The sequence below is a fragment of the Arthrospira sp. PCC 8006 genome (genome assembly GCF_046480465.1).
Lineage (GTDB): Bacteria > Cyanobacteriota > Cyanobacteriia > Cyanobacteriales > Microcoleaceae > Limnospira > Limnospira platensis.
The window spans coordinates 1-49,877 of sequence record NZ_PKGG01000014.1 but is presented as its reverse complement, the minus strand read 5'-3'; the positions used below and the strand labels follow the sequence as shown (position 1 = coordinate 49,877).

The 49,877-nt window shown below is 43.9% G+C and carries 46 protein-coding genes; 27 read left to right on the top strand and 19 right to left on the bottom strand.

Features of this window, described 5'->3' with window-relative positions; translation table 11 throughout:
- The first annotated feature begins 543 nt into the window (after nt 1-543).
- A complete protein-coding gene (locus B9T16_RS04345; protein WP_410244176.1) occupies nt 544-2,916 on the top strand; it encodes a CBS domain-containing protein in 2,373 nt (790 codons plus the stop codon).
- Between the two features lie 117 nt (nt 2,917-3,033).
- Complete coding sequence (locus B9T16_RS04340; protein ID WP_410244175.1) at nt 3,034-3,441, top strand: phosphomannose isomerase type II C-terminal cupin domain; 408 nt, start codon at nt 3,034-3,036, stop codon at nt 3,439-3,441.
- Here B9T16_RS04340 and B9T16_RS04335 read toward each other — a convergent pair.
- Nucleotides 3,438-4,385: a cation diffusion facilitator family transporter gene (locus B9T16_RS04335; protein WP_006617026.1), complete on the bottom strand. Its 948-nt coding sequence runs from the start codon at nt 4,383-4,385 to the stop codon at nt 3,438-3,440. The two genes, B9T16_RS04340 and B9T16_RS04335, sit on opposite strands and share 4 nt — an antisense overlap.
- 156 nt (nt 4,386-4,541) lie before the next feature.
- Between B9T16_RS04335 and B9T16_RS04330 the strand changes: the two genes are divergently transcribed.
- Nucleotides 4,542-4,892, top strand: a complete 351-nt coding sequence (locus B9T16_RS04330; protein WP_006617027.1) for a hypothetical protein — start codon at nt 4,542-4,544, stop codon at nt 4,890-4,892.
- A 123-nt stretch (nt 4,893-5,015) separates the two neighbouring features.
- Nucleotides 5,016-5,414: a hypothetical protein gene (locus tag B9T16_RS04325; protein WP_006617028.1), complete on the top strand. Its 399-nt coding sequence runs from the start codon at nt 5,016-5,018 to the stop codon at nt 5,412-5,414.
- A 90-nt stretch (nt 5,415-5,504) separates the two neighbouring features.
- Here B9T16_RS04325 and B9T16_RS04320 read toward each other — a convergent pair whose 3' ends face one another.
- Nucleotides 5,505-7,733, bottom strand: a complete 2,229-nt coding sequence (locus B9T16_RS04320; protein ID WP_006617029.1) for a GumC family protein — start codon at nt 7,731-7,733, stop codon at nt 5,505-5,507.
- Nucleotides 7,734-7,861: 128 nt separating this feature from the next.
- Nucleotides 7,862-8,299, bottom strand: a complete 438-nt coding sequence (locus B9T16_RS04315) for a hypothetical protein (protein ID WP_006617030.1) — start codon at nt 8,297-8,299, stop codon at nt 7,862-7,864.
- Between the two features lie 365 nt (nt 8,300-8,664).
- On the opposite strand from B9T16_RS04315, the gene ccsB reads away from it, so the two are divergent.
- Both ccsB and B9T16_RS04305 read left to right on the top strand, forming a co-directional pair.
- The gene (ccsB, locus tag B9T16_RS04310; protein WP_410244174.1) at nt 8,665-9,714 is read left to right on the top strand and encodes a c-type cytochrome biogenesis protein CcsB; all 1,050 of its coding nucleotides are present in this window, start codon (nt 8,665-8,667) and stop codon (nt 9,712-9,714) included.
- 173 nt (nt 9,715-9,887) lie between these two features.
- Complete coding sequence (locus tag B9T16_RS04305; RefSeq protein ID WP_410244173.1) at nt 9,888-10,235, top strand: KGK domain-containing protein; 348 nt, start codon at nt 9,888-9,890, stop codon at nt 10,233-10,235.
- A 72-nt stretch (nt 10,236-10,307) separates the two neighbouring features.
- Here B9T16_RS04305 and B9T16_RS04300 read toward each other — a convergent pair whose 3' ends face one another.
- Nucleotides 10,308-12,530: a S8 family serine peptidase gene (locus tag B9T16_RS04300; protein ID WP_006620283.1), complete on the bottom strand. Its 2,223-nt coding sequence runs from the start codon at nt 12,528-12,530 to the stop codon at nt 10,308-10,310.
- A 218-nt stretch (nt 12,531-12,748) separates the two neighbouring features.
- Between B9T16_RS04300 and B9T16_RS04295 the strand changes: the two genes are divergently transcribed.
- Genes B9T16_RS04295 through grxD form a run of 3 tightly spaced genes read left to right on the top strand, consistent with a single transcriptional unit; the run spans nt 12,749 to nt 14,077 of the window.
- A complete protein-coding gene (locus B9T16_RS04295; RefSeq protein ID WP_014274273.1) occupies nt 12,749-13,414 on the top strand; it encodes a hypothetical protein in 666 nt (221 codons plus the stop codon).
- 39 nt (nt 13,415-13,453) lie between these two features.
- Nucleotides 13,454-13,711: a BolA family protein gene (locus B9T16_RS04290; RefSeq protein WP_006620285.1), complete on the top strand. Its 258-nt coding sequence runs from the start codon at nt 13,454-13,456 to the stop codon at nt 13,709-13,711.
- Between the two features lie 42 nt (nt 13,712-13,753).
- Entirely contained in the window at nt 13,754-14,077 is a 324-nt protein-coding gene (gene grxD, locus B9T16_RS04285) for a Grx4 family monothiol glutaredoxin (protein ID WP_006620286.1), read from the top strand.
- 61 nt (nt 14,078-14,138) lie between these two features.
- Here the strand turns inward: grxD and B9T16_RS04280 are convergent, their stop codons facing one another.
- A complete protein-coding gene (locus tag B9T16_RS04280) occupies nt 14,139-14,390 on the bottom strand; it encodes a DUF6761 family protein (RefSeq protein WP_006620287.1) in 252 nt (83 codons plus the stop codon).
- 423 nt (nt 14,391-14,813) lie between these two features.
- Here B9T16_RS04280 and B9T16_RS04275 point away from each other — a divergent pair, with 423 nt between their 5' ends.
- Nucleotides 14,814-15,569, top strand: a complete 756-nt coding sequence (locus B9T16_RS04275) for a response regulator transcription factor (protein ID WP_014274274.1) — start codon at nt 14,814-14,816, stop codon at nt 15,567-15,569.
- 210 nt (nt 15,570-15,779) lie between these two features.
- Here the strand turns inward: B9T16_RS04275 and B9T16_RS04270 are convergent, their stop codons facing one another.
- Nucleotides 15,780-17,159: an aldehyde dehydrogenase gene (locus B9T16_RS04270; protein ID WP_006620290.1), complete on the bottom strand. Its 1,380-nt coding sequence runs from the start codon at nt 17,157-17,159 to the stop codon at nt 15,780-15,782.
- 230 nt (nt 17,160-17,389) lie between these two features.
- Here B9T16_RS04270 and B9T16_RS04265 point away from each other — a divergent pair, with 230 nt between their 5' ends.
- The gene (locus B9T16_RS04265; protein WP_410244172.1) at nt 17,390-19,426 is read left to right on the top strand and encodes an NAD(P)/FAD-dependent oxidoreductase; all 2,037 of its coding nucleotides are present in this window, start codon (nt 17,390-17,392) and stop codon (nt 19,424-19,426) included.
- A gap of 10 nt (nt 19,427-19,436) precedes the next feature.
- Here B9T16_RS04265 and B9T16_RS04260 read toward each other — a convergent pair whose 3' ends face one another.
- The 7 genes from B9T16_RS04260 to B9T16_RS04230 all read right to left on the bottom strand — a co-directional run bounded on the left by B9T16_RS04260 (nt 19,437) and on the right by B9T16_RS04230 (nt 26,900).
- Nucleotides 19,437-20,348, bottom strand: a complete 912-nt coding sequence (locus B9T16_RS04260; protein ID WP_014274276.1) for an SPFH domain-containing protein — start codon at nt 20,346-20,348, stop codon at nt 19,437-19,439.
- A gap of 2 nt (nt 20,349-20,350) precedes the next feature.
- Nucleotides 20,351-20,629: a hypothetical protein gene (locus tag B9T16_RS04255; protein ID WP_006620293.1), complete on the bottom strand. Its 279-nt coding sequence runs from the start codon at nt 20,627-20,629 to the stop codon at nt 20,351-20,353.
- A gap of 230 nt (nt 20,630-20,859) precedes the next feature.
- Nucleotides 20,860-22,062 (bottom strand): ShlB/FhaC/HecB family hemolysin secretion/activation protein, encoded by a 1,203-nt coding sequence (locus tag B9T16_RS04250; RefSeq protein ID WP_234933578.1) that lies wholly within the window; start codon nt 22,060-22,062, stop codon nt 20,860-20,862.
- Nucleotides 22,063-22,116: 54 nt separating this feature from the next.
- Nucleotides 22,117-22,626 (bottom strand): POTRA domain-containing protein, encoded by a 510-nt coding sequence (locus B9T16_RS04245; RefSeq protein ID WP_410244171.1) that lies wholly within the window; start codon nt 22,624-22,626, stop codon nt 22,117-22,119.
- 118 nt (nt 22,627-22,744) lie between these two features.
- A complete protein-coding gene (locus B9T16_RS04240; protein ID WP_006620295.1) occupies nt 22,745-23,128 on the bottom strand; it encodes a response regulator in 384 nt (127 codons plus the stop codon).
- A gap of 498 nt (nt 23,129-23,626) precedes the next feature.
- Nucleotides 23,627-26,662: a PAS domain S-box protein gene (locus B9T16_RS04235; protein ID WP_410244170.1), complete on the bottom strand. Its 3,036-nt coding sequence runs from the start codon at nt 26,660-26,662 to the stop codon at nt 23,627-23,629.
- A 28-nt stretch (nt 26,663-26,690) separates the two neighbouring features.
- Complete coding sequence (locus tag B9T16_RS04230) at nt 26,691-26,900, bottom strand: hypothetical protein (RefSeq protein WP_410244169.1); 210 nt, start codon at nt 26,898-26,900, stop codon at nt 26,691-26,693.
- 906 nt (nt 26,901-27,806) lie between these two features.
- Between B9T16_RS04230 and B9T16_RS04225 the strand changes: the two genes are divergently transcribed.
- Nucleotides 27,807-28,535 (top strand): M15 family metallopeptidase, encoded by a 729-nt coding sequence (locus B9T16_RS04225; protein ID WP_006620298.1) that lies wholly within the window; start codon nt 27,807-27,809, stop codon nt 28,533-28,535.
- Nucleotides 28,536-28,629: 94 nt separating this feature from the next.
- Here B9T16_RS04225 and B9T16_RS04220 read toward each other — a convergent pair whose 3' ends face one another.
- Nucleotides 28,630-28,755: a hypothetical protein gene (locus B9T16_RS04220; RefSeq protein WP_286131343.1), complete on the bottom strand. Its 126-nt coding sequence runs from the start codon at nt 28,753-28,755 to the stop codon at nt 28,630-28,632.
- A gap of 248 nt (nt 28,756-29,003) precedes the next feature.
- Between B9T16_RS04220 and B9T16_RS04215 the strand changes: the two genes are divergently transcribed.
- The 4 genes from B9T16_RS04215 (at nt 29,004) to B9T16_RS04200 (ending at nt 33,079) form a co-directional block, all read left to right on the top strand.
- Nucleotides 29,004-30,128, top strand: a complete 1,125-nt coding sequence (locus B9T16_RS04215; protein ID WP_410244168.1) for an esterase-like activity of phytase family protein — start codon at nt 29,004-29,006, stop codon at nt 30,126-30,128.
- A gap of 173 nt (nt 30,129-30,301) precedes the next feature.
- Nucleotides 30,302-30,898 carry a chromophore lyase CpcT/CpeT gene (locus B9T16_RS04210; RefSeq protein WP_006620300.1) on the top strand — a complete coding sequence of 199 codons (597 nt, stop codon included), beginning with the start codon at nt 30,302-30,304 and terminating at the stop codon, nt 30,896-30,898.
- A 72-nt stretch (nt 30,899-30,970) separates the two neighbouring features.
- Nucleotides 30,971-32,146, top strand: a complete 1,176-nt coding sequence (locus B9T16_RS04205; RefSeq protein WP_410244167.1) for an NAD-dependent epimerase/dehydratase family protein — start codon at nt 30,971-30,973, stop codon at nt 32,144-32,146.
- 93 nt (nt 32,147-32,239) lie between these two features.
- On the top strand, nt 32,240-33,079 hold the full coding sequence (locus B9T16_RS04200) for a GUN4 domain-containing protein (RefSeq protein ID WP_410244166.1): 840 nt from the start codon (nt 32,240-32,242) through the stop codon (nt 33,077-33,079).
- Here the strand turns inward: B9T16_RS04200 and B9T16_RS04195 are convergent.
- On the bottom strand, nt 33,050-33,328 hold the full coding sequence (locus B9T16_RS04195) for a MoaD/ThiS family protein (protein ID WP_006620303.1): 279 nt from the start codon (nt 33,326-33,328) through the stop codon (nt 33,050-33,052). The genes B9T16_RS04200 and B9T16_RS04195 overlap by 30 nt on opposite strands.
- 201 nt (nt 33,329-33,529) lie before the next feature.
- On the opposite strand from B9T16_RS04195, the gene B9T16_RS04190 reads away from it, so the two are divergent.
- From B9T16_RS04190 to B9T16_RS04180, 3 genes are read left to right on the top strand one after another with little or no spacing between them, the layout of a single operon-like run.
- A complete protein-coding gene (locus B9T16_RS04190) occupies nt 33,530-35,365 on the top strand; it encodes an NAD(P)H-quinone oxidoreductase subunit F (RefSeq protein WP_410244165.1) in 1,836 nt (611 codons plus the stop codon).
- 21 nt (nt 35,366-35,386) lie between these two features.
- On the top strand, nt 35,387-36,898 hold the full coding sequence (locus B9T16_RS04185) for an NADH-quinone oxidoreductase subunit M (RefSeq protein WP_410244164.1): 1,512 nt from the start codon (nt 35,387-35,389) through the stop codon (nt 36,896-36,898).
- Between the two features lie 36 nt (nt 36,899-36,934).
- Nucleotides 36,935-38,239 (top strand): CO2 hydration protein, encoded by a 1,305-nt coding sequence (locus B9T16_RS04180; RefSeq protein ID WP_410244163.1) that lies wholly within the window; start codon nt 36,935-36,937, stop codon nt 38,237-38,239.
- Nucleotides 38,240-38,355: 116 nt separating this feature from the next.
- On the opposite strand, the gene B9T16_RS04175 is transcribed toward B9T16_RS04180, so the two are convergent.
- Together B9T16_RS04175 and B9T16_RS04170 are read right to left on the bottom strand one after the other, a co-directional pair.
- On the bottom strand, nt 38,356-38,787 hold the full coding sequence (locus B9T16_RS04175) for a universal stress protein (protein WP_006620307.1): 432 nt from the start codon (nt 38,785-38,787) through the stop codon (nt 38,356-38,358).
- Nucleotides 38,787-40,055, bottom strand: a complete 1,269-nt coding sequence (locus tag B9T16_RS04170) for a YihY/virulence factor BrkB family protein (RefSeq protein ID WP_006620308.1) — start codon at nt 40,053-40,055, stop codon at nt 38,787-38,789. The genes B9T16_RS04175 and B9T16_RS04170 overlap by 1 nt, the downstream gene beginning before the upstream one ends.
- Nucleotides 40,056-40,202: 147 nt before the next feature.
- Here B9T16_RS04170 and B9T16_RS04165 point away from each other — a divergent pair, with 147 nt between their 5' ends.
- Nucleotides 40,203-40,682: a hypothetical protein gene (locus tag B9T16_RS04165; RefSeq protein WP_006620309.1), complete on the top strand. Its 480-nt coding sequence runs from the start codon at nt 40,203-40,205 to the stop codon at nt 40,680-40,682.
- A gap of 53 nt (nt 40,683-40,735) precedes the next feature.
- Here the strand turns inward: B9T16_RS04165 and thrC are convergent, their stop codons facing one another.
- Complete coding sequence (gene thrC / locus B9T16_RS04160; RefSeq protein WP_006620310.1) at nt 40,736-41,827, bottom strand: threonine synthase; 1,092 nt, start codon at nt 41,825-41,827, stop codon at nt 40,736-40,738.
- Between the two features lie 283 nt (nt 41,828-42,110).
- Here thrC and B9T16_RS04155 point away from each other — a divergent pair, with 283 nt between their 5' ends.
- Nucleotides 42,111-42,326, top strand: coding sequence for a hypothetical protein (locus tag B9T16_RS04155; RefSeq protein WP_014274291.1), 216 nt, complete (start codon nt 42,111-42,113; stop codon nt 42,324-42,326).
- A gap of 327 nt (nt 42,327-42,653) precedes the next feature.
- Nucleotides 42,654-43,724: a fatty acid desaturase gene (locus B9T16_RS04150; RefSeq protein ID WP_006620311.1), complete on the top strand. Its 1,071-nt coding sequence runs from the start codon at nt 42,654-42,656 to the stop codon at nt 43,722-43,724.
- Between the two features lie 20 nt (nt 43,725-43,744).
- Here the strand turns inward: B9T16_RS04150 and B9T16_RS04145 are convergent, their stop codons facing one another.
- Nucleotides 43,745-43,897 (bottom strand): hypothetical protein, encoded by a 153-nt coding sequence (locus B9T16_RS04145; protein WP_161783021.1) that lies wholly within the window; start codon nt 43,895-43,897, stop codon nt 43,745-43,747.
- 6 nt (nt 43,898-43,903) lie between these two features.
- Here B9T16_RS04145 and glcD point away from each other — a divergent pair, with 6 nt between their 5' ends.
- The 5 genes from glcD to B9T16_RS04120 all read left to right on the top strand — a co-directional run.
- Nucleotides 43,904-45,373: a glycolate oxidase subunit GlcD gene (glcD, locus tag B9T16_RS04140; RefSeq protein ID WP_006620312.1), complete on the top strand. Its 1,470-nt coding sequence runs from the start codon at nt 43,904-43,906 to the stop codon at nt 45,371-45,373.
- 765 nt (nt 45,374-46,138) lie between these two features.
- Nucleotides 46,139-47,905 (top strand): group II intron reverse transcriptase/maturase, encoded by a 1,767-nt coding sequence (gene ltrA, locus B9T16_RS04135; protein WP_410244162.1) that lies wholly within the window; start codon nt 46,139-46,141, stop codon nt 47,903-47,905.
- A 73-nt stretch (nt 47,906-47,978) separates the two neighbouring features.
- Nucleotides 47,979-48,488: a DNA adenine methylase gene (locus tag B9T16_RS04130; RefSeq protein WP_410244161.1), complete on the top strand. Its 510-nt coding sequence runs from the start codon at nt 47,979-47,981 to the stop codon at nt 48,486-48,488.
- Between the two features lie 1,001 nt (nt 48,489-49,489).
- Complete coding sequence (locus B9T16_RS04125; RefSeq protein ID WP_315643103.1) at nt 49,490-49,741, top strand: class I SAM-dependent DNA methyltransferase; 252 nt, start codon at nt 49,490-49,492, stop codon at nt 49,739-49,741.
- A partial coding sequence (locus B9T16_RS04120; protein WP_410244160.1) for an N-6 DNA methylase occupies nt 49,671-49,877 on the top strand: 207 nt, incomplete at its 3' end. The genes B9T16_RS04125 and B9T16_RS04120, both read left to right, overlap by 71 nt.

Below are 49,877 nucleotides of genomic sequence, written 5' to 3'. Positions count from 1 at the left end.
CACTAGTCACGGTGTGGATATAGAGACTGCGATAAGTAGGAGTGTTATGACGAAAGCGAGAGTAATGGAGAAATCCATGAGACTACGTGTTGTATATAGCTCCCAAAGTTGAAGTCACAAAGCAGGGGGTTGTAACCCTGTTCCTATTGACAATAGGGTGTCCACATCAGGAGCCGTGTGATGTGAAAGTATCAAGCACGGTTTGGAATTGGAGTTGGGGAAGGCGACTTCCCTTTCGACCATAACAGCCCATTTGTGGGTAAAAAATAAACCAGGCTTCTAAGAGTCTGGTGAGTGAAAGAAACCCGGTTTCTCAAAGAAACCGGGTTTCTAAGAGTCTGGCGAGAAACCGGGTTTCTTTGAGTCTGGCGAGAAACCGGGTTTCTGGCTTACAGCCAATTACCGATTAAAACAAACGCCGCCCAATAGTAGGGATCTCGGTTGCTGGAGTATGGATAATTGGGCTTGACCCAACCAGAAATTAGCAGCCAATTGCCGAGAAATAGTCCATAATGAATAATTGTCGGTGCAATTGTATCAGTTATGCTTTACCCTGCGCCCCATTACTCCTCAGCCCTTGAGCAAGCCGTAGACCGCTATCCGGTCACAGTCACGCCCGATACGTCTGTAGCAGAGGTGATCGCATTAATCAGCCAATTGCAAAATCACTGTCCTTTTCCACGAGATCTCAGACAAGAACCAGACAAATCTGATTCTAGAACATTGATGCAGCCTACAGGCATACGATCCAACTGTATATTAGTTGTTGATAAACCCACTCCCATAGGTGCAGAAATTGTTGCTGAACCACCAGAAAAATCGAATTTATTAGGAATTTTTACTCCCCGTGATTTACTACAACTAATTGCTACTGGAATTTTAGATAATCCCGAAGAAACCACCCTAGAGCATATCAGAATTGGGGAGGTTATGTCAAGGCCAATATGTCAAATAACCGAGTCGGAAGATCAGGATATCTTTACCGCCTTGTCTATGTTTCGACAACATCAAATTTTGCATCTACCAGTTTTGAACTGTCAAGGTCATTTAGTGGGAGTAGTGACCCCAGAAAGAATCAGGAAAGTATTGCAACCTTCCAATATTTTGAGAACTAGACGGGTAGCAGATGAGATAATTGCCGACGTTCTGACCGCCCCGGTCAACACCTCTGTATTAACCTTAGCACAAATGATGGCAACTCATCCAATTGGTTGCGTTGTTATTCATAATCAATTGACTACCAATAAATTAGAACCTGTAGGTATTGTCACCGCTGAGAATATAGTTTTAGCGCAATTTATCCAATTAAATTTAGCGGAAACTACCGCCGAAACGATTATGGGGATTCCTCAATTTTCCTTAAAAGTTAAGGATTCATTGTGGCTGGCTCACCAGGAAATGCAAGCCAGACAACTCCAGCGTTTATTGGTTAGTAATGACCAAGGAGAATTGCAGGGAATTATCACCCAAATGAGTCTGTTGCGAATGCTGGATCCTACGGAGATGTATCGGGTGATTCGGCAGCTTCAACAGTCTGTATATCAATTGCAATCCGAGAAAATAGAACTGCTGAGAAGTCGTAATATCAAACTAGAAAAACAGGTACAAGAACGCACAGCACAACTCCACGAGCAATTGCAAAGGGAACGGCTACTAGCTAAAATATCTCTGCAAATTCATCAATCTTTAAACTTAGATGATATCCTGAATACTACAGTAGCAGAGCTGCGAAATTTTTTAAGCTCAGATAGGGTAGTTATTTACCAAATACTTAATACGGGCGTGGGTAAATTGGTGGCGGAGTCGGTAGGGAAAGGATGGCGATCGCTCTCAGAACATAGATTAACGGAAGAGGTGATTAATTATTATCAATATGCCTTTAATGACCACCATATTTATACCGTTGAGGAAATAGAAATAGCACAAATATCTTCTGAAGAATTGCAGATTTTATCTGATAAACAAATTCTGGCTTATTTGGTAGTGCCAATTCTCCAGGATGGACAACTTTGGGGAACCATTGAAGTCCATCACTGTCAGAAATCTCGCTATTGGCTACCCTCAGAAACTAACCTACTTCAACAATTAGCAACCCAATTGGCGATCGCTATCTATCAAGCTCAACTATACCAGCAAGTTCAAGCCTTGAATACCGACTTAGAACAACAAGTTCTTGACCGCACCGCCGAATTACAGCGAAAAGTGCAGGAACTCCAACAATTAAACATCCTCAAAGATGAATTTCTTAGCACGGTTTCCCATGAACTTATGACACCTTTATCTAATATGAAAATGGCAATTTATATGCTAAAATTAGCACCAACGCCAGAACGTCAACAAGTTTATTTTGATATCCTAGAAAATGAGTGTTTGCGGGAAACCAACTTAATTAATGACCTGCTGAATTTACAGAATCTAGAAGCCGCCAATATTCCCATCAGCCTAGATATGTTAAATCTCGTGAATTGGATACCCCGAATAACCCAACCATTTTATTCTAGAGCTCAGTCAAGAAAGCTAGTTTTAAATGTGGAATTATCCCCAGATTTATCCCCTGTACGCACTAATACTAGCAGCCTAGAACGGATTATTGCGGAACTACTTAATAACGCCTGTAAGTACACCATAGAATGCGGTGAGATTAATCTAAAATTAGAAACCATCGAAACTAGATATGATTTGGAAGTATCCCAGAAACTGCGGTTGCAAATCGCTAACCAAGCCGAAATACCGGAACAGGAATTACCCCGCATTTTTGATAAATTCTATCGAGTCCAAAATGCTGACCCCTGGAAACAAGGGGGAACTGGTTTGGGGTTAGCATTAGTCGAAAAGTTGATCGAACAACTTGAGGGTAAAATTGAAGTTACCAGTCAAAACGGTTGGACTACATTTACTATCGACTTTCCCATCTAATGGGTAGATGTTAAGTTCTGTAAACCAAAATTTACCGTTGACCGGAGGCAATCCCAGCGAAATTGTTGTGAAAATTTGAGTTAGAATAAGGTTTGTATTTTGGGCGTGACGTGGAAAATGGGAAAAGCCAAAACCGACAAACCAACAGAAACTCAAACACCGATAATGACTCGGACACCCCCCTGGGGTAAGGTAATGCTGTTAGAACAAGGAGACCATTATCGGATCAATCGGATTGTGATTAATCCGGGGTATCATATCAGTACCCAAATGCACTATCATCGTAGTGAACACTGGATTGTAGTAGCGGGAACAGCTAAGGTGAAATGTGGTGATCAAGAAATCATCCTCACGGCGAAGCAGTCTACATACGTTCCGATGAATACCCCCCACCGGGTAGATAATCCGGGGGTGATTCCTTTGGTAATGATTGAAGTACAGAATGGGGAATATTTGGGAGAAGACGACATTATCCGGTTTCCGGAAGTTGATGAGAATATCGATCAATCGGATATTTCCCGTTAATTATCGTCTTGGTCTTCTGTCGGCGATCGCTCCTCGTAGGTAATCACATCTGATTTATATTCGGGTGGTTCCACATGAATTAAAATACGAGCCGGACCATAGCGCTTTTCTAATTGTGCTTCGACGGCTTCAGTAATGTCATGGGCTGTTTCTACATCCTTAGCCCGGACAACCATGTGCATTTCGATAAAAACCTGCCGTCCGATGATACCGCGAGAGGCGATCGCATGACAGTTGACCACACCCGGAACAGACATAGCAATCAGCTTAATTTGTTCAGGTGCGATCGCCATTCTATCCACCAACCAAGGTAAATTATCGCTAATCACCTCCCACCCGCTACGAAACACCAAAATAGCCACCGGAAACGCTAAAACCACATCCAAAAACTGTAATTGTGGTAAACCCCAAGCATTACCGCGCCACACCCCAATCAATCCGGCGATCACCATAATTGTGATCCAAACATCACTCATGGTATGTTTAGCATCTGCCACGAGCAAAGCACTTCCTAAACGCTTACCCACCCGCCGTTCATAATAAGCCACAAAAATATTAATACCCAACACCAACAACAAAATCCATAAATGCTCAACAGAGACCATCACCGGGTCATTTTCACTGTCTAGCAGGCGTTCTACAGCACGGGTGAGAATTTCAAAACAGGCAATTCCCAAAAAAGCCGCAATTCCCAAAGCACCCACCGCATCAAATTTTTGATGTCCGTAGGGATGTTCGCGATCGGGATCTGGGGAAGCGAAATGATTAGCAACCAATCCTAGCACATTATTCGCCCCGTCTGTCACACTATGCAGAGCATCAGCCAATAAGCTCAAAGACCCAGTGAGAACTCCTACAGCAGCCTTAATCCCCATCACCAATAAATTTAAAACCAAGGTGATAATCAGAACCCGGCGCACTTCACAACGGTGATCCATACTCATGATGATACCCTGCTATTTTCCTCAAATACGATCTCAAAACTTTCCGGTAAACATCAATCCCCCCCAAGCCTCCACATCCGATAATTATCCGATCATTAATAGGCGATCGCTAATCGGTACAATTGTTAAGGTAATCATTATTCTACCATTAAAATTATGTCTGCTGCTCCTCTAACTATCAATTTAATACAGGGCTCAGTAGCCTTGCGCTTCACCCCAGAAGCAGCCACCAACTTACAAACAGCCCTAAATGAGCTAACGAAGCTAATAGCCGTGGCGGCTCAATCTACCCCTGGTGCAGGTAGACCCACCCCCCAGAAGTCCATGGAATACCAGTATACCGGAGATGTCTTTCTGGAAGTCTTCTGTAATCCCAACATCTGGCCAAGTCTCTTTGCTGCTAAAGTCTTGATTACCCTCCGCGACGATCGCATTAAACTTACCACGGAGGCTGAATTAACCCAAATCCTTAATGATGTGCAACAATACCTCGAACAGGTTGGCTAAATTCGCGCTATTCACTCCAGTTTTGGCGTAAGTCCCCCCAGACTAGAGCCAAATGCTAGAATATATCCTAGATCCGCGCTAATTAGCCACTTGTTTCTTGTCGTGACGAGTTTTCTGCTACTTATGAATGTCGATAACCTAACCCAAATGCTACACCAAGGATTTCGTGTCACCCTAGGCGCAACATCCTCACTGATTGAAATTCTCCAAGACCCTCAAAAGCGGGAAGCCAACCTGGAAACTATCCAGTCACAGTTAAATGAACTCGCCCAAGAATGGGCGGAAAAAGGCGCTATCACCGAAGAGGAAGCCCGCAGCTTTGTCGATACACTCCTTTCTCAATCACAATCCACCCAGTCCAGTGAAGTCGATAGTTCAAACATAACTACTCCTACAGATTCCACAGAGTCTGAAGTATCTAGCCCCCAAACCAATGAAATCACCGAAATCCAAAATCTCACCTCTCAAATTGCTAAGTTAAGGGAAGAGTTGGAACGCTTGCGGGAGTCTGATGCTTCCTAATCAACAAAACCAGCCCGTTAGTTAATTAAAGCCAATCCCCCCCATCCGTACCCCACCCGTAGAGACAAGCCTCCCTTGTCTCTACACTTGCTATGATTTTCTGGCATTTTTTCTCGGAACTGTTCCTACAATTGATGATGAACTATTCACCTTTTGAGGAGTCAAATTTCGGGGATTTTGCCGGAATTGAGGATTACTGAAACTATAACTATAAGAACTGAGGGGAACTTCAGGAGAACGGTTCGCAACTACTCCTAAAATGGGGGCGCTCATGTTCGGTTTCTCTTTTAATTGAGCGATCGCATTTTCCAGAACCGAACGATTAATGCGACCCAAACTCGCTACTAATACCATACCATTAGTTTCCGAAGCCAACAAATTAGCATCCGCTAATCCTAACATAGGCGGAGCATCATAAATCACCAAATCAAAATCATGCTCAAGTTTCCTGATTAAATTCACCATCCTATTAGATGATAAAATCCGAATCGGGTCAGGGGGAGTTGAGCCTGATGTTAAAACAAACAGATTACTCTCCAAAAAATAGGGCTGAATTACACGCTCTATATCTATGTCGATTAAATCACTAGAGATTAAATCAGTCAACCCCATCATATTAATCAATCCCAAGTGCTGATGGAGAGTCGGACATCGCAAATCACTATCCACCAAAAGCACCTTTCTACCTTGTTCCGCCGCCGCCAAAGCCAGGTAAATAGCAGTTGTAGATTTACCTTCCCCAGGTACAGAAGAACTAATCACCATAGACCGAATTTGCTGATCTGGGTTCAACAGCCGAATGCTAGTATAAAGGCTTCTAAATGACTCATAAAATGCCGACATGACATTTCCTTGTGGCTGATGACTCCGGCTAATTCCCAAATCCAATTGTTCAAGATTTTCTAGTGCTTCACTATCAGGAAGATTCTGGGAAACTATAGACTTCAAATGGCGGTCAAACGGAATAACTCCCAAAATCGGTAACTTAGTCGCCTCTTTAACCTCCTTAACTGTGTAAATCACATTGCTAAGTTGGTCTACCAACAGCGCCAAACCCAATCCTAATAGCAAACCAAAAGCAGTTCCTAAAACCACATTTTTCTTCAAACTTGCAGAAGAAGGTTTAGGTTCACCTGCAGGAGTTAATAACTCCCAAGGAGCATCCCTTTGAGCCATATCAATTTTAAAAGCCTCCCGTTTCGCCAAAAACTGATTTAAGTTATCCGTAGCAATCAATAATTCTCGCTGAATATCCGTATATTCTCGACTCACCACCGAAAGCTGTTTAACTTCTGCATTAATGCGATCTATGGTATCTTGCAGAATCAGATTTCGTTCTTCTAGATCTTGAATTTTACTAGCCCACTCTTGACTAACTCGGTCGGCTTCCCTTTGTAAAAGTGGCAACAAACTTTCTCGTTGTTCTTGCAAAATGCTGATTTCGGGACTAGCTTCTAAATAAAGAACCGACTCCTTAGCCATTTGATTATCGATCGCCCGCAGTTGATTCATTATTTCTTGATAACGGGGACTTTCCAGTAGTATGGAAGCTACAGCATATTCCGGTGGTTTATTAGCTAGTTCCCTTTGTAGGTTAGCATACAAAGATCTAGCTTGACCAAGTTGAAGCTGATTGTCTAAAAGTTGTTGTTCAATTGCTGTCACCTGACTGGAGAGTTTACTACCCTCAGTGTCTGGGTTTAAAAGATTATTGGTTTGGCGGAGAATCTGTAGCCTTTCTTGCTGATTATCAACTCTCTCTTGTAATTGTGGGATTTGCTCCCCCACAAACTCAATACCTTTGAGAATATCTTGTTGTCGGGTTTCTAAGCTGTAGTTTAAAAATGCTTTTGACACCAAATCTAAAACCGACTTAACCAAATCTTTATTGGGGTGCTGATATCCTACTATTAAAATATTTTCAGGAGTAGGTCTGATTCTGAGATTACTAGCAATAAATTTATAAGTAATACCTGGATATTGAGACTGAAGTTCCTCTACAATCGGAACAATAACCCTGGGGCTAGTCAGTAGTTTAAGTTGTACTGCATCCAGGGTCACAGCTACGATTTCTTCTCGATTACTAAGAGTTTGGGGATTAGCAGAGGAAATTACTTGAGTAGAAATAGCCACTGGCTGAGTTAATATTTCAAACTCAGCTTGATAGATGGGTGTATCAGTAATAGCTTTGTAAGCAGCCGCCCCAGCTACTACAATTGTCACTCCACTAATCAGTAAAAGTTTCCGACGAACAGCCCCCAACAGCCGCCCTAAGTCTAAGCCGCCTTCATCATCATCAAGGTGAGTATTGTAAGTCATGGCTATGAATTAATTTGGTGATTGCTTGCCGGCGATCGCCTGATATTCAACGATACAATTAATAGCAGTCCCTCCCCTACTCTTAGTATACTCGGTTTATTATGGATCTTGATGATTAGAGCAAGCGATCAAGCCGCCCCGGAGTCTACTCCATTAAACAACTCGAAGATTTGCCTACAAAATAATTTTAGCTTATCGGCCCCTTCATCGGCAGGTTGACACTCACCCCAAAATTGCCAATTGTCCACGGTGGAGACTTTCCACTGTTGTCCACGGTGATCATATCCAGCCGCTTCGACTCCGATCGCCTTACGTCCAGTGTCATAGGGATCATGGTACAGTCGGATCTGAATCAAAATACAGCGACTTTGCATCAAGCGACTTCTACCGGGAAAGTTAAAACCAATGTCGATAGAGTCTGGGTCAACTAATTCCCTAGTCTCTGGGTCATTCATCCAGGGCTTGAGGTCTACCCGCACATCGGGAAACTGTGCTTTAAATAGATTAACGACAGAAGCAATTTTGCTGGCAACTTCGAGATTATTAGCTTGTTCGGCTGCATTCACTTTGTGCTGGTCCTCCGAAAAACAGTCCTATCAAAAATCAGATGATGGTGGATTTTTGCATCGTAACCGAGATTTCTCAAAAAATCAGGTTATTGTTGAACACAAATAGACGGCTATCTGATCGGGTTTGGTGGCAGGTTATATAACACTTATAGCGTTTCTCATATCCATAAGGTACAGCCCACTCAAAGAGAAGCCGCTGCGCGTCTACACCCCAAACCCCTCTCCCCATACCGGAAGGGGGCTTTGAAAAGTACCTCACCAATCCACCGAATCGCTATATATTAGTCCCAAAATAGTGAAAATGCTGCAAAAATCGGTAGGATCGAAAAAGTGATCGAAAAAATTTGAGAGGAGAACATAACATGGATCTGGTGGTACTCCAGAATCAGTTAGATAACATTTCATTTGCCATTGTGCTAATCACAATGTTGGTTTACTGGGTAGGGGCTGCATTTCCCCAAATACCCCAATTGCAGGGCTTAGGAACCGCCGGTATGGCGATCGCCAACCTGTCTATAGCAGCCCTATTAGGGGCTAGATGGATGGAAGCCGGATATTTTCCCATTAGTAATCTCTACGAGTCCCTATTTTTCCTGGCTTGGGGCATTACCGCCATGCACTTAGTGGCGGAAAACATGAGTGGTAGCCGTTTAGTGGGTGTGGTAACAGCCCCATTAGCTATGGCGATCGCCGCCTTTGCTGCCCTCAAACTACCGGCTCCCATGCAACTATCAGAGCCTTTAGTGCCAGCCCTCAAGTCCAACTGGTTAATGATGCACGTTAGCGTCATGATGATCAGTTATGCCACCCTGATGGTAGGTTCTCTATTGGCGATCGCCTTTTTAATTCTAACTCGCGGCCAAGCCGTCCAACTCAGTGGCAGTTCCCTGGGAACCAGAATTTCCCGGAATCATAAATCATCCCTTCTGGAAGTACAAACCATTACCACTTCCCCTAATGCTCTGCTATCGACCTCCAAACCTTCAGAATTTGCCGCTGCTACCAACGGTCAAGGTTCTACCGCCCTTCTCGAGTTAGTTACCCCCTCAACAGACCAACCAACCAGCACCGCCACTCTATCACCCCAACGTCTCAGCCTAGTAGAAACCATTGATAACATCAGCTATCGGATCATCGGTTTAGGTTTTCCCCTACTCACCATTGGCATTATTGCTGGTGCAGTTTGGGCTAATGAGGCTTGGGGTTCTTACTGGAGTTGGGACCCCAAAGAAACCTGGGCTTTAATCACCTGGTTAGTTTTCGCCGCCTATCTCCACGCCCGGATCACCCGAGGATGGCAAGGCCGGAAACCCGCCATTCTAGCTTCTGTAGGATTTTTGGTAGTTTGGGTGTGCTACTTAGGAGTTAACCTATTAGGCAAAGGTCTCCATTCCTATGGTTGGTTCTTCTAATAAGAACATAGTCAGGCGCGAATTTCCCCAACTGTGTAGGGGCGAGTTCTGCAATCATCTCTATTTTCCCCAGCAGACTTGTGAGAACCCGCCCGTACATATTCTACAGCGTGGAAACAATGGCTAAGACCTGATTACCGCCCTGATCCCAAATTCAATGAAGAGGAAATTTGATGAACAATGTAACTCGTATTTTGGATGATAACGACGTACTCCATACAGGTTCGAGTACCCTTATGTTTCAATGCACCTTCAGGGTCAGCGAATTTCTGACTATGATGCAGTCTAAGTTGGAAGAGGAAAATCTTTTTGGGGAAGGCATTGAGTGCGAACTACTTACCCCCGGCAGCCCCTGGCAAAAGGGTCGGTTTCAAATCTGTTTAGAGTTTGTCAGTGATAATGTTACCAGCGCGAACGCTATCCCATCTGTTGACTATGGCATGATGGGCGGCGGCGATACTCCTGAAGTTTTGCCAGCCCATATTCGACGACAAACCCAAAGAATTGGTATGTGGAGTTAGCTCTGATCTCAGGAGTGATTCTGGGAAGCAGCCACCGATTCACGAGGGTCGGTGGCCGGAGGATGTCAGATATTACAAACCTAGATCCAATTTCCACCCGTTCAATTTACCAGTGTGATGGGGTGCTAAATCCGCGACAACTAACCGCCAAGTCCCCTGTGGTGAGTGATTTAGTAACTCTCTCATGTAGGGAGTCGTCTGGAGATTATAGGTAGTTTTCAAAACCTTATTGCCTCCCAAAGTGCGACCCTGGAGTAGAACCTCCTCCCCGTGTGGAGCAATTAACCGCACTTCCAAATCACCCAAAAATTGATGCTCGATATCGACAGTCACCTGGATATCTAAAATCGGGCTAGTATTAGCAACAGAAATAGTGCTAGTCACTCCTTGAGGGTTATGATCGGGAATATTTAAGACGCGGTTATTAGATTGCTCCACCCGCCTTTGAACCTGTTGGCGGCTGACCCGTTGACTTTGAGCCATTTTCACGGCTTTTTCGGCATTAACTCGACCGTAGCCAAACCATTGGGAATATCCATTACCATCATAGGTTCCCATACTGATACCCAACTGAGGATCAGCATCAGGGTCTACAATCTTATCGGCTGTTTGTTCAATGATGCGGCGCACTTCCCTAGCACTGAGATCCGGATTAACAGATAAGACCAAAGCGGCTACTCCAGCCACTAGAGGAGTGGCGGCGGAAGTTCCTCCAAAATGGGATGTAAAGTCACCCTGATCATAGCCGGCTGCACCTACGCGATCGCTCGTAAAAACTCCTAAACCACGCAGAGCGGTTCTAATCGATGGAGGGGTTCCAATATAGCCAGTTTCTTGGAGCCACATTCCAGGGGGGGCATTGTTACTAGGGGCACAGACGGTGATTCCGGTTCCCCAATTACTGTAGGCCGCTTTTTTATTAAGACTGGTACAGGCGGATACGGAAATTACATCAGGATGAACCGCAAACCCAGATAACCATCTGACTCGGCCTGATATGACATTATTAGGCCAGCCACTTTCATTAATGGTTCCGTTGATGGGGCGATTGGCGTTTCCGGCCGCAAATAATACGACGCAGCCTCGACCGTTGCGCCCTACGGCGGCGGCTTTGGTAATTACTGCTCGTTGTCGTATGGACAAGGGAAAATAAACGGCACTAGCCCCCCAACTACAGGAGATGACAGAGGCTCGGTTATTGATAGCCCAATCAAAAATCTTTTCGACTGATTCATCATCGAGATATCCGGTGGTGCGAATGGGCATTAAGGCACAACCTGGGGCAACTCCGACGATACCTTTGCCATTTTCTTCGGCGATCGCTAATCCGGCGCAGGCGGTTCCGTGGTTATCTGAAGGAGATTGTGGTGAAGGGAGACGATTTTGGCCTTTCAGGTCAATGGGAGCGACAATTTTTCCTATACCCTGAAAATCAGGGTGATTAAGGTCGATCGCATCATCGGTAATAGCAACCACTATAGATCTGGTTCCTCGAGTAATATCCCAAGCTGGTTCTACCGAGATATGAGCATCAGGAGCTACATCGGCACCTCCGGTATTATGGAGATACCACTGACGGTGGTAGAGAGGATCAGTAGGTCGATAATACTTTTGGCTTTTGACCACAATATTGGGTTCTGCTACTAGAACTTCTGGGTTCCTGGTGAGGCGGTTAGCGATTTTAATGGGATTTTCTTGAGCTTGGCTGCTGACTTCATAGACAAAGGTGTTGGGAACACCATAGACAGATTTTAATAATCTCAAACCTTGGCTGTTGGCGATCGCATTGCGGTTGGACTCCTCAACCTCCTCGCTAAACTGAATGGTGATTTGATTGGTCAGATACATAACCATTCCCGGATTATTATCAGCCTGATAGACATGACTCGCAAAAGCCACCCGATCTGACTGACGAGCCAGTTCCATCGCCTGATCGAGTTCAGCATCTTTTACCTTAACTTCCTGGAGTTCTGGTGGTACCGAGGAAGTTTCCTCAATGTGGATAGGCAAATTTTGTAAGTTTTCTCCTTCAGATACAACCGGGGTAAACTGAGGGCCACTATCCGTGACTGGTTGTTTTGGCGTGAGTCCATCAGCTTGATCTGGTAGGGGGCTGACTCCACCACCGCCGCCTACTGGGGGTGTGGAAACCAAGCGAACCGTAAACCGCCCAGGAACTTTAGTAATTGCCAGTTCCTCACCTCCCCGTTGTAGAATGCTGCCAAGACTTTCTTCGGGAACGCCCATGCCCTGATATTGTTGAGCGTTAATCTCGTAGGAGTTAGCTGATGTCATTTTGTTATAATCCTCAAAAGTGCTCACTATTATTGGCTCAATAGATTAAGTCCGATGTTAATGGTTGACCGAATCAAGCTGGGGTGGATGGATGGTCATCCTATAAAGACTATAACCCTTGGCTGGTCAGGATCTACAACAGTTTTACTAAACTCCTACACTTTGGCCAAAAAATGATAAGATCTGTAAACATCAATAACCTTTCATTTCGCGATCGCATGATGCTGTCTCCTTTCATAGTCCGCTATCCTCAACTTTTTGTGAGTATATTGGCATCAGCCCTGACTGTTTTAACTGTCTCAGGCCATGCTACAACGGTTATGGCTCAAGATCCTTCTGTGTATGATGAGGCCACAGGTGAAGGCTCGGAACCTGAATTTCCCAGAGATTTAAGTCCGACCCCAGTACCGAGGAATCCTCAAGATATGCGCCCTTTGAGCCTTGATAGTAGTTTTTTAAGTGTTCAAGGGGGGGAGCGCTTGTTAGCTGAAGCCGGGGAAGCAATTAGTAACGAGAATTACACCCAGGCAGCCAGGAAACTCCAGGAGGCGCGCCAAATTTTCAATCAGCTTTCTAATTTTCATCAACAGTTAGCCAGCAGTTTCTCAGGGGTTGACAACCGCATTGCTGACCAACATCGCAATGAGGCCAGAGATACCGCTCAAATGAGGGATACAGCCACTTATCAATTGGCTTTAGTCCATCGTGCCCAGAATCAACCCGAGTTAGCTGTTCCCCTACTCGTGCAAATTATTCGTTCTCAAGCCCCAACCCGGGATTTAGGCCAAAAAGCATATCAACAATTACTTGAATTAGGATTTGTCAGCAGTCCAGCCAGGGGTAGTGCTTCTTCTAACCCGGCAACCACTTCCAATGCTCAATAATTCATCTACAATCAAACATAGTCGTTTAATAGGAATCCCATGATCACCCTTTCCCAAGTTGAGGCAATGATTAAGTCTGAGTTGCCTGATGCTGTTGTTAAAGTTGAAGACCTTGGCGGGGGCGACCATTTACAAGCTGTAGTGGTTTCGCCTCTGTTTGAGGGCAAAACCCTGGTGAAACAACATCAGATGGTTTATAAAGCTGTTAGGGAAGCTATGGCAACAGAGGCCATTCATGCCCTAGCGCTGAAAACTTATACCCCCCAAGAGTGGTCAAAAGTCAACCAGGCTGCTTAATTTGTTGATCTAAGTTGTGAATAACTCGATTGAATAATCACTATGAATCCTGAAGTAGAAGCCAAAATTGAAAACCTGATTAACCAGCACAAAGTTTTTGTGTTTATGAAGGGTACCAAGTTGATGCCCATGTGCGGTTTTTCCAATAATGTGGTGCAAATTCTCAATAGTTTAGGGGTTCCCTTTGAAACCCTCGATATTTTGGAAGATGCCGAAATTCGCCAAGGTATTAAGGAATATTCAAACTGGCCGACCATTCCCCAAGTTTACATTAATGGTGAATTTGTCGGCGGTTCCGATGTGATGATTGAGTTATATCAGAAGGGCGAACTACAAGAGATGCTAGAGGTGGCTCTGGCATCATAGTCCGACTTAACTAATTAACTCCCTAACCCAGCCTCTCGAAGGCTGGGTTTTTCCCAGGTATCTAGTAATAATCTACTTCTGGTTGTGGTAGGGGAGTCATTTCAAAGTTGGACGGGTCGTTAATGTACCTAAAGGTTTCTTCCTCTAGGCGGTGAATTTGATAAGGTTCGAGGGCGTTTGTATTTCTCAGGGCGGCAATGTAGCCATCTACAAACATTCTAAGCTCATCATAACGATAGCCTCGATTCCACATTTCGACGAGGGAATCAGTGATTTTTTGGTAGTGCCGGATGGTCTGAGCATTCTGTAACATGGTGGAAACCTCAAGTTATAATCTATATGTTGGGGGTATGGTTAAGGGATAGGGATTAGTCTCTACCTTGATTCAGTTATATACACCTCACCGATATGGATTTCTGGCATTCTAGCTGAATCGGACTGTGATTGAAAAGACTGTTACCTTTAGTTATAGGTTTCCCTGGACCGATGGCAATTGTTTCAAGTTCTTACTCATTCCCTTCATTTTGATCATAATGCACCCCGGAAAATTACGGGGGTTGTGGACTGATGGCCGCTTTAAGGTTGATGCCTCTCTCCCTCTGTGATTTTTATATTAACCTAATTGTGATCATAGATCTAGGGTGGATTGCCGATCGCAAGGGTAGCAGGAGTTACAAAATGATGATTTCGACTCTGTTAACCTGTGTTCAATTATTGATAAAGGAAGCTGGCACCAGTGGGATATGCTTATATTTCAATTATTGAGGGAAATCCGCACCTGCGATCGCTGTTAGGTTGGCATCTTCAGCACGTTGGTTATTCGGTGTGTCAATCTGCGGACTTTCATCATGCTAGAGAGGTGTTTTACACGACTCAGCCAAGTTTAGTAGTTATTGATGCAGAATTACCAGGCGGCAATAGTCTAGAATTCTGCCAGTGGCTACTACAGCAACGACAGTCTTTAATCTTGATGCTTTCGGCTCGGAATACGGAATCTGATATTGTCCGTGGTTTGAGAGCAGGAGCTGATGATTACTTAACTAAACCTTTTGGAATGCAGGAGTTTTTAGCGAGAGCTGAAGCACTTATGCGTCGCACTCGCAATGTGGCTCCTCCTACCAGTTTAGATTATGGGGATTTGAAAATTGATTTGGTACAGCGTCGGGTTTATCTTCAGGGTCAAATGATAGAACTGACTCCCCAAGAGTATAGTCTTCTTTATGTTTTGGCTCAAAATGATGGGGAGCCTCTCAGTCGTTCGGAACTGTTGCGCCGCGCTTGGCCAGATTATATTGATAATCCCCGCACTATTGATACTCATGTTCTATCATTGCGGAAAAAGATGGAAACTGACCCTCGACAGCCTAGTTTAATCCAAACGGTTCGTAATATTGGTTATCGATTGAATTTGGATGTTCTTAAACCTGAACCAAGTTGGTATCCTAGTGTTAATGGTCAATTACCACCAATTCAGGCTAAAACTGGTAGCTAATTGTGAGGATTCGGTAGGGTGCGTCAGCACCAGTATATCAATGGCATTGTTAACCAGAACATTCACAACTGACGCACCCAATAAAAGGCTTTTACTCGATTTGTATGATTCCCTATATAGGGAATAGAGTTGAGAAAAAGCCGTTTTTAGTTATGGGCAATGATGGTAAATTTATTAATCAGATAAATCTACCATATTGCAGATAAAAAATCAGGTGTTTTTAATGAAAAATCTCATCAGGTTAAACTTGGGTTTATAGGGTGCATAACGCAGGGGAATATCGAAGAGTAGAGATTGCTTTAAAAGGCTTTTGTGGTGGCAAAAAGTGTCAAAGGTAGCTTGGCCGTGATATTTGCCGAGGCCGCTTTCTCCTACTCCTCCAAAAGGCAAGGATTGACCCCCGACTTGCATGATAGTTTCGTTGAAACAAATACCCCCGGATGAGGTTTCTTGAAGAACGCGCTGTTGTGACTGTTTATTACGGGAAAATAGGTAAAGAGCGAGAGGTTTGGGTCTGGCGTTAATTTGACTAATTGCATCCCCTAAATCATCATAGGTCAAGATGGGTAAAATCGGCCCAAAGATTTCATCTTGCATGATGGTATCTTCCCAGGATACTTCATCAATGAGAGTGGGAGAGATATAGCGATCGCTTTCATCAAACTTACCACCAGTGACGATTTTACCATCATGTAATAACTCAGTCAACCGATGAAAATGATAGTTATTAATAATCCGCCCATAGTCGGGACTTTGCTGCGGTTCGGAGCCATAAAAACTCTCAATATAGCCAATCATAGCTTTAATCAAGTCCGATTTAAGGCGGCGGTCTACCAATAGATAATCTGGGGCTATACAAGTTTGACCAGCGTTAATAAACTTACCCCAAACAATCCTTTTGGCGGTATAATCTAACTGAGTATCGGCATCGACAATACAGGGACTTTTGCCACCCAATTCTAAGGTAACGGGAGTCAAATGTTTGGCGGCGGCGGTCATGACAATTTTCCCGATGCGCTTCCCTCCGGTAAAAAAGATATGGTCGAAGGGTTCATCTAAGAGTTGTTGGCTAACTTCTACCCCCCCTTGAATAGTGGCGATATAGTGAGATGGAAAGGTTTTGCTAATCAGATCGGCTAGGACTTGGGAAGTTGATGGGGCTAGTTCAGAGGGTTTAAGGATAGCACAATTTCCGGCGGCGATCGCACCGACGAGGGGAGAAATGACCAATTGAAAGGGATAATTCCAAGGTCCGATAATTAAGACAACTCCCAAGGGTTCAGGATAGATATAGCTAGAAGCGGGGAAGGCAGTGGGGTGGGTCTTGACCCGGCGAGGCTTAACCCAGGATTTTAAATTTTTGAGAGCATATTTAATTTCTCCGAGGGTGGAAAGTTCAAACAACCCTTCTAACTCAGGACGGCCTAAGTCAGCTTTGACTGCTTCTAGGATAGGTTGTTCAAAATCAGCGATCGCCTGTTGGAGTCGTCGCAGTTGCGAGAGTCGGAAGTCCACCTGTTTAGTCTCTCCGGTGGCAAAAAACTGTCGCTGTTGGCTGATAATTTCCGAGAAATTCAAGTTTTCTGTCATTATTGAGAATTTCCTGTAGGTTGGAAGTAGCCCTATATAGACCAGGGTACTGAGAGTCTGCTATATCTGGTTATGGTGGCATAACAGATTATTGTTACCTGTTCTAGCGCCCTCTCGATAGTTACTGCTGGCGCAGTTTCCCCTATGCTTAGTGTAATAGAGCGATCGCTAATTTCGTTAACAGTGAAGCGGTAAGCCTCAACTCAGGTACCAAAGAAATTGACATGGACATGAAAGAGATTCTATATCTGGAAATTCCTAACCCCGATACACACAGCGTTTGTACCTGGTTGCAGCAAACGTTTAATCCGGGGGTGGGTGAGAAAACGATCACCCCAGACGGGTTTCGCCTGAAATTTCCTCAACAGGGGTCTGGGGAATTGTCGGTGTTTACTTGGTCCGTCCAACGCACAACCTATCTCAAGGTTTTTCGGGTGGGGACTGTGGGAAGTTCTCAAGAAAAACGGGTACTCAACAGCCTGGAAACTGGTTTAAGACAGGAGTTTCCTTATCAGTATCCTGAACCTCCAGCCATTGATTTGTCGCAGGAGTCGATTTTTGAGGCTTTGGCTGCCTATTATCCCCAAACGGTGAAATATTTTCAGAAAATCCCTAATGGGGAATATGACCTAAAACGGGTGTACTGGTGGGAGAAACGCTGGCGGGAGGGGGTGAGAAATCCACAAACTCCTAAACAGGTGATTTTTACTGAGGCGAGAAAGGACTCTGATGGGGAGTTGCCTAGTTATGACCTAATTTATGTTGGCGGGGCTTTAGGGGTCATTCATGCGGCGGTAATGGCACGTTTAGGGTATCGGGTGCTATTGATGGAACGTCTCCCCTTTGGTCGGATGAACCGGGAATGGAATATTTCTCGCAGTGAATTACAGAGTTTAATTGACTTGGGATTGTTCACGGGGGCGGAAGTCGAGAGTTTTATCGCTAGGGAGTATAAGGACGGTTTCCACAAGTTTTTTGATGCTAATAATCCCCCCGTGGCTAAGGGGGAGGTTTTGCATACTCCTCGGGTGTTGAATGTAGCCATAAATACGGATAAATTGCTGTCTTTGTGTGGTGAAAAACTCCGACAGGCGGGGGGAGAGATTTGGGATGAAACGGAGTTTATTCGGGCGGATATTGGAGGCGATCGCGTTAAGGTGACGGCTACTGATTTGACTACTAATTCCGAACGGATAGCTACCGGAAGGTTATTGGTTGATGCTATGGGTACCGCGTCCCCTATTGCTTGGCAACTTAATGGCGATCGCACCTTTGATAGTGTTTGTCCTACCGTGGGGGCCGTGATTAATGGTGGGTTTGAACCAGGAGTTTGGGATTCTAATTATGGGGATGTTCTCCACAGTCACGGGGATATTTCTAGGGGTCGCCAATTGATTTGGGAGTTGTTCCCTGGCGAAGGTGACGAGTTGACTATTTATCTGTTTCACTATCATCAGGTTAATCAGATCAACCCCGGTTCTCTGTTGGAAATGTTCGAGGATTTCTTTACTATTTTACCAGAATATCGTCGTTGTAATCTGGATAATTTGGTTTGGAAAAAAGCGACTTTTGGCTATATCCCCGGTTATTTTAGTCTGGGAGGAAGCGATCGCACTGTCGCCTATGACCGTTTAATTTCTATTGGAGATGCTGCTTGTCTTCAGTCTCCCTTAGTATTTACTGGTTTTGGTTCTTTGGTACGGAATTTATCCCGTTTAACGGACTTATTAAATACCGCACTAAAGCATGATTTGCTCACCAAATACTACCTCAATCAAATTCGCGCCTATCAAAGCAATATCGCCGTTACTTGGTTGTTTTCTAAGGGAATGATGGTTCCCACCGGGCGTTATCTTCCTCCTCAAAGAATTAACTCCATTTTAAATACTTTTTTTGGGCTGTTGGCGACAGAACCCGAAGAGGTGGCTAATACCTTTATTAAGGATAGGACCGACTGGTGGACCTTTAACCGTCTGGCTTTAAAAGCGGCGCGCATGAACCCCAAGTTGCTGATCTGGATTTTAGATTTTGTCAATACTGGAGAAGTTATCCGCTGGATGATTAGTTATTTTGTCTTCACCTGGTTAGCGTTAATCAGTTGGTTATTTAGTTGGGTTCCCCCCCTCGCGCGTCGCCTTCAACCCTGGTTAGAATCTCGTTATCCGGGGCTGTGGCTGCTATTATTAGCCACCAGTTATGTACTGACAGATGGTTTGGGACAGCATCAACCATCAATTCTAAGGAAGTTACAACCCAAGACTTCCTAATCATGAATGATTAATTATTAGCAGAAGTGGCCGGTTTAGGGTCAAAGCTGGGAAATGGGGCGACACCACCTTGATATAGGGGAAGTACACCGTTCCATTTCTGGATCATCTTTTCCTGAAGTTCTAACTCCCTCAGCCTGATGGTCATGGGGTTAACTGTGGATGCGCTAATTCTGGCTGCTTCTGCGTCCGCTTGGGCTTTGGCTAATTGACGTTCTGCTTCGGCTTGGGCGACTTGTAGTTGTGCTTGGGCAGCGATCACCTGTTGTTCCGCTTGAAAACGGGCGGTCATTTGCGCTTCAATGGCGCTATCAAAACGGGGCTTACTAACAAACCCAATCGAATCAAATTCCACCCCCACACCAACAAATTTTTCATTTAAGCAGTTTTGAACCGAGGTTAATAATTCTCGCTGTTTGCTTCCGACAATATCTTCTGGTCTTAATCCGGCTGCTTCTTGGTTAAAGCAGTTACGGAGTTCACTGCGTACTAAAGTCCCTTTAAACTCATCAGGGTCTTTCAGGTATTTACCGTAGAAATCCTTGATTTGGTTGGTATTGAAAAAGTAGGAGAGAGAAATATCTGCATTGACGCTAGTTCCCCCAACTCCGAAACTGATGCTTTCGTCGATAGGTGAACCTTCATCTCTCGCCGCTGAGAGGATGTAATATTGAACGTGATCGGGAAAAATGATAATTTCCTCGCTGTAAGCATTATACCATACTTTTCCCGTGCTAATAGTGGCATTCTGTACACCGCGATTGCTTCCGTACATTTGCACTTTCAGTCCTACATAACCAGGGGGAATGCGTTTGACGCTAGTTCCCGGAATGACACCACAGGAAGAGATACTCATACTTACTAAAATGGCGCATCCTGTTAACCCTAGTACATTGGGAATTGGCGCGGTTTTCATCATCATAATTACCTCTGGGAGTCTAACAGTTCTAACCAAGATGTGTCATCTTGAGGAAATGTGGCTTGTAGCTGTTTTTGTTCGACTTTGGCGCGATGAATTTTGTGGGTCACATGATAAACCGATAAGCCGGGAATTATTACTAATCCTGTGAAGTATCCAAAAACTCCTAACCAGACTTTGAGGTTACTGGGGGAACTAACTAAATTCGCGGAAGTTCCTAAAATCCCAAAGCAAAGGATGAGTTCAAAACCACCAACTACTAGCCATTTAAGTAGGGTTTTCATGACTGGGGAATATAGCCGAGTTATAACCTGGGGGGTTAACTCGATGGGGTTGATACGCTATCTATTTGGCTTGTGTGTATTATAGGCGATCGCTTTAGGAGTGAACAGAAATCACAGATTTTTTTAACATTCTCTGACGAACCTAAACACCCGGTAGGTTTAGTAATTGGTAACTATTACCTAAAGTTTTTAAAAACCTCCCATTGATGAGGTTATCAACTCGCCAATATTCACCGAAACGGACTCCATTCGACCGAAAAATATAACCCCTGTTCTTGGAGAGTTCGTTTATTGGAACTAAGTTCCATCAGAGGAATTCCCCAATCAAACCGGGCGCGGAAATTATCACCATACTGCCAACGCAAGCCTAAGCCTAAAGACATTAAAGTTTCCGAGGATAATTGCAATTGGTCGGCGTTACTACTCCAGGCGGTGCCGAAATCTACAAAGGGGGTAACTTGTAAAATTCCCTTATTGTTATCAACTCGGAGAATGGGATAGCGTAACTCCGCCGAAGCAAATATAAAATTATCGCGCAATAAGGCATCCTGACGGTATCCCCGAAGATTGTCTAATCCCCCTAATCCTGCTTGTTCTAGGGGTACTAACTCCTGTGTGGATAATTGGATATCGGAGCGCAATAAGACTAGGGTATCTGGGGCTAATAATCGCAACCATTGGGCTTGACCTCGCCATGCTAAATATTGACTATCAGGACCGTCATCATTAATGGTTGAGTTGAACAAGTTTAAGCCTATGCTAAATTGCGATCGCGCCGCCAAAACCTGTTGAGTTCCTCGCCTGGTATATTCCTGAGATAAACGCAAAATTGATAGGCGGGTTTTACCATCGGAGTCCGCCCCCCTAGCCAAGGGAAAACCTATACCTAAAATAGATGTCTCGCTTTCGCGGCGGGCGAAACTAACACCTAGGGCTAACTCTTCTGTCGGGGTCTGAATAATAGGTTGGCGATATCGCAATTCAAAAGTGACACTTGTGGCTTCAATATCAAGTTCCTTAAAAGGTGGTTCTACAATATTACTATCAGTATAATTAAAGTAAAATCCTACGGTTCCGTTGCGGGAATTAATCGGAAAATCATATAAGACATCTACCACATTACTGCCATCGGTATTACTATAATATATGCCTAAACTATCTCCTTGTCCGAGAAGATTGGCTTCTGTGAGTTCAACGCCTCGTTGAAATGTGCTAACACTGGGGGGGCGGTAGTTATTAGCAAATAAATTAATATCGAAGGTTTTGGCTGTGGTAAATTCTACATCTAAGATGCTTTGACCAGGACGAGTTCCGGCAGACAATTCGGCTTGTATGGTATCGATTATCGGGCTTAATTGTAATAGTTGCAACGCGGCGAGTAGACGATTTTGATTTAGGGGTTTGGCGGTAGCAACAGCTAGACGACTACGCACATAATCGGGGTTTAGTCGTCCGGTGGCGCTGACGTTAATATCAGTTACTTCTCCTTATAAAATTTGGATGGTTACCGTTCCCTCTTGCAGTTCCTGGGGGGGTATAAAAGCGCCGGAAGTAATGTAACCTTCGCTGATATAAAGATTAGTAATGGCCGAACGTGCTTGCAAAAGTTCCGCAAAGGTAATCGGACGATTTAGAAAAGATTGTGTAACTTCTGCTAGTTGTTGATCACTAAAGGCTGTGTTTCCTTCAAAGCTGAATTTTTCGACAATAATAGTAATAGATACATCTGGGGGTTCTTCTATATTTTCTGGTGTTAGGTTGGGGGAAGGAAATAATTGCTCAGGTGTAGGTAACTGGGGGGGAAGTTCCGGTTCCGGTTGGGGACGTTCTGGTAATGATGGAATAGTGTTAGGAACCTCTGGTAAATTTACAGGTAAGACCGGGGAGAGGGTTTCGGCTAGGGTAGCGCAAGGGTGAGTTATAGCTACAATAATGGTGAGATTTAATGGCCACTTAAATAGGTGATTGAAAATAGATTTTTGGCTTGAGATCCCCATATTTACTCCTCAATGTGTAACTGCCAGCTATATTGATATTTTAATCATGTTATACTGGTTTTTGATGTCTGACACTGTTAAATATTTCCGGGAGGTTCCTGTTACTTTCAATGGCTGATTAATCGGAATTGGTAGCTAACAGGTTGGCTACTTGTTGGGCTAAGGTCAAGGGGTTGAATGGTTTGGTAATCACTCCGGCGATGTCCATTTGTTCAAAGCGATCGCGATCTTGTTTTAGCACTTTGGCTGTCAGCATAATTACCGGAATTTCTCGACAGCTTGGTGTTTGTTGGAGTTGCCTGGTCAACTGGAAACCATCAAGATCTGGCATCGATACATCTAACAAAATCGCATCAGGATGTTCCGTTTTGGCTTTCTGTAAACCCTCTTGACCAGAGTTGGCTGTAATTACGTCCCAACCTCCTAGATCCGTCATACAAACCCGGACGATTTCCCGGATACGTTCTTCATCATCAATTACTAAAATTTGGGGTTTTGGCATAGGTCACGATTTACCGTGTAAACAAGATAAAACTACTCTCGCTTATTAGGTTCAAATAGACAAGCATTTTTCCTGTCTACAAATACAGAAACTTATATAGATAATTATCAATTTTTACCTGTTACTTCTGTGATCTGTCCCTGATGGTAATTTAGTTAAGCTAAACTTATTTATCTGGCAAAATGATTTTAATATTTAAAAAATGGTAAATATTTATTACATTTTTATTGAGAAAATTTCCTATAAATTTGACGAGAGAATGGGGGTTGTGGTAGGGTGGAAAAAATCAAAAATGAGCGCTGTTTGTGTGCGTATAGCAAAAATGAGGCTCAAACCCTGATGCTGTCGTGAGTTTAAAGGTCTATTGACGGAAAATGGCTAATCCCGAGACACCAATTTAGGCGAAAAAATGGACGGCAAAAAAACGGGGGCTTGACACAAACGACAATTTGTGCATCCTAGGTAGTAGAAGGGGAAATTGAGTTTTTAAAAACGATTTTAATGGTTAGTGTCGTTGGTATTTATAACCCTAGGAATAGTGAAATAAAAAGTGCTGCCTTTAGCCAATTGACTTTCGACCCAAATTTTACCGCCGTGTTGTTCAATAATGCTTTGACAGATAGATAAGCCTAAACCAGTTCCACTCTTTTGGCGAGAGTCAGAGGCATCGACTTGTTGAAAGCGACTAAAGATAGTTTTTAGTTTTTCGGGAGGAATGCCACGTCCCTGGTCGCGGACTTGAAAAAGTACCATATCATCCTGTGGGTAAGCTGAGAGGGTGACAGTGGTATGGGGAGGGGAAAATTTAATAGCATTACCGACTAAATTAGTCAGAGTTTGTAGCATGGCATCGCGTGCCGCCCAGAGTTGAACGGAAGTGGGTAAAATTTCCAGGGTAATGGAGTCCCGATGAGCGATCGCCTGTAAACTATTAATTACTTGCATCATCAATTCCTGAGCTGAACAAGCCTCCATTTGAAATTGAACCTCACCGGAGTTTAGCCGTTCAATATCAAGAATATCATTAACCATTCGCACCAGTCTTTCTGTCTCTAATAAAGCAATTTCAATAAATTTATGAAACTCCTGGGGTTTGTGATCATACAAGCCGGAAGATAACAGTCCTAACGAGCCTTGAATAGCGGTGAGTGGGGTTCTCAGTTCATGGCTAACCACAGAAATAAACTCATTTTTCATCTGTTCTACGGCTCGCCGTTCACTGATATTCTGAGCTTGAGCAATAAAATAGAGAGGAACCCCGTCAATATTTCGGACTATGGACATACTTAATAATACCCAAATTACATATCCTTGCTTATGAAGGTAGCGTTTTTCTACATAGTAATATTTAACTTGACCCTCGATCAATTTTTTAATGGATTTTACCTCCTGCTCATAATCTTCTGGGTGGGTGATATCTTTACATTTGAGTTGGAGTAGTTCTGCTTCCTGGTAGCCCAACATTTCACACATAGATCGATTAACTTTTAAGCAGTTTCCTTGGGAGGATAACAATGCCATACCGATCGCAGCATCTTCAAAAGCGGTGCGGAAGCGTTCTTCACTATCTCTGAGTTTTTGTTCAGCTTGTTTGTAGTGGGTGATATCAAAGGTTAAACCTAAAATTTGGCTCAGTCTACCCTGTTTGTCTAACAGTGGTAAATACTTAATGATGACGGTTTTTGGGGTTTGATTGGGAAGGGTAATAGTAGCTTCACCAATTTGTATGGTTAGGGTTTGGATGGTTTTTTCTAGCAAGGGTAAATAATGGCAAGTTTCCTCTGGGAGAAATAGCTCTTCATCTCGGCGACCAATAAATGTTTCTTCTGACCAACCTGTTCGTTCTAATACTCGTTGGTTGACGAATTTTAAACGGCGATCGCTGTCATAAATTACAAAGACATCAGGAGCATGATTGACCGCTAGGCGTAGGAGTTCTTCGCTTTCGGCTAGGGCGAGTTCTGCTTGCTTGCGATCGCTAATATCTTCCGCAAATCCTACATAACGTAGGGGAGAACCATCGTCATTATAAATAATGTTGACTTCTTCATAAACCCACCTAATTACACCATCATTTCTAATAATCCGATATTCTCGTTTAACCAAATTATTTTGATGCTGTTTTTCCTGATAATTAATTACTGCTCCTCGGTCTTCTGGGTAGATGGTATTTAACCAAGAATCAGGATTTTGATAGAGACTCTCACAGGTGCGTCCCCAAATTTTTTCATAGGCTGGGCTTAAATAAATATATTGTCCTGAATTGGCGCATTTTACAAAGAAAAACTGACTGATAGTAGAGGCGATTTCTTGAAAGCGTTTTTCACTTAATGCTATGGCTAATTCAGCTTTTTTACGATAGTTAATATCTGTGATAATCGCACAACATCCAGCATATTTACTATCATCAAATATAGGATTAGTTGATAGTATAGTCCAGAGAATATCTCCGTTTTTCCGCTTAAATTTAAACTCGTGTTGCTCCGCAATACCTTCACGACGACGTTGCAGATAATTTTCGACTATTGGATAATCCTGTTCATCCACAAACTTAAATAGGGAAGATTGAGTTATTTCTTCTTGGGTATAACCCAGCATATTTGCCATTTGCTGATTGACAAAAGTGGTCATACTATCACTGTCAATTATCCAAACTCCTTCGAGGGTCGTTTCAATGATAGTCCGAAATTTAGCCTCGCTTTTTATTAAAGCTGCTTCCGTCTTTTGGCTATCGCTAATATCTTGAACCCAAGACAGCAACATATTCAGTTTTCCTGATTCATCGTAAAAATTGGAATTGTACCACTCACAATAAATTACTGATCCATCTTTGCGGTAATTACGATTTATGCAAATCCTCCTTTTTTCTTGATTGGCAAAAATGGTCTGAGTTTCTCGATTAACGCGATCGCTATCTTCCTCAAAGATTAATTTCCATTCATTCATCGACTTACCCAACACTTCCGACTCAGACCAACCAAATATCTCTTCTGCTTGCTTAGACCATTGGATAACCCGCAATTTTCGATCCCAAATAATAGTTCCCAGAGGAGAATTATCAATCAGTGTTTTTAATTGATGATTAACTGATTTGAGGGAGTGTGTAGTTGATAGCTGATTGGTTAAATTATCCCTTCTGTATGGGGAGGATAACAGTTGCATTTCTATGCGCCATTGTACTTCTTCAAAATCTAAGGGATAAATCAGAACATCTGCTACTTGCAAGTTGAAGGCGCGAATTTCCCTAAATACACTTTTAGACTCGGCTAGTAGAAGAATCCGAACATGAGCAGTGACAGTGTGTACTTGTAATTGTTTGGCGATCAGATATCCATCGGTATCGGGTAATTTGACATCTAAAAAAATCAGATCAGGTGGAATATGTTTAGCTACCTCCAGACCTTCATATCCATCACCAATAACCTGAACTTGATAATTATTGATAGTTAATAGGTTAGCCAGTTCCCCGCGACTCGGAGACTCGCCTGCAATCACTAAAACCCGAACCGGAAAATTCATATCGGTGGAAGCCATAATCTGCTATCAGTGCAAGAAAATATACTTATAGTTTTGATAGTAGCGCTTTTGATATTAAAGTCATAGCGACTTGACAAATTTTTTTCTTGAACCTTATAAGTTTCTTATATTTCATTGCTACAGTTAATTCCAGACCCTGATTTATTCTCAGTCCACCCATAAGTAAAATCACTTGTGATTTTTCAGGTGCGATCGCTTTCCGGCTGGCTAGGCTGGTTAGGGAGGTGTTAGCCACTACCCCTATCACAACTCGGAAACTCTCTCCGAGGGCTGATGCTGTTTACATAGATAGGGTATATGGGGGGCTGAGTTTTTTTTTGTCGCGCAGACCTGCTGAAATAAATTTGACTAATTCACCCCTGACTTTATAAGTTTCTTATATTTAACTGCTACAGTTAATTTCAGACCCTGATTTATTCTCAGTCCACCCATAAGTAAAATCACTTGTGATTTTTCGGTGGCTAATACCTTCCCACTATATGCTGGCTAGGAAGGTATTAGCCACTTACCCCTATCACAACTCGGAAACTCTCTCCGAGGGCTAATGCTGTTTACATAGATAGGGTATATGGGGGGCTGAGTTTTTTTTGTCGCGCAGACCTGCTGAAATAAATTTGACTAATTCACCCCTGACTTTATAAGTTTCTTATATTTAACTGCTACAGTTAATTTCAGACCCTGATTTATTCTCAGTCCACCCATAAGTAAAATCACTTGTGATTTTTCGGTGGCTAATACCTTCCCACTATATGCTGGCTAGGAAGGTATTAGCCACTTACCCCTATCACAACTCGGAAACTCTCTCCGAGGGCTAATGCTGTTTACATAGATAGGGTATATGGGGGGCTGAGTTTTTTTTGTCGCGCAGACCTGCTGAAATAAATTTGACTAATTCACCCCTGACTTTATAAGTTTCTTATATTTAACTGCTATGTTGAATGTCGGACCCTAGTTTATTCTCAGTCCACCCATAAGTAAAAATCGGCACTGATTTTTCGGTGGCTAATACCTTCCCACTATATGCTGGCTAGGAAGGTGTTAGCCACTACCCCAATCATGACTCGGAAACTCTCTGTTAGGGTTGATGATGTTTAGATAAACGGGGTATATGGGGGGGCTGATTTTTTTGGTACATTAGTCTATGACATCTACTGAAAAACCTTATCAAAAAATTCCGATTCAAGATTGTGGGGAATTGTTGACTCCCATTCCCTCGGAAATGTTTATTTTCGAGTCTCCTCACCCCTATCAAAAATTGGGTGCGCCTTATCAACTCTCTCCCGTTAGTTCCCCCTATTACCTGCGAGAGAAGGTTGGCGATCGCTTAATTAACGCTCATCAATATTTACAAGCTGAATATCCACATTTGCGGATTTTGGTTTTTGATGCTTATCGACCTATTGAAGTACAACAGTTTATGGTTGATTATGCTTTTCAACAACAACTTAAAGCTACAGGATTAACCTTAGAATTGCTATCGGAACAACAGCGACAACAGTTGTGGCAGGAAGTTTATAAATTTTGGGCTATTCCTAGTCGTGATCCGGCTACCCCTCCACCCCATAGCACCGGGGCTGCTGTCGATGTTACTTTATTTGATATCGTGACGGTCAGTGCTGTTAATATGGGTTCTGATATTGATGAGATTTCTTCTCGGTCTGAACCGGATTATTTTGCTGAAAGTTCTGAGATGACAGAATTAGAATATCATCGAAATCGACAAATTTTAAAGCAGGTCATGACCAGGGCTGGCTTCCTACAACATTTACATGAATGGTGGCATTTTTCCTATGGTGATCAAATGTGGGCTTGGCTACATAATCGCCAGAATAACACTGCCGCGATCGCTTCTTATGGTTTATATAGTTGAAATCACCATATATATGCCGCCACATTTTCCCATGATATAAGTATAGGTCAAGTCGCCGAACTTGTCAAGCCCAAATCCGCAGTTAATTTGATATTTAATTATTGAGTGTTTGTGTGTCTGTGTCTAACCCTGTAGCAGCGAGAGATAGATAGAATTTCCGGGATGGCGATCGCTTGTTGGGGTTGGCATAGTTGAAATCACCATATATATGCCGCCACATTTTCCCATGATATAAGTATAGGTCAAGTCACCGAACTTGTCAAGCCCAAATCCGCAGTTAATTTAATGTTTAATTATTGAGTGTTTGTGTGTCTGTGTCTAACCCTGTAGTCGTGAGAGAGACAAATCCGAATTATCGGAGTAGGGGCGAGTAATAATTGAGAGATAATCAGAGATTCTAAGGATAGATAAAATCGGGAAAATCTGTTAACTTCATATTAGGAATTAGTGGCTAGGAGTGATTTAATCTTGACACATTTAGAAAATTCTGATAAATTCAGGTTAGAACATGGTAGGGTGGCTATCCCTGTGGAAATACGAACCCTTATAGCTGTAATAGGGCTGTGTGTGGGGATATTGCTGACATCATGTAGCCTTCCGCAAGTCTCGGCAGCGAACCGAATGTTCTTAGATTTATCCCTAGAGTTTGTGGGTGAGTACGAACTACCAGAGTCTCAAAGGCTGTCAGATTTGACCTATGAGATTACCGGATATGGTGAACCGACCGATGGAGGTATTCGCTTTTATGGACTAGGGGAGTCCGAAGGCGAAAGCGACCCGACAGAATTATATACCCTGGGTTGGGAGTTTGCTGGTGGGAACAAATCGGCAGATATTGCTAAGATTGGGATTAAGGAGAGCATCAAATTAAGCGATCGCCCTAGGTCTGCGCGCAGCATCGCCTTTTCCCCGCGCAAGTCGCTGTTTATCGCCACAGATAACTCCCACATCGGGGAATATGACCTAGAAACGGGGGAACTAAAAAATACCGTGCCACTACCTCCGAGCTATGTGTCGAAGGAGGATGAGACCAAACCCCCCCAAGGCTTACAACCGGAGTTAGGCATAAAATCTCTAGCCATAGCGCCTGATGGTTTTAGTGCGGGTGGGATGGACCCATTTAGGTTGTTTGTCGCACCATACGCATCACTAAAGCAGGATCTAGATAGCGGTGCGGGGAAAGTGCGAATATTGCATTATGTGATAGCCGATCGCGCTTCATTTTTAGTGTCGGAAAATCTGTATAATTTTGATGAAGATTCCCAGGGAAGGGAGTTAGCCGGACTGGTGGCTCTAAACCGGGGAGGTTCATTTCTGAGTTTAGAGCGATCGGCGAGTGGTATGGGTGCGGGAATTTATCAAGTGTTTAGTGGAGACGCAACAGATACCTCCCGCATTGCTAGTTTACGCGGTAAATTAACTAAGGTTCAATCTTTGCGAAAACAACTGCTTTTAAACCTCCCAGAATTAGGAATTAATGCTCAAGTTACTGGTATGACTTTAGGACCCCGGCTTCCTGACGGTGGACAGAGTTTAGTGGTAATTAGAGATAACCCTCCGGGTTTATTGATTTTTCGCCTGACCGGAATTTAAGGGATAATTGAGGATGGACAATTTTGGTCAATCATTGAGGTTGGGGGTGCTACGGGCATTTTCTCCGCCCCCATGGTTAGCCAGCTTTGTCCTGCCTAGAACTGTGTACGCAATTGTTGTATCCTACAGAATCGAGAAAGAATTGTTAGGAAATCATATTTATTGGCGCTATTATGACACACGCTACAGATATTCTGACCCTAGGGCGTTGGTTGGCTTCCGACTTCAGCAACCAACCCCAAGCCTTTGAAAATCCGCCATTTTTCGCTCATATTCGGGTCTGTATGCGTCCCCTGCCGTGGGAACTTCTCAATGGGTTGAGTTTGTATCTGGAACAGGCCTATGATATTAACCTGAAACAACCTTACCGGGTGCGGGTGCTGAAGTTAATCCCTGTAGATGATCATATCGAAATCGAGAACTATGAGATTGATGGTCAGGAGGAGTTTTATGGGGCTTCTAGGGAAGTCGATCGCCTGAAAGCCTTAAAGAGGGAACAACTGAATAAACGATGCGGCTGTACTTTTATCACCCACTGGACGGGAAAGGGATTTAAGGGAGTGGTGGAACCGGGGAAAGGCTGTATGGTAGAACGGAAGGGGAAACTGACTTATTTGGATAGTAGTTTTGAAATAGACGGCGATCGCTTTATTAGCCATGATCGTGGTATGGACCCAGAAACCGATGAGCATATCTGGGGTGCGGTAGCTGGACCTTTTGAGTTTGTGCGCTGGGCGAGTTTTGCTGATGAGGTGAAGTTAGGGGAATAATGGTTTCTAGGGGGACCAATTGCTGATAAATTAACCTAAGTATCAACAAATACAAAATTTCACTGAAAGTTTATGAGAGTTCTGGTTACTGGTGGTGATGGCTACTGCGGTTGGGCGACGGCGCTGTATCTTTCCAACCGTGGGTATGAAGTGGGCATTCTGGATAACTTGGTGCGCCGACACTGGGATCAACAGCTAGGTATTGAGACCTTAACACCGATTGCCCCTATTCAAAAAAGGATTCAGCGCTGGCGTGAGTTAACAGGTAAGTCTATTGACCTGTTTATGGGTGATATCAATAACTATAGTTTTCTGATCAATAGCTTGCGAAAGTTTCAGCCAGATTCTATTGTTCATTTTGGAGAACAGCGATCGGCTCCTTTTTCCATGATAGATCGTGAACACGCGGTTCTCACCCAAAGCAATAATGTGATGGGAAATTTGAATATCCTGTATGCTATGCGGGAAGAGTTTCCTGATGCACATTTGGTCAAGTTGGGGACTATGGGCGAATATGGTACGCCCAATATTGATATCGAAGAGGGTTATATTACCATTGAGCATAATGGTCGCAAGGATACTGTCCCGTATCCGAAACAGCCAGGAAGTTTCTATCACCTTTCTAAGGTCCATGACAGCCATAATATCCACTTTGCTTGTAAAATTTGGGGTCTGAGGGCTACGGATTTAAACCAGGGTGTGGTTTATGGGGTTCTGACGGACGAGACGGGAATGGATGAGTTGTTGATCAACCGTCTGGATTATGATGGGATTTTTGGGACGGCTTTAAATCGTTTCTGTATTCAGGCGGCGATTAATCACCCCCTGACAGTTTATGGTCAGGGAGGACAAACTAGGGCTTTCCTGGATATCCGCGATACGGTACGATGCGTGGAGTTGGCGATCGCTAATCCGGCTGAACCTGGTCATTTCCGCGTGTTTAACCAATTTACGGAGATGTTTAGCGTTGGCGACCTGGCGATGATGGTTAAAAAGGCTGGTGTCACCCTGGGGTTAGATGTGGAGATTCAGAATATCGAAAATCCTCGGGTTGAACTGGAAGACCATTATTTCAACGCGAAAAACACTAATCTGTTAGACCTCGGTTTGCAACCTCATTATCTGTCTGATTCGCTATTGGATTCTTTGCTGAATTTCGCGATTAAATACAAACATCGGGTAGATAAAAATGAAATTCTACCCAAGGTTTCCTGGCGTAATCCGGGTTCTGTTTACGCGAAAAGCTAATCGATTTTCCCCGCTTTGTCTCCCCAGAGAGATAGGCGGGGTATCTGATGATTAGCCATGGATAATAAATAATTAACTCCCGGAAATTATAATATGTTTATATGTCCGGTTTGTGGATATAAATATTTGCAAAATATTCCGAGAAATTGTGAGGTTTGTAACTGGAATTTAGAGTTAACAGAAATTCATCCCGAACAACTAGATTGGGCGATAGAAACATGGAAAAACCTAGGTGATTTGCAGGGAAAACGCAAGAGAAAGCGGGTAACGGTAGCGGATTTGTTACCCAAAATAAATGCCATTGAGTCGGAACTGACAGCGGCGAAAATTGAGCGAGAAAATCTGAGGAATCAACTAGATTGGATCTTGTATTATATCGAAACCATTAATCCTGAACAGGTGACAGAAACCCTGTCAAAAATGCGGATATGGTTAGAAGATAATCACGCGGAAAATCCCCCCCTGTCTGAGGTGGGTATGGACTATACAGGATTAATGGAATTATTGGCGGCGGAAGATTGGAAAACGGCTGATGAGTATACTTGGCAGATTATCTTATATCTGACGGGAAGGGAACAAATGGGATGGTTAAATGTGGAAGATATTGATAATTTTCCGCTGACGGATTTAGGGACAATTGATTATTTGTGGGATTATTATAGTAGTGGATTGTTTGGGTTAACGATTCAACAGCAAATCTGGGAGAGTGTAGAGTCGGATTATACTAAATTTTGCGATCGCATTGGATGGCGAGAGGGTAGTTGGAAATATTATGATGAACTAATCTTTAACCTAAACGCCCCCAAGGGACATTTACCAGTAATTCCTTGGCGGCGGCGGTCCTGCTACGGCGTAGGAATAGCCACCGCCTCCGAGATTTTATCGTCATTTATCGAGAGACTCTTAGCAGCCACCACTGACGGGAGGAATTAAAACCACCTCATCTCCGTCTTTTAGGTAGGTGTCTGGATTGACAAACTCCAGGTTAACCCCAAACCGGGTTAAATCCCGCCATTGTTGCAATTGGGGATATTCGCTAATCGCTACATCAAGGATATGAGATACAGGGGTTTGGGGTGGTAGTTGCAAGACCAACTCAGGGACTCCATAGGCTTCCTGAAAAGCCGCGAATAGTTTAACCGTCACTGTAACCGAGGGATGGGACATCAAATCTTCAATCATGAAAAACCCGTCAACACCAAGCTATCAGACGTTTACAGCCTTATTGATAAGCCGAGATTAGCATATTGGTGGCAAATTTCTGAAGCAGATGATAATTGATTTACACATCATAGACTATAATCTATAGCAAATCTAAAGAGAAGATAAAATCTCCCTTTGAGTGGAGAACGGATTTTAGCAATTTATCCCAATCTTTCAGTTATGACTGAATTTTTCCTGCAAAACATTTGGTGGATTCCCTGCTATCCCTTTTTGGGGGCGCTACTATCAATTCCCTGGTCTCCGGGAATTATCCGCAAAACCGGACCGAGACCCGCAGGATATATAAATATCCTGATGACCCTGATGGCTTTTGTACATGGCTTAATCGCTTTGAGCGGAATGTGGGGTCAACCTGGCTATGAGATGGTGATTCCGTGGCTACAGGTGGCGGATCTGGATTTTTCGATTCCCTTAGAAATCTCAGTGACAACCATTGGCGCTACTTTGGTAATTACTGGGCTGAATTGCCTAGCCCAAATTTACGCTGTGGGCTATCTGGAGATGGATTGGGGTTGGGCGAGGTTTTACTCGCTGATGGCATTATTTGAAGCTGGACTCGCCGCCCTGGTGTTGTGCAATTCCCTGTTTTTCAGTTATATCGTCTTGGAAATTCTCACCCTGGGGACTTATTTATTGGTGGGTTTCTGGTTTAATCAGTCCCTGGTGGTAACTGGGGCGCGAGATGCTTTTCTGACTAAACGGGTGGGGGATTTATTCCTATTGATGGGGGTAGTTTCCCTGTATCCCCTGGCGGGAAGTTGGAATTTTTCGGAATTAGCAACATGGGCGGAAACTGCAACGGTTAACCCCACTGTTGCGACTCTGTTAGGGTTGGCTTTGTTGGCGGGTCCGTTGGGTAAGTGCGCTCAGTTTCCTCTGCATTTATGGCTTGATGAGGCTATGGAAGGCCCCCTTCCTAGTACCATCCTACGGAATGCGGTAGTTGTCTGTTGCGGCGCTTGGGTATTAATTAAGGTGTTTCCGGTGATTTCCCTGTCTCCGGTGGCGGTGTCTGTAGCAGTGTTTATCGGTTTAGCTACGGCTGTGGGTGCCAGCGCGATCGCTATTGCTCAAATTGATGTCAAACGGGCGGTTTCCTATTCGGTTAGCTCATACATGGGGATAACTTTTATTGCTGTCGCAACCGGACAAACTCAGGCGGCGTTATTACTGCTGTTGACTTACTCCATGGCGATGGCATTATTAGTGATGACCAGCGGCGGAATTATCCTCAATAATATTACCCAAGATTTAACTCAATATGGGGGGCTGTGGTCGCGCCGCCCGATTTCGGGTATTTGTTTTATTGTGGGGATTATGGCTTTGGTCGCTGTGCCGCCATTTGGTGGCTTTTGGACGATGTTGGAGTTGACACAAAATCTGTGGATCAGTCAACCGGCGATCGCCATTACTTTATTGGTAATCAACGCTTTAACTGCTTTTAGTCTCACCCGTGAGTTTGGCTCGATTTTTGCGGGACCCCCTAAACAGATGACTATTAGATCACCAGAGGGACTCTGGGCTTTAGTGCTACCGATGACCGTTTTAATGGGTTTTTGTCTACATATTCCCCTGTTGTTGAAGGCTTGGGGAGTCCTACCCAGTTGGGAGGGTATTAACCTCACTGTAGCCACATTGCTGATAGCTTCTAGTGCGATCGGTGGTGGACTAGCTACCTGGATTTATGTATTTAACGGCATTGAGAAACCCGTTAAATTATGGTCTAAATCAGTTCAGGACTTTTTCGCTTACGATTTCTACACCGCTAAACTGTATCGATTAACCATCATTTCCGCCGTCGCCTTCATCTCCAAAATTATTGATTGGATAGATAGATTTATTGTCGATGGCTTCGTGAATTTAGTCGGTCTAGCCACAGTTTTTAGTGGACAAAGCCTCAAATATAACGTTTCGGGACAAACTCAATTTTATGCCCTCACTATTGTAATCGGCATTACTCTCCTGTTAAGTTTGTTATCCCTTGGTTTGTTCTAAGTCCCTCACAGATGGTCAATCATGCTTAGTTTGTTAATTGCAATTCCCCTAGTTGGTAGCCTCTTAATCGGCTTGCTCCCCCCTTCCTTTACCCCCCACCGGATTCGGTCGATCGCCTTGGCTGTTATGGCATTAACGGGGCTGTGGACGCTGAAATTAACCTTAGATTTCGACCTAGATAATCCTGGTTTTCAGTGGGAAGAATATCTCTCCTGGATTCCCCAATTAGGGTTATCCTATAGTTTGGGAATGGATGGCTTATCTTTACCTCTGGTAGGGTTAAGCGCCATTTTAACCCCTATGGCGATCGCCAGTAGTCGCCCCGACATGAATCGCCCCCGTCTTTACTACTCCATGATTTTGTTAGTAAATGCGGCGATCGCTGGTGCTTTTCTCTCCCAAAATCTCCTGCTGTTTGTGCTGTTTTATGAATTGGAACTCATCCCCATTTATCTATTAATTAGCATTTGGGGCGGCGAAAAACGCAGCTATGCAGCGATGAAGTTCCTAATTTATACCGCCGTATCAGGAATTTTGATTTTGGCAGCTTTCCTGGGTATGGCTTGGTTAAGTGGGTCAGGAAGTTTTGATTTTGGTGCCATTCAAACTCAGAATTTATCAGCAATTAGCCAACTGGTATTGATGGTAATTCTACTAATTGGATTTGGTATTAAAATTCCTCTAGTTCCCTTCCATACCTGGCTACCTGATGCTTATGTAGAATCTTCCGCCCCCGTCACCATTTTACTAGGAGGTTTATTAGCAAAACTGGGAACCTATGGGTTAATTAGATTTGGCTTACAACTCTTCCCAGAAACCTGGCAAATTATCGCCCCCGAATTATCCATTATCGCCGTCTTTAGCGTCATGTATGGGGCTTTAACCGCCATTTCCCAACAAGATATCAAGCGCATGGTTGCCTATAGTTCCATCGGTCACATGGGTTATATTATCGTCGCTATGGCGGCGGGAACCGAAGTTAGTCTGATTGGCGCTATTTCCCAAATGGTCGCCCATGGGTTGATTTTAGCTATTCTATTCCACTTGGTGGGAATAGTTGAAGTCAAAGTGGGAACTAGGGATTTAAAACTCTTAAATGGCTTAATGAACCCCATTCGTGGTTTACCCCTCACCAGCGCCTTATTAATTATGGCAGGAATGGCGAGTGCGGGTATTCCTGGCTTAGTGGGATTTGTGGCAGAATTTCTGGTTTTTCAAGGTACTTTTACCGTCTTCCCCATTCAGAGTTTACTCTGTATTATTGCCTCTGGTTTAACCGCTGTTTATTTTGTGATTTTGCTCAACCGCACTTGTTTTGGTAAGCTAGACAATGAGTTAGCCTATTATCCAAAAGTTGCCTTTTCTGAACAAGCACCAGCTTTGATTTTAGCCCTGTTAATTCTGTTCCTAGGTGTGCAACCTAGTTGGTTATTACGCTGGTGTGAACCCACAGCTAAACAAATGGCAATGGAGTTGAGTATTCATCCCGTGCAACAGGTAGCCATTCAACCGGAAAATCCCTCTGGTTTATGATTCTTTATCCCGCCGTTTAGTTAATTAATGTTGATTATGACAACCAGTTTCATGCAATCAGAAAAAATCCCCACTAAATTACCTCCTTCTCAACATGAGTTTGCTGAGATTATTCATCGCTTAGAGGCGGGAGGTGCTATGCTACCGGATACCCCCGAAAATTTGATGCAAATTATCGGCATTTATAAGGCTTATGCGGTGCCCATGGATTTCTATTGGCGCGATTTGTTATATATTGCTGAACGGGTGTTTTTAAATCCGTTGCCGTTTTTTAAATACTTTTTACCCCAGGAATATTTAGACCTGCATAACCATTATGCGGGGGATGATGCGGATTTAAGGATTTGGCGCGGAGAAGCGATCGCCCACCCGGAATTATTGGCATTTATACAGAAAGGGGAAACCCGAAAAATGCCCAAACTTCTGCATCATTTATGGCACGATCGCGTTAATATGGAATTTGCCGAAGCCTGTATGCAAGCCATGTTTTGGCATCGAGAAATGGGCGGCAGATTTGACAGTTATTTAGACACAGACGAATATAAAGCCAATGCTGACCGGGCTATCCGCGCCTATTTCCGCAAAAACCCAGTTATGTTGGGTTTATATCAACTGTTCCCGGATATGTTCTTAGAACAGGTCAGGCAACTTTCCTATTATAGCAATTTAGGGCTATTTTGGGAAGTCATGGCTCCCGTATTTTTTGAAATGAGCGATCGCTATGATGAGGGGACAATGACCACCGTACCAGAGGCGATGAATTTCCTAGTTAATGGCATTTTTGCGATCGCGGGTCGCCCTATTTATCATCATGTTTATATTGATGGCGAATGTTATGAAATCGTCCCCAAATCCAAAGGTTTTATGTGGCTCTATGAAGCCGCTTTACCCTATGTAGAAGCCGTTTTTTATCGCACCGCACCTTTCCGGGGTACTAAGTCCTACAACGCCCAAGCCCAACAGGTTCCTGATGACCAAAAGGATTTTCATTATGGTATTCTTTACGCCGATATTTTCCCAGTGGGTACCGCTGGAATACCACCAACTTTATTAATGCAGGATATGTATCACTTCTTACCTCCCTACTTAGTGGATTATTACCAGAAATATTGCCGAGGTGAGGATGATATGTTGATTCAGTTGGCTAACACTTTTCAGCGTTCCATGTATTGCGTCACATCAGCCGTTATTCAGGCTTTAAGGACGGCTTTACTATATCCCCTTGATGACCCCAACCCCCGCCACCTAGAAGCCAACAGAGCCTTTTTTGAGGCGCAAATGGATCGATTTAAACGCCCCGAAGCACGGTTAAGGAATATTCAAACTCCCAATTACCGTTAAGCTAAATTCCCCGTAGGGTGCGTCATAGCCCAGGCTATATAAATCTCAACCCGATAATTTGGGGATGACGCACCACCGAAGCCGTAGGGTTTAATTACCCAGAAAAGTTAATGGCATTAGGTTTGATGAAGTAATAATACCGCACATTCAGCCAACCTAGCGACTTGTTCTGCGACCGAACCCATTAACACCCGTTTAACGCCAGTATAGCCGTGAGTAGGCATAACAATTAACTCTATATTTTGAGCTTTAGCATAATCGACAATTTCATGGCTAGGTGTACCAATTAAAACGGTGACTGTTGCGCCATCAAATCCTCTTTTGATCAACTCAGCTTTCAAAGCCTCTTCCGCGTGTTTTTGGCGAGACTCAGGACTAACTGATTCCCACATGGAGCCAGGTTCTGCGGGATGTAATTTATGCAAAATATGGATAATATGGAGTTGCGATATATGGGGGACAAACTCCCGCGCTGGGGATAAAGCAGCAAAAGAAAGTTCCGAGAAATCGATAGGGACTAATACGGCATTTTTATTAAACCAACTCATCAGCGACTATCCTTTTGTGTTTTTCTACGACGAATTTCATCACCTACTGTAGCATTTAATTGTGCCCCCATAAGCACTACTAAGGAACTAATGTTTAACCATAACAGGAGAACAATAAAAGTGCCGATCGCCCCATAGATAAGATTATAATACTCAGACTGGTAAACATACCAGCGAAATAAATTAGAGATTAAAGCCCAAAAAATCGCGGCTAGAATTGAGCCAGGAATTAGGGGAGTTTTAGGCTTTCTGTAACTAGGACCATAACGATAGATAAAAGCAAAGTTAGTGGAGACAATGCCGAGGGTAATTGGCCATTGTAGACGATTCCAAGTATCCAATAATGTTGATTGAAGCAAACAATCTTGGACAGGTTCTTGAGCCAAACACATATCAATTTTATCTAGGGGACAATTACCAACTGTTTCTAAGATGCAACTTTTGCGGGCGATAATTTCCACCAAAAAATCACTAATAAACACGGCTCCTAACGCCATAATTAATAGTAATAATGTCCCCAAAGTTAAGGCGATCGCAATTAATTTAGACTTCCAAAAAGGTCTGATTTTTTCTTGGGGTACTTGATGAATCCTATTTAAGGCTTCCATAGCGGAACTAATCACCCCAGAAAACAGCCAAATAGAAATAATAAAACTAAAGGAGAATAATCTAGGGCTAAGACTTCTGCCAGATTGACTCATAGTTGCCCCAATCAATTTTTGGACTTGTTCTGGTACTACTTCCCCTAACAAATTCGCCATTTCCAATAGGGTAGATTGTAGAGATTCATTGGAACCAATAGCGGCTAACAGAGCTAAAAGCGCGGGAACCAGTGCTAGGGTAGAGTGATAAGCCATTTCGGCAGACAAACCGTATAACCGTTGTTGAACAGTACGAACTCCTAAACTATGAAAAGTTTGCCAATTGAGGTAGGTAAAGAATAGAACAAAATCCACCACGCGCTTTTTGATTTGACGACCTAGCCACCATAGGCATTTGAATAATATAATGAGCAGATCGGCGGTTTTGGCAGCTACCAACTCGAACCCCAGACACCATACTTTACGGTTGAGTATCCATAGGGTTTTCAATCCATCTAGCAGGGTTAACAGCAGCTTCCATAGCAGGTGTAGGAGTGTTAATAACAGGTTAACTAGGATTTCAGCAGCATAGTCTATGATCTGGTTAAGGCTTGGCAGCTTTAACCGACAGTGCAATATTGCCCTATTTAGGTGATATAAAAATTGACAGGGCAATGCGAGTAGCATTTTGCGGGTTGGGGAAGATTTAATCAGGGCTACCTTATAGTATGACTTGTCGTGGGGGGTTTAACACAGAAATAGGGTGTTACTGATGGTTTAAATTTCCCCTGGGGTTGAATGTTTCCGGTTGCTTATGGATTTGTAGGTTGAGTTATGAGTCAGGATATTAGACAATGGTTGGATGAAATTAAGCGATTGCAAGAGCAGTTAGGACAACTGCGATCCGATCGCGATCAGGCTTTAGCTAGTGCCGACCAGTGGCGAGAGCATTATAATACGGAAGCCCAGCAGCGCCGAGAAGAGGTGCGCCGCCATCAAGATGCGATCGCTCAACTGCGCGGAGATCTTGAACAACTACAGAATAAATTTGGTATTGCTAAAAATGAGATTCTGACGCGAGTACAAACCCAGCGGGAGGTTGAGGGTTTACAAACTGTGGAGGAGTTGCAAAATAAGATTATCCAGATTACCCTAGAACGCGATCGCGCTAGGGAACAGGTCCACCAAATGACGGCAGCCCTAGAGAAGGAGAAAGCCGATCACCTAGAAACCCGCACCAGTCTAACTACGGCTTTAGGGGATACCATGGACTTGCTCACTAAGGCTCAGAATACGGCTAAGTTAAATAGTTAACTGGACGCTACAGGAGGGGGTTGGACTGAAATTGAGCAACCCCCTCCCACGGGCTAAAATCCCATAGCTTTAGCTACTGCGTCTAAATTAGCAGCAATACCCTCTTTAGTGGGGTTATTACTGTGGTTAATGGCTACATCGGGATCTTTTAAGCCATTACCTGTTAACACACAAACTACGGTGGCTCCCGCTGGTACTTGGTCTTTGACTTTCAGGAGTCCGGCTACGGAGGAGGCGCTGGCGGGTTCACAGAAAATGCCTTCTTGGGAGGCTAATAGGCGATAGGCGTTGAGGATTTCCTCATCAGTAACGGCACTAAAACTGCCTTGGCTGGCTGATTGGGCTGCTATAGCCATATCCCAACTGGCTGGGTTGCCGATACGAATGGCGGTGGCGATGGTTTCGGGATGGGGCACTGGTTGGCCATTAACTATGGGGGCGGCTCCGGCTGCTTGAAATCCCATCATCCTGGGGAGGCGATCGCATTTTCCTTCTGAATGATACTGACAAAATCCCATCCAGTAGGCGGTGATATTTCCGGCATTTCCCACCGGGATACACAACCAATCAGGGGCATCACCCAAAGCATCTACCACTTCAAAGGCGGCGGTTTTCTGTCCTTCTAAGCGATAGGGGTTGACTGAGTTAACTAGGGTAACAGGATATTGACGGGAAACCTCCCGCACAATGGTTAGGGCTTCGTCAAAGTTTCCTTCGATAGCTAAGACTTCCGCACCGTAGAGGAGCGCTTGGGCTAGTTTCCCCAGGGCTACATAACCGTATGGAATCACGACAAATGCTTTTAATCCAGCTCGACGGGCATAGGCGGCGGCTGATGCTGAGGTGTTACCTGTGCTGGCACAAATGACGGCTTTGGCTCCCTCTTCTTTGGCTTTGGATATGGCCATGGTCATCCCCCGGTCTTTGAATGACCCGGTGGGGTTCAATCCGTCATATTTCACATATACCTGCACCTGTTTTCCGATTTCGGCGGCAATGGTGGGGACTGGAATTAGGGGGGTATTACCTTCTTGCAGGGTGACAACGGGGGTGGCTGAGGTAACAGGTAGATAATCCCGGTATGCTTCAATCAGACCGGGCCAAATATTGAGTTTTCTTTCAGTTGCGGGCAAAGTCAGGGTCATTTCAATGTTACAGTTTGTGGTTTTGGGCTCAATTTACTTGACTTTTCAAGGTTGCCGTGGTATATAACTTGGGGCTCATAGATTAATCAGCCCTTGAGTCCTACTCAGGTGAAAACGGTTTCGCGCCTGTCACCCTTAACTCAGTTTACCCCTTATGTCAACATCAAGTCACTTTGATTTGGGGATGATGATGTTTTTTTCCAAACCAGTTTAACATGGGGTTAAAATATAGTTAAGATTTGTTGATGTGCAAGTTCAGTTTAGACCACAAAATTAATTACTGATGCCAACTCCTTCATCGACTTTACCCCGTCCACAAAATCTGTCATCCTTGCCGTTGTCTTCAGCCTCCGGTAAAATGGATAAGATGCCATCTATATATAGTGTTGATCAGCAAGTGAAGTTTTTGCATCTTCAAGCTGAGGTGGACACTCTACTGTTAGAATTACAAACTCTAAAGCAAATGCGATCGCTTAGTCCCACAGCGCCGAAAAATTAGGCCCAATCCCGCCAGGCGGCCAATTGTCAAAAATCAGAAATTAGCGATCCCGATCGCAGATGGTGTGCTATAAATGATCAGACTAAACTTAACAGTCTGAGGGGTTGATTCAACTATTTGGAATCAGCTAATCTTGGTTGGGAGTTTCTCTCAATCTCACTGCCGGGTAACTCATCAAAAAAAGACCGCTTAGGCTGGTTGATTGACTGAAATACCGAAGCTGTGGGCTGAGAAAGTTGTCAGCTACCTGGGCAGTTAAAAAAAAGCACATTCATTCAGAAGCCAGGCACCAGTAATGGTGGCTTGGTTTTCCCTTAAAATTCATCTATGACCCTATCAATTGTAAAGTCTGAAGATTCATCGTCACCCCCCTCCGCAGTTCCCTCTGATTTGCGTTTGAGGGATATTATAAACACCCTCCCTAGTGATGTGTTTGTCCAAGACCGATACAAAGCTTGGATGACAGTAATCATTAATGTTTTAATGGTGGGTTTAGGGTGGCTAGGAATAGCGATCGCTCCCTGGTTTCTCCTCCCCGTGTTATGGGTATTTACAGGAACCGCCCTCACCGGATTTTTTGTCATCGGACATGACTGCGGACACCGTTCATTTTCTCGGAATGTCTGGGTAAATGATTGGGTAGGTCATATCATGTTTCTGCCGATTATATATCCCTTTCACAGTTGGCGTATTGGTCACAACCAACACCATAAATACACTAACAGAATGGGGTTAGATAATGCTTGGCAACCCTGGCGCAAAGAAGAATACCAAAACGCTGGTAAATTAATGCAGGTCACTTATGACCTTTTCCGAGGTCGCGCTTGGTGGATTGGTTCCATTCTACACTGGGCCAGCCTTCACTTTGATTGGACGAAATTTGAAGGTAAGCAGCGCCAACAGGTCAAGTTTTCCTCTCTGTTGGTGATCGGCGCGGCGGCGATCGCATTTCCGACTATGATTTTAACCATCGGAGTTTGGGGATTTGTCAAGTTTTGGTTGCTTCCTTGGTTAGTCTTCCATTTCTGGATGAGTACCTTTACCCTGCTTCATCACACCATCACCGACATTCCCTTTAGAGAACCCGAAAAATGGCACGAAGCCGAATCTCAACTATCAGGGACTGTTCACTGCAATTATCCCCGCTGGGTTGAGTTTCTCTGTCACGATATCAACGTTCATGTTCCCCACCACGTCACCACCGCAATTCCCTGGTATAACCTCCGGAAAGCATACGCCAGCTTACAGGAAAATTGGGGTGAATATCTATATCCTGAGTCTGATTTTTCCTGGGGTTTAATGAAGGAAGTTGTTGACCACTGCCATTTGTATGATGAGAATAACAACTATCAGTCAATCCCGGACTACAAAAAGAGTTTAGCTGTAGCCGAAAAATAGCATAGGCTTAAATCTCTGTATCAGCCAATTAGTGGCTTAACCTCGGTCGGTTGTGGAATTTCCCAGCCGACCTTAATTTTGGGTAATTGATTGGGTGAGTCAGACTTGACAGAAATATCAAATGATGTTATGTCTAAGGCAGGTTTAATTATACTCATCACAGCTAAAGACATTAACTTATGTCAAGCCCCACCGTAAGCCGGAACTGGAAACCGATAATCAAAGAATTTGCCGCCGTTGTAGGTAAGCGGGGGGTGGTTCAGCGACGGGAAGAATTGCTCGTTTATGAATGTGATGGACTAACCAGTTATCGCCAACGTCCGGCTTTGGTGGTTCTTCCTCGCACCACAGAAGAAGTCGCAGCAGCCGTGAAAATATGCGATCGCCATAATATACCCTGGGTAGCGAGAGGGGCGGGAACCGGACTATCAGGAGGTGCATTACCCGTCACTGATTGCGTGATGATTGTCACCGCCCTAATGCGCCAAATTCTGAAAGTAGACCTCGAAAATCAGCAGGTCGTCGTACAACCAGGGGTGATTAATAACTGGGTAACTCAAACCGTCAGCGGTTCAGGATTTTACTACGCCCCCGACCCCTCCAGCCAGATTATCTGTTCCATTGGCGGTAATGTAGCCGAAAATTCCGGTGGTGTTCACTGTTTGAAATATGGAGTCACCACTAACCACGTCCTGGGCTTAAAAATCGTTACCCCAGACGGGTCTATCGTCGATTTAGGCGGTTCAATTCCGGAAATGCCAGGATATGACCTGACGGGTTTATTTGTGGGGTCAGAAGGGACTCTAGGCGTGGCTACGGAAATCACCCTCAGAATTCTGAAAGCCCCCGAATCGATTTGTGTTCTGTTGGCAGATTTTGCTACCATTGAAGAAGCCGGACAATCGGTATCTGATATTATCGGGGCGGGGATTATTCCCGGTGGTATGGAAATTATGGATAATCTCAGTATTAATGCGGTGGAAGATGTCGTTAATACCGGATTATATCCCCGAGATGCCGGGGCGATTTTATTGGTGGAATTAGATGGTTTACAGGTGGAGGTAGACCGCAATAAACAGCGGGTGGCAGATATTTGTAAACAAAATGGGGCGCGGAATATTACTACCGCCAATGAACCGGAAAAACGCTTGAAAATGTGGAAGGGTCGGAAGGCGGCATTTGCGGCGGCGGGTCATGTTAGCCCGGATTATTATGTACAAGATGGGGTGATTCCTCGGACTCAGATGGCTTATGTATTGAAAGAAATTGCGGCTTTAAGCGAAAAGTATGGCTATCGCATCGCTAATGTGTTTCATGCGGGAGATGGGAATTTACATCCTTTGATTCTCTATGATAATTCTGTGGCAGGTGCCTTAGAGACGGTGGAAGAAATTGGCGGCGAAATTTTGAAAATTTGTGTTGATGTGGGTGGGAGTTTGTCCGGGGAACATGGTATCGGGGAAGATAAAAAGTGTTATATGAATAAGATGTTTAATGAAGAGGATTTGGAAACTATGCAATGGGTGCGATCGGTTTTTAATGCTAAGGGTTTGGCTAATCCTGGTAAAATGTTCCCTACACCTCGCACCTGTGGAGAATCCGCTAAAGTTCAGAATGTTAAGAAGTTTGAAGGTGCTGAGGTATTTTGATGAGGTTGTGCGATCGCCTGACCTAACCTAGGATAAAATCAGAAGTGCGAGACGTTCAGGCATGAAATAAGGTTGAAATACCTGAAATAACCGCCTGGTGGGGACTTCAACCCCTTGGTTGAATACAAAGGAGCGCACTCCTGACCATCCTCATAACTGTTTATATGTCCCAGCGATTAGTATCACACGATACAAATCAAGGCAGGGAACCCAAGGTCAAAGCAGAATTAACTTATACAAATTACTTATAGTAAGTCCAGAAATGGATAAGTAAAAGTTAAAGAAGCTAGGGTAACGGCGATAGCCACCCCCAGTTTTGGGAATCATAACCCCAGGATTGAAGCGGGGAACGGAAGGCTCCGAGGTGTAACCCAACACCAGAATTGAGACCACTGCCAACCATCCATGATTAGGGAAACCGAATGTCCGGCTTGAACCATCGTCATTATTAAGTAGCGAAATAGGTTGACACGCTGCGCTCAAAAGAGCAAGGGGAAAAGTAGGATAATTTTTGCAATACCTACACAGACCTTTAAAAGTACCCCGGTGGAAAGGACAAATCTAAAGATGGAATGCCCATATAAACGGAACGTTTTAAGTCCTCCTGGACTCTGATTATCTGGTCGAGATATCAGTAGGGATAAGTGTAACCGCAAGTCCTAGAGGATGTGAGATGTAACCAAAAGCCAACGCCCAACTGTAATGGTAGGGATATGCTAACAGGTTACGGTTTGATTGTAAGGATAGAGTCTAATAGGTGTATAAATGGCGATAGCGAGTTTAAAGAGAGGATTTGGGAAACCCAGACCAATCAAGACTACGAACAACGCATGGAAAGCAATCCCGTGGGCGAAAGTCCATCGGAGAGTTTTCAAGCTCCAAAAGAGTATATTCCAAGCAGCTAAATCGGGACAAGATGCAAAGGTAAGAAGGTTGCAACGTCTATTGGTGAAATCGTACTATGCCCGGCTCTTAGCAGTGCGGCGAGTGACCCAAGACAATCAAGGAAAGAAAACAGCCGGAGTGGATGGAATTATCGCAATTTCTCCTAAGCAAAGGTTTGAACTGACTGAGAGAATCAAAGGAAATCTCAAAGCAAAAGCACTTAGAAGAGTGTGGATACCAAAACCCGGCAGGGATGAAAAACGCCCGTTGGGAATTCCCACAATCCAAGATAGAGCAAGGCAAGCCTTGGTCAAGTCGGCTCTCGAACCTGAATGGGAATCGAGATTTGAAGGCACTAGCTATGGGTTCCGACCCGGACGGTCAGCTCAGGACGCAATTGGTAGAATTTACACTGCCACAAATCAAGGACAATACTATGTTCTCGACGCTGATATAGCAAAATGCTTTGACCGAATAAACCATGATTACCTACTGTCCAAAATTCATTGTCCAAGTATCCTGAAAAGAGACCTAAAACAATGGCTCAAAGCGGGTGTATTAGACAACGGTGTATTTGAGGATACAGAAGCAGGGACACCTCAAGGAGGGGTAATAAGTCCACTCCTAGCTAACATCGCACTGTTGGGTATGGCTAGGTTAATTGAAACAATGTATCCTAAAGTAAAAGGGGTTAAAGTTAAGGCTACCCTAATAAGATACGCCGATGATTTTGTAGTGATATCTCCATCACTAGAGATTATTGAACAGTGCAGGACTGCTATTTCTGAATGGCTAAAACCTGTAGGACTAGAAATAAAACCTGAAAAGACCCGAATATGTCACACACTTAAGCCTATTGAGTATAATGGCAAGATTGAGGAACCTGGGTTCGATTTTCTAGGATTCAATATCAGGCAATATCCCGTAGGAAAGTATAAATCCGGGAAAACAGGTGGGGCAGCAAGCCGATTAATCGGACATAAAACCCTCATAAAACCCAGCCAAAAAGCAGTTGCCCACACAGAAGCAATAAAAGGTGTAATCAAACAATATAGAACAGCACCTCAGTCAGCCCTGATAAGTAGACTAAACCCAATTGTTCAGGGATGGTCAAACTATTATTCAGCGGTAGTCTCAGTTGAGACCTTCAATAAGCTAGATGCAATAATCTGGCATATGTTACGGGCATGGACAGTATCAAGATGCGAAAAGGCAAGTTATGAAAAACTGAGTAATTACTTTAGACCCGGAACGGTCAAGCTCAGTAATGGGAAAGAAAGACAGGAAACTTGGTTATTCCAAACCAAGGATGGTCATCAGTTGTGGAAACATAGCTACACGCCGATTGTCAGACATACCCTAATACGCCCTGACGCAACACCATACGACGGAAATTGGACTTACTGGGCAACCAGGAAAGGACAAGCAATCGATACACCAAATAGGGTAGCAAAACTACTCAAGAAGCAAAAAGGTAGATGTAACTGGTGTGGGCAATTCTTTACCCCGTCAGACTTAATTGAAGTAGACCATATTGTACCCAGAAGCCAAGGCGGAAAGGATGAATACAAGAATCTCCAATTATTACATCGCCATTGCCACGATGATAAAACAGCTCTTGATGAAGAGATGATGCTGTACTCTTAACAAGGAGACGGTCAAACTAGGAGCCGTATGAGGTGAAAGTCTCAAGTACGGTTCTGAATGGGAGGGGATGGAGGTGACTCCATTCTCGACCCCTAATTGGAGTACGTCAAAGATAGGTCAGAGTCAGGTGGCTACGTTTATAGCTAAAAAAGCTAGGCTATCTGAAGCGTTGGAAAGATTGGAAAAGGTTCACATTTCCTGCGAGGATGCTATTAAGTGTATTGAAAGGTGGGATTCACCTAATACACTATTCTATTGTGACCCGCCTTATCCCGGTAGTACACAAGGTCACTATAGCGGCTACACGATTAAAGATTGGACAAAATTATGTCATACATTAGATTGCATAACAGGCAATTACATTGTATCGAATTATCATCAGATGATTGAACCTCAATCATTTACACAAAAAATAGAAATAAATGCAGTCATGTCAGCTAGTTACAAGAAAGACGTAAAAAAGAAACGAACTGAAGTATTATGGGTTAAAAGTAACTTAGACGGTTTTAATCAACTTCCTGAGTTAATTAACTCAGAGGCCTATAATTGCCTACTTAATACATGGAGTCACACTAACAGATAACACCTACCCCAATCACTTAAATGGCCCCCTATGGTTTCTAACTGTAGGGGGTGCTTGCATATTTTTTGCCAGTAGGCCTACTGCAACAGGCCTACTAAAAATTTATACTTGCATATTTTTTGCCAGTAGGCCTACTGCAACAGGCCTACTAAAAATTTATATGAATGCTTACCCCCCTAGTTTACCCACAATAGACGGGTTAAGGTTTTGGCTTAGGGTGTTTATTAGGGGTAATCATCCCRKGCGGAACYCAGTACCCCTATAAATTGGAGACTTGTCTAGCGGTATGTAGGTATCGGTTTCGATGGGGAATCAATTCTCTAGGATTATGTAGGTATCAGCGAGAGATGACGAAACAAGTCACCAGTTGAAAAGTTGTTTAGGGGTATCGGGTTGGTTCCGGTAGGAGATAGTTTAGATAATGCGATCGCATTTTGTTGGTAGCGAGTAGGCTCCTCAATATTTCACCAATAATCTGACTCCCATAGATAACCGGATAGGCAGCCTGATATCGTTGTACATTGATAACCTAGTGGGTTCCCCCTACGGCTACCTACAGCTATCATGTTGACTTTGAGCCATAGATAAATCCCACTGCGATCGCACTCATTACCGTCCTATTATTAGCACTGGTAGCTTTAGGCAATACCCTGCAAAATTGAACCCATACCCTCCCCCTAACCGGAACAGACATATTAGGGGAACTGACCGTTGCGATAGCAGTCAACAGTGACGCTAGGAACCGCTAGGCTTGCTGTTGACGGGTATCGCTAGGGAAGTACCCTATTGGTTGTCTGGTTAGGGGGAGATATAGGTATTTGACAGTTCCCCTAGGTTATGCTAGTTGACTGAGTAATCAACCTATTGACAGAATTATTTTCCTATGCTAGGACTAGGTTATGAGTAACATTTGAGTAATTCAATAGGATATAGGGGTTGAGTAATAACCCGCTATCGCTGTCAGGATAAGGGTTTATAGTTAACGCTACCCGACGCTGGAGATGCTGCAACCCTACCAGGGGCGCGTGTATGACCCTTGCTGCGGTTCGGGGGGAATGTTTGTGCAGTCGGAAAAGTTTGTGGAAGACCACGCCGGGCGGAGGGGCGATATTGCCATCTATGGGCAGGAGAGCAACTACACCACCTGGCGGCTGTGCAAGATGAACCTGGCGGTGCGGGGGATTGATTCCGATATTCGCTGGAATTCCGAGGGGGTCGTTTCACAAAAACGAACTGCCCGATTTGCGGGCTGACTTCATTCTGGCGAATCCGCCCTTTAATATTTCCGATTGGGGCGGGGACAGGCTGCGGGAAGATGTCCGCTGGCGGTTTGGCATTCCGCCTACCGGCAATGCTAACTATGCCTGGTTGCAGCATATCTGGCACCAT

Excerpts from the sequence above, each read along its gene's own strand:
- B9T16_RS04190 (WP_410244165.1), top strand. The coding sequence starts at position 33,530 with ATGACTGAATTTTTCCTGCAAAACATTTGGTGGATTCCCTGCTATCCC.
- B9T16_RS04245 (WP_410244171.1), bottom strand. The coding sequence starts at position 22,626 with ATGGGGATCTCAAGCCAAAAATCTATTTTCAATCACCTATTTAAGTGG.
- B9T16_RS04335 (WP_006617026.1), bottom strand. The coding sequence starts at position 4,385 with ATGAGTATGGATCACCGTTGTGAAGTGCGCCGGGTTCTGATTATCACC.
- B9T16_RS04320 (WP_006617029.1), bottom strand. The coding sequence starts at position 7,733 with ATGACTTACAATACTCACCTTGATGATGATGAAGGCGGCTTAGACTTA.
- B9T16_RS04330 (WP_006617027.1), top strand. The coding sequence starts at position 4,542 with ATGTCTGCTGCTCCTCTAACTATCAATTTAATACAGGGCTCAGTAGCC.
- ccsB (WP_410244174.1), top strand. The coding sequence starts at position 8,665 with ATGGATCTGGTGGTACTCCAGAATCAGTTAGATAACATTTCATTTGCC.
- B9T16_RS04155 (WP_014274291.1), top strand. The coding sequence starts at position 42,111 with ATGCCAACTCCTTCATCGACTTTACCCCGTCCACAAAATCTGTCATCC.
- B9T16_RS04205 (WP_410244167.1), top strand. The coding sequence starts at position 30,971 with ATGAGAGTTCTGGTTACTGGTGGTGATGGCTACTGCGGTTGGGCGACG.
- B9T16_RS04260 (WP_014274276.1), bottom strand. The coding sequence starts at position 20,348 with ATGATGATGAAAACCGCGCCAATTCCCAATGTACTAGGGTTAACAGGA.
- B9T16_RS04185 (WP_410244164.1), top strand. The coding sequence starts at position 35,387 with ATGCTTAGTTTGTTAATTGCAATTCCCCTAGTTGGTAGCCTCTTAATC.
- ltrA (WP_410244162.1), top strand. The coding sequence starts at position 46,139 with ATGGCGATAGCGAGTTTAAAGAGAGGATTTGGGAAACCCAGACCAATC.
- B9T16_RS04295 (WP_014274273.1), top strand. The coding sequence starts at position 12,749 with ATGATGCTGTCTCCTTTCATAGTCCGCTATCCTCAACTTTTTGTGAGT.
- B9T16_RS04300 (WP_006620283.1), bottom strand. The coding sequence starts at position 12,530 with ATGACATCAGCTAACTCCTACGAGATTAACGCTCAACAATATCAGGGC.
- B9T16_RS04280 (WP_006620287.1), bottom strand. The coding sequence starts at position 14,390 with ATGTTACAGAATGCTCAGACCATCCGGCACTACCAAAAAATCACTGAT.
- B9T16_RS04125 (WP_315643103.1), top strand. The coding sequence starts at position 49,490 with ATGCTGCAACCCTACCAGGGGCGCGTGTATGACCCTTGCTGCGGTTCG.
- B9T16_RS04180 (WP_410244163.1), top strand. The coding sequence starts at position 36,935 with ATGACAACCAGTTTCATGCAATCAGAAAAAATCCCCACTAAATTACCT.
- B9T16_RS04195 (WP_006620303.1), bottom strand. The coding sequence starts at position 33,328 with ATGATTGAAGATTTGATGTCCCATCCCTCGGTTACAGTGACGGTTAAA.
- B9T16_RS04345 (WP_410244176.1), top strand. The coding sequence starts at position 544 with ATGCTTTACCCTGCGCCCCATTACTCCTCAGCCCTTGAGCAAGCCGTA.
- B9T16_RS04325 (WP_006617028.1), top strand. The coding sequence starts at position 5,016 with ATGAATGTCGATAACCTAACCCAAATGCTACACCAAGGATTTCGTGTC.
- B9T16_RS04270 (WP_006620290.1), bottom strand. The coding sequence starts at position 17,159 with ATGACAGAAAACTTGAATTTCTCGGAAATTATCAGCCAACAGCGACAG.
- B9T16_RS04225 (WP_006620298.1), top strand. The coding sequence starts at position 27,807 with ATGACATCTACTGAAAAACCTTATCAAAAAATTCCGATTCAAGATTGT.
- B9T16_RS04305 (WP_410244173.1), top strand. The coding sequence starts at position 9,888 with ATGAACAATGTAACTCGTATTTTGGATGATAACGACGTACTCCATACA.
- B9T16_RS04220 (WP_286131343.1), bottom strand. The coding sequence starts at position 28,755 with ATGTGGCGGCATATATATGGTGATTTCAACTATGCCAACCCCAACAAG.
- B9T16_RS04165 (WP_006620309.1), top strand. The coding sequence starts at position 40,203 with ATGAGTCAGGATATTAGACAATGGTTGGATGAAATTAAGCGATTGCAA.
- B9T16_RS04210 (WP_006620300.1), top strand. The coding sequence starts at position 30,302 with ATGACACACGCTACAGATATTCTGACCCTAGGGCGTTGGTTGGCTTCC.
- B9T16_RS04265 (WP_410244172.1), top strand. The coding sequence starts at position 17,390 with ATGAAAGAGATTCTATATCTGGAAATTCCTAACCCCGATACACACAGC.
- B9T16_RS04150 (WP_006620311.1), top strand. The coding sequence starts at position 42,654 with ATGACCCTATCAATTGTAAAGTCTGAAGATTCATCGTCACCCCCCTCC.
- grxD (WP_006620286.1), top strand. The coding sequence starts at position 13,754 with ATGAATCCTGAAGTAGAAGCCAAAATTGAAAACCTGATTAACCAGCAC.
- B9T16_RS04235 (WP_410244170.1), bottom strand. The coding sequence starts at position 26,662 with ATGGCTTCCACCGATATGAATTTTCCGGTTCGGGTTTTAGTGATTGCA.
- B9T16_RS04170 (WP_006620308.1), bottom strand. The coding sequence starts at position 40,055 with ATGCTACTCGCATTGCCCTGTCAATTTTTATATCACCTAAATAGGGCA.
- B9T16_RS04290 (WP_006620285.1), top strand. The coding sequence starts at position 13,454 with ATGATCACCCTTTCCCAAGTTGAGGCAATGATTAAGTCTGAGTTGCCT.
- glcD (WP_006620312.1), top strand. The coding sequence starts at position 43,904 with ATGTCAAGCCCCACCGTAAGCCGGAACTGGAAACCGATAATCAAAGAA.
- B9T16_RS04145 (WP_161783021.1), bottom strand. The coding sequence starts at position 43,897 with ATGTCTTTAGCTGTGATGAGTATAATTAAACCTGCCTTAGACATAACA.
- B9T16_RS04340 (WP_410244175.1), top strand. The coding sequence starts at position 3,034 with ATGGGAAAAGCCAAAACCGACAAACCAACAGAAACTCAAACACCGATA.
- B9T16_RS04255 (WP_006620293.1), bottom strand. The coding sequence starts at position 20,629 with ATGAAAACCCTACTTAAATGGCTAGTAGTTGGTGGTTTTGAACTCATC.
- B9T16_RS04200 (WP_410244166.1), top strand. The coding sequence starts at position 32,240 with ATGTTTATATGTCCGGTTTGTGGATATAAATATTTGCAAAATATTCCG.
- B9T16_RS04240 (WP_006620295.1), bottom strand. The coding sequence starts at position 23,128 with ATGCCAAAACCCCAAATTTTAGTAATTGATGATGAAGAACGTATCCGG.
- thrC (WP_006620310.1), bottom strand. The coding sequence starts at position 41,827 with ATGACCCTGACTTTGCCCGCAACTGAAAGAAAACTCAATATTTGGCCC.
- B9T16_RS04175 (WP_006620307.1), bottom strand. The coding sequence starts at position 38,787 with ATGAGTTGGTTTAATAAAAATGCCGTATTAGTCCCTATCGATTTCTCG.